The sequence below is a fragment of the Actinokineospora sp. NPDC004072 genome, assembly GCF_053604195.1.
In genome coordinates, this window is record NZ_JBSGHB010000007.1 from 111,278 (window position 1) to 159,166 (window position 47,889).

At 73.7% G+C, this 47,889-nt stretch carries 45 protein-coding genes (1 of these 45 running past the window's edge); 32 read left to right on the forward strand and 13 right to left on the reverse strand.

Annotated elements, in window-relative coordinates; genetic code table 11:
• The 3 genes in view from ACWEPX_RS12880 to ACWEPX_RS12890 are tightly spaced (at most 28 nt apart) and all read right to left on the reverse strand, a layout consistent with a single transcriptional unit that may run on beyond the window.
• A protein-coding gene (locus tag ACWEPX_RS12880) for a 1,4-alpha-glucan branching protein domain-containing protein (RefSeq protein ID WP_451897311.1) crosses the window boundary here: on the reverse strand, positions 1 to 1,275 show its 5' portion. The gene continues 234 nt to the left of window position 1, outside the view; the window shows 1,275 of its 1,509 coding nt (coding positions 1-1,275); it begins with the start codon at positions 1,273 to 1,275; the stop codon falls past the left edge of the window.
• Positions 1,272 to 2,039 (reverse strand): class I SAM-dependent methyltransferase, encoded by a 768-nt coding sequence (locus ACWEPX_RS12885; RefSeq protein WP_451897312.1) that lies wholly within the window; start codon positions 2,037 to 2,039, stop codon positions 1,272 to 1,274. Before ACWEPX_RS12885 ends, ACWEPX_RS12880 begins: the two co-directional genes overlap by 4 nt.
• A gap of 28 nt (positions 2,040 to 2,067) precedes the next feature.
• Positions 2,068 to 2,892 carry an SAM-dependent methyltransferase gene (locus tag ACWEPX_RS12890; RefSeq protein WP_451897313.1) on the reverse strand — a complete coding sequence of 275 codons (825 nt, stop codon included), beginning with the start codon at positions 2,890 to 2,892 and terminating at the stop codon, positions 2,068 to 2,070.
• A gap of 111 nt (positions 2,893 to 3,003) precedes the next feature.
• Between ACWEPX_RS12890 and ACWEPX_RS12895 the strand changes: the two genes are divergently transcribed.
• The 13 genes from ACWEPX_RS12895 (at position 3,004) to ACWEPX_RS12955 (ending at position 18,987) form a co-directional block, all read left to right on the forward strand.
• Entirely contained in the window at positions 3,004 to 3,867 is an 864-nt protein-coding gene (locus ACWEPX_RS12895; protein WP_451897314.1) for a helix-turn-helix domain-containing protein, read from the forward strand.
• A 172-nt stretch (positions 3,868 to 4,039) separates the two neighbouring features.
• Entirely contained in the window at positions 4,040 to 4,240 is a 201-nt protein-coding gene (locus ACWEPX_RS12900) for a DUF397 domain-containing protein (protein ID WP_451897315.1), read from the forward strand.
• Positions 4,237 to 4,614, forward strand: coding sequence for a hypothetical protein (locus ACWEPX_RS12905; RefSeq protein WP_451897316.1), 378 nt, complete (start codon positions 4,237 to 4,239; stop codon positions 4,612 to 4,614). Before ACWEPX_RS12900 ends, ACWEPX_RS12905 begins: the two co-directional genes overlap by 4 nt.
• 293 nt (positions 4,615 to 4,907) lie before the next feature.
• Positions 4,908 to 5,693, forward strand: a complete 786-nt coding sequence (locus ACWEPX_RS12910; RefSeq protein WP_451897317.1) for an electron transfer flavoprotein subunit beta/FixA family protein — start codon at positions 4,908 to 4,910, stop codon at positions 5,691 to 5,693.
• A gap of 22 nt (positions 5,694 to 5,715) precedes the next feature.
• Positions 5,716 to 6,684 carry an electron transfer flavoprotein subunit alpha/FixB family protein gene (locus ACWEPX_RS12915; protein WP_451897318.1) on the forward strand — a complete coding sequence of 323 codons (969 nt, stop codon included), beginning with the start codon at positions 5,716 to 5,718 and terminating at the stop codon, positions 6,682 to 6,684.
• Between the two features lie 504 nt (positions 6,685 to 7,188).
• Positions 7,189 to 7,953, forward strand: a complete 765-nt coding sequence (locus ACWEPX_RS12920) for a GNAT family N-acetyltransferase (protein ID WP_451897319.1) — start codon at positions 7,189 to 7,191, stop codon at positions 7,951 to 7,953.
• Between the two features lie 14 nt (positions 7,954 to 7,967).
• A complete protein-coding gene (locus tag ACWEPX_RS12925; protein WP_451897492.1) occupies positions 7,968 to 8,840 on the forward strand; it encodes a lysophospholipid acyltransferase family protein in 873 nt (290 codons plus the stop codon).
• Positions 8,824 to 10,170, forward strand: coding sequence for an MFS transporter (locus ACWEPX_RS12930; protein ID WP_451897320.1), 1,347 nt, complete (start codon positions 8,824 to 8,826; stop codon positions 10,168 to 10,170). Before ACWEPX_RS12925 ends, ACWEPX_RS12930 begins: the two co-directional genes overlap by 17 nt.
• Before the next feature lie 86 nt (positions 10,171 to 10,256).
• Positions 10,257 to 11,447 carry a cysteine desulfurase family protein gene (locus ACWEPX_RS12935; protein ID WP_451897321.1) on the forward strand — a complete coding sequence of 397 codons (1,191 nt, stop codon included), beginning with the start codon at positions 10,257 to 10,259 and terminating at the stop codon, positions 11,445 to 11,447.
• On the forward strand, positions 11,447 to 12,523 hold the full coding sequence (mnmA, locus tag ACWEPX_RS12940) for a tRNA 2-thiouridine(34) synthase MnmA (protein ID WP_451897322.1): 1,077 nt from the start codon (positions 11,447 to 11,449) through the stop codon (positions 12,521 to 12,523). Before ACWEPX_RS12935 ends, mnmA begins: the two co-directional genes overlap by 1 nt.
• A gap of 229 nt (positions 12,524 to 12,752) precedes the next feature.
• Positions 12,753 to 14,423, forward strand: coding sequence for a S8 family peptidase (locus ACWEPX_RS12945; RefSeq protein WP_451897323.1), 1,671 nt, complete (start codon positions 12,753 to 12,755; stop codon positions 14,421 to 14,423).
• A gap of 51 nt (positions 14,424 to 14,474) precedes the next feature.
• Positions 14,475 to 17,048 (forward strand): CHAT domain-containing protein, encoded by a 2,574-nt coding sequence (locus tag ACWEPX_RS12950; RefSeq protein WP_451897324.1) that lies wholly within the window; start codon positions 14,475 to 14,477, stop codon positions 17,046 to 17,048.
• 163 nt (positions 17,049 to 17,211) lie between these two features.
• Complete coding sequence (locus tag ACWEPX_RS12955) at positions 17,212 to 18,987, forward strand: AMP-dependent synthetase/ligase (protein ID WP_451897325.1); 1,776 nt, start codon at positions 17,212 to 17,214, stop codon at positions 18,985 to 18,987.
• Here the strand turns inward: ACWEPX_RS12955 and ACWEPX_RS12960 are convergent.
• Positions 18,977 to 19,288: a hypothetical protein gene (locus ACWEPX_RS12960; protein ID WP_451897326.1), complete on the reverse strand. Its 312-nt coding sequence runs from the start codon at positions 19,286 to 19,288 to the stop codon at positions 18,977 to 18,979. The genes ACWEPX_RS12955 and ACWEPX_RS12960 overlap by 11 nt on opposite strands.
• 95 nt (positions 19,289 to 19,383) lie before the next feature.
• Between ACWEPX_RS12960 and ACWEPX_RS12965 the strand changes: the two genes are divergently transcribed.
• Genes ACWEPX_RS12965 through ACWEPX_RS12975 form a run of 3 tightly spaced genes read left to right on the forward strand, consistent with a single transcriptional unit; the run spans position 19,384 to position 22,312 of the window.
• Entirely contained in the window at positions 19,384 to 20,349 is a 966-nt protein-coding gene (locus tag ACWEPX_RS12965) for an efflux RND transporter periplasmic adaptor subunit (protein ID WP_451897327.1), read from the forward strand.
• Complete coding sequence (locus tag ACWEPX_RS12970) at positions 20,349 to 21,035, forward strand: ABC transporter ATP-binding protein (RefSeq protein ID WP_451897328.1); 687 nt, start codon at positions 20,349 to 20,351, stop codon at positions 21,033 to 21,035. Before ACWEPX_RS12965 ends, ACWEPX_RS12970 begins: the two co-directional genes overlap by 1 nt.
• Entirely contained in the window at positions 21,035 to 22,312 is a 1,278-nt protein-coding gene (locus tag ACWEPX_RS12975) for an ABC transporter permease (RefSeq protein ID WP_451897329.1), read from the forward strand. Before ACWEPX_RS12970 ends, ACWEPX_RS12975 begins: the two co-directional genes overlap by 1 nt.
• Positions 22,313 to 22,315: 3 nt before the next feature.
• Here ACWEPX_RS12975 and ACWEPX_RS12980 read toward each other — a convergent pair whose 3' ends face one another.
• A complete protein-coding gene (locus tag ACWEPX_RS12980) occupies positions 22,316 to 23,347 on the reverse strand; it encodes a methionine synthase (protein WP_451897330.1) in 1,032 nt (343 codons plus the stop codon).
• Between the two features lie 25 nt (positions 23,348 to 23,372).
• Here ACWEPX_RS12980 and ACWEPX_RS12985 point away from each other — a divergent pair, with 25 nt between their 5' ends.
• Entirely contained in the window at positions 23,373 to 24,245 is an 873-nt protein-coding gene (locus ACWEPX_RS12985; protein ID WP_451897331.1) for a serine/threonine dehydratase, read from the forward strand.
• Here the strand turns inward: ACWEPX_RS12985 and ACWEPX_RS12990 are convergent.
• Entirely contained in the window at positions 24,232 to 25,143 is a 912-nt protein-coding gene (locus ACWEPX_RS12990; protein ID WP_451897332.1) for a LysR family transcriptional regulator, read from the reverse strand. The genes ACWEPX_RS12985 and ACWEPX_RS12990 overlap by 14 nt on opposite strands.
• A 72-nt stretch (positions 25,144 to 25,215) precedes the next feature.
• On the opposite strand from ACWEPX_RS12990, the gene ACWEPX_RS12995 reads away from it, so the two are divergent.
• The 3 genes from ACWEPX_RS12995 to ACWEPX_RS13005 are packed head-to-tail and all read left to right on the forward strand — an operon-like array spanning position 25,216 to position 28,516.
• Positions 25,216 to 25,878 (forward strand): succinate dehydrogenase cytochrome b subunit, encoded by a 663-nt coding sequence (locus ACWEPX_RS12995; protein ID WP_451897333.1) that lies wholly within the window; start codon positions 25,216 to 25,218, stop codon positions 25,876 to 25,878.
• Positions 25,875 to 27,788: a fumarate reductase/succinate dehydrogenase flavoprotein subunit gene (locus ACWEPX_RS13000; protein ID WP_451897334.1), complete on the forward strand. Its 1,914-nt coding sequence runs from the start codon at positions 25,875 to 25,877 to the stop codon at positions 27,786 to 27,788. The genes ACWEPX_RS12995 and ACWEPX_RS13000 overlap by 4 nt, the downstream gene beginning before the upstream one ends.
• Positions 27,785 to 28,516, forward strand: coding sequence for a succinate dehydrogenase/fumarate reductase iron-sulfur subunit (locus tag ACWEPX_RS13005; RefSeq protein ID WP_451897335.1), 732 nt, complete (start codon positions 27,785 to 27,787; stop codon positions 28,514 to 28,516). Before ACWEPX_RS13000 ends, ACWEPX_RS13005 begins: the two co-directional genes overlap by 4 nt.
• Here ACWEPX_RS13005 and ACWEPX_RS13010 read toward each other — a convergent pair.
• Entirely contained in the window at positions 28,505 to 29,110 is a 606-nt protein-coding gene (locus tag ACWEPX_RS13010) for a class I SAM-dependent methyltransferase (RefSeq protein WP_451897336.1), read from the reverse strand. The two genes, ACWEPX_RS13005 and ACWEPX_RS13010, sit on opposite strands and share 12 nt — an antisense overlap.
• A gap of 99 nt (positions 29,111 to 29,209) precedes the next feature.
• Between ACWEPX_RS13010 and ACWEPX_RS13015 the strand changes: the two genes are divergently transcribed.
• The 4 genes from ACWEPX_RS13015 to ligA all read left to right on the forward strand — a co-directional run bounded on the left by ACWEPX_RS13015 (position 29,210) and on the right by ligA (position 33,549).
• Positions 29,210 to 30,292 carry an exo-alpha-sialidase gene (locus ACWEPX_RS13015; RefSeq protein WP_451897337.1) on the forward strand — a complete coding sequence of 361 codons (1,083 nt, stop codon included), beginning with the start codon at positions 29,210 to 29,212 and terminating at the stop codon, positions 30,290 to 30,292.
• Positions 30,293 to 30,571, forward strand: a complete 279-nt coding sequence (locus ACWEPX_RS13020; protein ID WP_451897338.1) for a MoaD/ThiS family protein — start codon at positions 30,293 to 30,295, stop codon at positions 30,569 to 30,571.
• A gap of 219 nt (positions 30,572 to 30,790) precedes the next feature.
• On the forward strand, positions 30,791 to 31,387 hold the full coding sequence (locus tag ACWEPX_RS13025) for a hypothetical protein (protein ID WP_451897339.1): 597 nt from the start codon (positions 30,791 to 30,793) through the stop codon (positions 31,385 to 31,387).
• A gap of 26 nt (positions 31,388 to 31,413) precedes the next feature.
• Positions 31,414 to 33,549 (forward strand): NAD-dependent DNA ligase LigA, encoded by a 2,136-nt coding sequence (ligA, locus tag ACWEPX_RS13030; RefSeq protein WP_451897340.1) that lies wholly within the window; start codon positions 31,414 to 31,416, stop codon positions 33,547 to 33,549.
• An 80-nt stretch (positions 33,550 to 33,629) separates the two neighbouring features.
• Here ligA and ACWEPX_RS13035 read toward each other — a convergent pair whose 3' ends face one another.
• Complete coding sequence (locus ACWEPX_RS13035; protein ID WP_451897493.1) at positions 33,630 to 34,271, reverse strand: amino acid-binding protein; 642 nt, start codon at positions 34,269 to 34,271, stop codon at positions 33,630 to 33,632.
• Between the two features lie 196 nt (positions 34,272 to 34,467).
• Between ACWEPX_RS13035 and gatC the strand changes: the two genes are divergently transcribed.
• From gatC to gatB, 4 genes are read left to right on the forward strand one after another with little or no spacing between them, the layout of a single operon-like run.
• On the forward strand, positions 34,468 to 34,767 hold the full coding sequence (gatC, locus tag ACWEPX_RS13040) for an Asp-tRNA(Asn)/Glu-tRNA(Gln) amidotransferase subunit GatC (RefSeq protein ID WP_451897341.1): 300 nt from the start codon (positions 34,468 to 34,470) through the stop codon (positions 34,765 to 34,767).
• A complete protein-coding gene (gatA, locus tag ACWEPX_RS13045) occupies positions 34,764 to 36,266 on the forward strand; it encodes an Asp-tRNA(Asn)/Glu-tRNA(Gln) amidotransferase subunit GatA (RefSeq protein WP_451897342.1) in 1,503 nt (500 codons plus the stop codon). Before gatC ends, gatA begins: the two co-directional genes overlap by 4 nt.
• On the forward strand, positions 36,266 to 36,463 hold the full coding sequence (locus ACWEPX_RS13050) for a hypothetical protein (protein WP_451897343.1): 198 nt from the start codon (positions 36,266 to 36,268) through the stop codon (positions 36,461 to 36,463). Before gatA ends, ACWEPX_RS13050 begins: the two co-directional genes overlap by 1 nt.
• Positions 36,460 to 37,962, forward strand: coding sequence for an Asp-tRNA(Asn)/Glu-tRNA(Gln) amidotransferase subunit GatB (gene gatB / locus ACWEPX_RS13055; RefSeq protein WP_451897344.1), 1,503 nt, complete (start codon positions 36,460 to 36,462; stop codon positions 37,960 to 37,962). Before ACWEPX_RS13050 ends, gatB begins: the two co-directional genes overlap by 4 nt.
• Positions 37,963 to 38,370: 408 nt before the next feature.
• Here gatB and ACWEPX_RS13060 read toward each other — a convergent pair whose 3' ends face one another.
• Positions 38,371 to 38,769 carry an SgcJ/EcaC family oxidoreductase gene (locus tag ACWEPX_RS13060; protein WP_451897345.1) on the reverse strand — a complete coding sequence of 133 codons (399 nt, stop codon included), beginning with the start codon at positions 38,767 to 38,769 and terminating at the stop codon, positions 38,371 to 38,373.
• Positions 38,770 to 38,808: 39 nt separating this feature from the next.
• Positions 38,809 to 39,969, reverse strand: coding sequence for a PQQ-dependent sugar dehydrogenase (locus tag ACWEPX_RS13065; RefSeq protein ID WP_451897346.1), 1,161 nt, complete (start codon positions 39,967 to 39,969; stop codon positions 38,809 to 38,811).
• 49 nt (positions 39,970 to 40,018) lie between these two features.
• On the opposite strand from ACWEPX_RS13065, the gene ACWEPX_RS13070 reads away from it, so the two are divergent.
• Together ACWEPX_RS13070 and ACWEPX_RS13075 are read left to right on the forward strand one after the other, a co-directional pair.
• Entirely contained in the window at positions 40,019 to 40,924 is a 906-nt protein-coding gene (locus ACWEPX_RS13070; protein ID WP_451897347.1) for a 2-hydroxyacid dehydrogenase, read from the forward strand.
• Between the two features lie 17 nt (positions 40,925 to 40,941).
• On the forward strand, positions 40,942 to 41,556 hold the full coding sequence (locus ACWEPX_RS13075; protein ID WP_451897348.1) for a DoxX family protein: 615 nt from the start codon (positions 40,942 to 40,944) through the stop codon (positions 41,554 to 41,556).
• 56 nt (positions 41,557 to 41,612) lie between these two features.
• Here the strand turns inward: ACWEPX_RS13075 and ilvC are convergent, their stop codons facing one another.
• Genes ilvC through ACWEPX_RS13090 form a run of 3 tightly spaced genes read right to left on the reverse strand, consistent with a single transcriptional unit; the run spans position 41,613 to position 44,996 of the window.
• Entirely contained in the window at positions 41,613 to 42,626 is a 1,014-nt protein-coding gene (ilvC, locus tag ACWEPX_RS13080; RefSeq protein WP_451897349.1) for a ketol-acid reductoisomerase, read from the reverse strand.
• A gap of 28 nt (positions 42,627 to 42,654) precedes the next feature.
• Positions 42,655 to 43,161, reverse strand: a complete 507-nt coding sequence (gene ilvN / locus ACWEPX_RS13085; protein ID WP_451897350.1) for an acetolactate synthase small subunit — start codon at positions 43,159 to 43,161, stop codon at positions 42,655 to 42,657.
• Positions 43,162 to 43,163: 2 nt separating this feature from the next.
• Positions 43,164 to 44,996, reverse strand: coding sequence for an acetolactate synthase large subunit (locus ACWEPX_RS13090; RefSeq protein ID WP_451897351.1), 1,833 nt, complete (start codon positions 44,994 to 44,996; stop codon positions 43,164 to 43,166).
• Between the two features lie 282 nt (positions 44,997 to 45,278).
• On the opposite strand from ACWEPX_RS13090, the gene ACWEPX_RS13095 reads away from it, so the two are divergent.
• The gene (locus tag ACWEPX_RS13095) at positions 45,279 to 45,677 is read left to right on the forward strand and encodes a PH domain-containing protein (RefSeq protein ID WP_451897352.1); all 399 of its coding nucleotides are present in this window, start codon (positions 45,279 to 45,281) and stop codon (positions 45,675 to 45,677) included.
• Positions 45,678 to 45,752: 75 nt separating this feature from the next.
• On the forward strand, positions 45,753 to 47,597 hold the full coding sequence (ilvD, locus tag ACWEPX_RS13100) for a dihydroxy-acid dehydratase (protein ID WP_451897353.1): 1,845 nt from the start codon (positions 45,753 to 45,755) through the stop codon (positions 47,595 to 47,597).
• Positions 47,598 to 47,889 lie beyond the last annotated feature (292 nt).

Genomic DNA, 47,889 nt, shown 5'->3' on the forward strand with positions numbered 1-47,889 from the left:
GGCCTGGTCGCGGGCGGCGTCGCGGGTGCGGCTCGGCGCGGCGAGGTCGAGCAGGTCGGCCTGCAGCGCGGCGTTCGCGTCGACCAGGTCGGCGACCTGCTCGCCGTCCCACACCCGCCAGTCCTTGCCCGAGCCCCACGACGACGCGGGCAGCTCCACCGGGTCGCCGAGGTAGCGCTCCTGCGCCCGGCCCAGCGTCGTGACCTCGACCCCGGCCTCGGGCAGGGCCAGCAGGACCGCTTCGAGCCACGCGGGGCCCTCGTGCCACCAGTGCCCGTACAGCTCGGTGTCGTAGGCGGCGACCACCAGCGCGGGCCTGCCGTGCCGGGCGCGCAGGTCGGTCAGCCGGGCCACCACGGTGTCGACGAAGTCGCGCGCGTGCCTGCGCACGGCGTCCGCGGCCAGCTCGGGCTCGTAGGGCTTCTTGTGCTCCGGCGCCACCGACCGGCCGGTCACCCGCGACGGCTTGAGCCCCGACGGGTGGTCGAAGGTGTGGAAGTCGCGGTAGGCGGGGTCCCCGGGGTAGCCGGCCTTGGGCGACCAGACCCGGTAGGTGACTTCGAGGTCGCGTCCGAAGCAGACGACGCCGGAATCCCCGACGGGACGGGCGAAGGCGGTGTCGCCGTGCAGGCTCGGACCGTCCACAAGGAACCGTTCGACGCCCGCCCTGGCGTACCCGCGCTCCATGCCCGGCGCGTACCCGCATTCGGGCGCCCAGATGCCGCGCGGCCGGTGCCCGACGCGCCGCGCGGTGTCGGCCAGACCGGCGCGCAGCGCGAATCCCCGCACCCGCGGGTCCAGCAGCGGCTGGAACGGGTGCGTCGCGGGGCCGCCGAGCAGCTCCACCACGCCGGAGTCGACCAGCGGGCGCAGCACCGGGGAGAACCCGTGCCGCCAGGTGGTCTCGAACTCGGCCAGCGCCGCCGCCGAGGCGCGGAACTCCGCCGCCGCGAGCTCGCGCAGCCGGTGGTCGGCCCCGCGCCAGTTCACCGCGGCGTACTGCGCGCGCAGGTGCCAGTTGCCCAGCCAGTCGTGCATGGCGCGCAAGGCGTACGGGTCGTCGAGCTGCGCGGCGAGCACCGGGGTCACCCCGAGGGTGAGCACGTCCCGGCGGCCGTCGGCGGCGAAGCGGCGCAGCAGGTCGACCACCGGCAGGTACGAGTGCGCCCACGCCTGGTACAGCCACTCCTCGCCCACCGGCCAGCCGCCGTGGTGCGGCAGCCAGGGCAGGTGGCTGTGCAGGACGAGGGCGAACCCGCCGATCGGCTCGCTCATGCCCGCGCGACCGCGACGAGGTCGAGGGAGGCGTCGATGTCGTCCTCGGTGATGGTGAAGTCGTCGGCCCGCACGGCGGCGACGGCCTCGACCAGCTCCTGCGGCCACGGCCCGCCCGCGAGCGCGACATCGATCTGCGCGTCGATGATCGACCCGCCCAGCCGCTCCTCCATCTCGCGCAGCCGCGGCCCGTGGTGCACCCCGCCGAGGAACTCGACGGTGAACCCGGCGTCGACGAGCAGGTCGCGCAGCTCGGGCCCGGACAGCTCGCGGGTGTGGAACGGGTTGAGCGGGGTGTCGCGCCCCGGGGAGAAGGTGATCCGGTTGGGCGTGGTGACCAGCAGGGCCCCGCCGGGCGCCAGCACGCGCAGGCACTCGGCGAGGAAGCCCTCCTGGTCCCACAGGTGCTCGATCACCTGCAGGTTGGCGACGACATCCACCGCGCCGTCGCGCAGCGGCAGCCCGGCGAGGTTGCCCCGGACAACGGACACGCGCGGATACCGCTTGGCCACGTGGGCGACCGTGTGGGCGTCGTAGTCGAGGGCGAGCACCTGCCGCGCGGTCCGCGCCAGCAGATCGGCCCCATACCCCTCACCGCAACCCGCCTCCAGCACGACCGCACCCGAACAGCGGTGCGCGAGGTGCGCATACGCGACCTCGTGGCGCCGGAACCAGTAATTCTCCTCGGCGATACCCGGGACGGTGCGTTCACCGGTCAGCGGGAGCGGGGTCGTGTCCGTGGCCACCCGGGCACGGTAACCCATCGGCCCCCGCGGCTACCCGTGGGTAGGCTCAGGGCTTGCGGCCGACGCCGCCTGCGATGCACTTCGACACCGGGTCGAGGTCCTTGAGTTGGGGGCCGTCGGGCCACCAGGAGGCGCAGAGGACGACGCCGGGTTCGATCATCTCCAGGCCGGGGAACATCGCCTCCAGTTCCGCCTGGGTGCGGAAGGCGCCTGAGCCCATCGGGCTGTGCAGGAACACGTCCTCCATGCGGCGGGCCAGTGTGGACAGCTCGCCGCCGTCCTCGGGGTCGAAGAAGTGGCTGATCGCCACGATCGAGCCGGAGGGCAGGGCGTCGATGTAGGCCTGCATGATGTCCACCGGCGAGCGGTCGCCGGTGTGGTGGTGGATCGTGCCCATCTGGAACAGCGCGATCGGCTCGTCGAAGTCCAGGTGGCGGCGCAGGGTCTCGTTCTGCAGCAGCGCTTCGGGCTCGAAGATGTCCTCGGCGATGAAGTGGGTCAGCTCGTTCTCCTCCAGCAGCGCGCGCCCGTGCGCGAGCACCACCGGGTCGTTGTCCACATAGACGACCGTGGAGTCCGGCTCCAGCCGCTGCACCACCTGGTGGGTGTTCTCCGCGGTGGGCAGGCCCGACCCGCAGTCGAGGTACTGCTTGATGCCGGTCTGCGACGCGACGAAGCGGGCGACGCGGATCAGGAACTGCCGGTTGTCGAAGGCCAGGGTGGCCGCCTCGGGAGCGACCCGCTGCACGCGGTGGAACACCTCGCGGTCGATCTCGTAGTTGTCCTTGCCGCCGAGGAAGGCGTCGTAGACCCGCGCGATGCTGGCCTTCGACGTGTCTATGTGCACGGGGATGTGCTGGTGGGGGGGCATGCGGGGAATCCTCACAGAGCGTCGTCGATCATGGACGATGTGCAGTGAAGGAGTATCCTCCGCTGAGCGCTGGCGGCAAGAGGCTCGTGAGGATCAGGGGGAGATGTGCCCGTGGCAGAGCGACGCCCGGAAGGCAGGCCGACGGCGCGGCGGATCGTGCTCGGCTCGCAGCTGCGCAGGCTGCGCGAGGCCGCCGAGATCACCCGCGGCGAGGCCGGCTACCGCATCCGCGGCTCCGAGTCCAAGATCAGCCGCATGGAGCTGGGCCGGGTCGGCTTCAAGGAGCGCGACGTGTCCGACCTGCTGGCGATGTACGGCGTCACCGACCCGGCCGAGGTCGCCGAGTACCTCCAGATGGTCAAGGAGTCGAACAATCCGGGCTGGTGGTACCGCTACGGCGACCTGATGCCGAACTGGCTTCAGGACTTCGTCGGCCTGGAGGAGTCCGCGTCGCGCATCCAGACCTACGAGTTGCAGTTCGTCCCGGGCCTGATGCAGACCGAGGACTACATCCGCGCGATCGTCACCCACGGCCGCCCGGACATCCGCACCGCCGACCAGGAGCGGCGGGTGAAGCTGCGGCTGGACCGGCAGAAGGTCCTCTACCGCGCCGACGCGCCGAAGCTGTGGGCGGTCGTCGACGAGTCCGTGCTCTACCGGCCGATCGGCGGGGCCGAGGTGCTGCGCGGGCAGATCGACTTCCTGCTGGAGATCACCCGGCTGCCGAACATCACCTTGCAGGTCGTGCCGTACGCGCTGAGCGGCTACGCCGCCGAGGGCCCGTTCACGATGCTGCGCTTCGCCGAGCCCGAGCTGCCCGACCTCGTCTACATCGAACACCTCACCGGCGCGCTCTACCTCGACAAGCTGGAGGAGATCGAGCAGTACAGCCGGGTCGTGGACCGGCTGACCGTCGACGCTGAGACGCCCAACCGGACGCGGCAGCTGCTGAACAAGCGGCGCGCTGAGCTGTGACGATCACCCTACGTAGAGCGGATTAGGGCATTCGCTGACCGGCTAGTGCTTTTGGGTCAATTTGGCCGATGCGGATGCACGTGCATTTGCGCGCGCCACTGCACGTGTTAGCGTCGTTACATCCAGTGCACGTGCATCTGCACTCCAAATCGACTAGTGGAAGGTGGTCCTCGTGATCCGCAACGGAGTCCCGGCCTCGTCCCTCACCGATGCCGCCTGGCGCAAGAGCAGCCGCAGCGGCGCGGTGGGCAACTGCGTGGAACTGGCTCCGCTCGGCGGCTTCACCGCGGTGCGCGACTCCAAGTGCCCCGCCGGGCCCGCCCTGGTCTTCCCCGGCTCCGTCGCCGCGGTGATCAGGGGCTTCACGCGGTGAATTCGGACACGGAGTCGCAACTGCGCGCGCTGGTGGGGCGCGGCTTCGAGTTCCTGCACCCGCGCGACGCCAACGGCGAGCTGATGGCCGTCGTCGGGGTCCGGGTGCACCACGACGTCATCGACGTCGTCCGGCTGCGCGCCGAGGACGACGCCGAGGCGTCGAGGATGCCGGGGGAGACGGTCGACCTCACCCGGCCCGCCCGGCTTCTCTGGCGGTGCGCGGGGACGGCGGCCGAGGTGCTGCCCGCCCTGCTCGCCCTGCCCGAGGACCACACCCCCGGGGTGGACCAGCCCCGCTCCGCGCGGCGCGCGGGCGGCTGCTGGGTGCCCACCGCCCCGGGTCGGGCGAAGTGGCTGCCCGCGACGGCCTGACGTCGCAGGCGGTCGTTGCGCGCCCGCCCGTGTTCCCGCCACGCGCCCGGCGGGGACGCCGACCAGAACCGGAGGCCATCCCCCGCCCGGGGTGGCCTCCGTTTCGCGTCCGGCCCCGGTGAATGCGGTCACCCCCGGTTTCCCGACCTCCTACTGGCTAGTAACATCGGCGTGGCAAAGGCCACCGTGCCGTGCGGCCGCGCCTCATGGCAAGGTCGGCCGAACCGCACGACAATCGGCATGTCGCGCCGCTTGAGGTCGGCTGCTCGTACCCGGGAGGTCGAAGAAGACCCATGCCAAACATCGTTGTCCTGGTCAAGCAGGTGCCAGACACCTATTCGGAGCGCAGGCTCTCCGACGGCGACCACACGCTCGACCGCGAGTCGGCCGACGCGGTGCTCGACGAGATCAACGAGCGCGCCGTCGAGGAGGCGCTGCTGATCAAGGAGGCCCAGGGCGGCGAGGTGACGGTGCTGTGCGTCGGACCCGAGCGGGCCACCGAGGCCATCCGCAAGGCGCTGTCCATGGGCGCCGACAAGGCCATCCACGTCTCCGACCCGGCCCTGCACGGCGCGTGCCTGCTGCAGACCACCAAGGTCCTGGCCGCCGCGATCGGCCGCGTCGACGGCGTCGACCTGGTGATCGCGGGCAACGAGGCCACCGACGGCCGCGGCGGCGCGGTCCCGGCGATGCTGGCCGAGTTGCTGGGCTACCCGCAGCTGACCCACGCCCGCAAGGTCGAGATCGACGGCGGCGCCATCAAGGTGACCCGGGAGACCGACGCCGGGCTGGCCCACCTGGAGGCGGCGCTGCCCGCCGTGGTCAGCGTCGGCGAGAAGATCAACGAGCCGCGCTACCCCTCCTTCAAGGGGATCATGGCGGCCAAGAAGAAGCCGGTCGAGACCCTGACGGTCGCCGACCTGGGCATCGACGCCGGTTCGGTGGGCCTGGCCGCGGCCAGCACCGCGGTGCTGGAGGCCGCCCCGAAGCCGCCGCGCGCCGCGGGCACCCGGGTCCCCGACGAGGGCGACGGCGGCGCCAAGATCGCCGAGTACCTGGTCAGCCAGAAGCTCATCTGAAGTCCACTAAGGAGAACGAGACATGTCCGAGGTACTCGTCCTCGTCGACCAGGTGGACGGCGAGGTCAAGAAGGTCACCTTCGAGCTGCTGACCGCGGCCCGCGAGCTGGGCGAGCCCGCCGCCGTCGTGGTGGGCGCGCCGGGTGCGGCGGCCAAGGTCAAGGACGCGCTCGCCGGGTACGGCGCGGCCAAGGTCTACGCCGCCGAGTCGGCTGACGCCGAGTCCTACCTGGTCACCCCGAAGGTCGACGTGCTGGCCGCGCTGGTGGCCGCCAAGTCCCCGGCCGCGGTGCTGATCCCGGCGACCGCGGAGGGCAAGGAGATCGCGGGCCGCCTGGCCGTGCGCACCGACTCCGGCCTGCTGATCGAGGCCGTCGGGGTGGAGAAGTCCGGCGACGACGTCGTCGCCGTGCAGGGCATCTTCGGCGGCGCGTTCACCGTCAAGTCGAAGGCGACCCAGGGCACGCCGATCGTCACCGTCCGCCCGGGCGGCGTCGAGGCCGTCGCCGCCGAGGGCGCGGCCGCCGAGGAGGCCGTCGAGGTCCCCGCGGTCGACGCGGCCAAGGCGACCCGCGTGGTCGGCACCGAGCCCATCGTCGGCGGCGACCGCCCGGAGCTGACCGAGGCGTCGGTCGTCGTCTCCGGCGGCCGCGGCGTGGGCTCGGCGGAGAAGTTCGACGTGGTGGAGAAGCTGGCCGACGCGCTGGGCGCGGCGGTGGGCGCCTCCCGCGCCGCGGTCGACTCCGGCTACTACCCGGCCCAGTTCCAGGTCGGCCAGACCGGCAAGACCGTCTCCCCGCAGCTCTACATCGCCCTGGGCATCTCCGGCGCGATCCAGCACCGGGCGGGCATGCAGACCTCGAAGACGATCGTGGCGGTCAACAAGGACGCCGAGGCCCCGATCTTCGAGATCGCCGACTTCGGCGTGGTGGGCGACCTGTTCGCGGTGGCCCCCCAGCTGACTGAGGAAGTCGCCAAGCGCAAGGGCTGAGTTTCCCGCGAGAGGGGCGGCTTCCCGGTGGGGGAGCCGCCCTTCCGCGTCTGCGCGGCACGTCCGCCCGCGCACGTCCGAACTGGACCGGAGACCGACCCCGGTCCGCGGCGACCCCGACCGGCTGCGGCCGAATTATCGACAATTTCTCGGCAACCCCCCTGCGCACACCCCATCGGGCACGCCCGCGGAGATTTCCGTGCGACCCGACGGCGGCGCCGCGGACCGGTCGTGCATGACCGCGGACCGGGTGTCGACCCCGCTGACCAGGCACGGGGCGTCGCGCGCCTCCGCAGCCGGGGGCCGGGATCGGCCTTCCGCCTGCCATCGCCGCCGCCACCGCGCGGAGCAGGCGGAGGTCGGTCGCAATGCGAAATCCACCCGATGGGGGAGTGCGATTCACGGCGCGGATACCGCCCGAACCGGCCATTAACTGAAGTTCCATCCAAAAGTAAATGGAACTGGCCCGTGGCGGACGCGGTCGGCGACGTATACACCTATTCCATGACCCACTCCCAGGTCCTGCTGAGCACGGCGAAGGCGGGAACGGACGCACCGCAGTACTCGCTGCTCGTCGCCAACGACTCCGCGGAGGTCGAGGCGGCGCAGCGGCTGCGGTACGACGTTTTCGCAGGTGAGATGGGGGCCACCCTCAACTCGCCGGTGGCCGGGCTGGATGTGGACCGGTTCGACGAGCACTGCGACCACCTCGTCGTCCGCCACGACCAGACCGGTCAGATCGTGGGCACCTACCGCATGCTGCCGCCGGAGCGCGCGGCCGCGGCGGGCGGGTTGTATTCCGAGACCGAATTCGATCTTTCCCGGCTGTCCGGGCTGCGCGGGGAACTCGTCGAGACCGGGCGCTCCTGCGTCCACCCGGAGCACCGCACCGGCGCGGTCGTCAGCCTCGTGTGGGCGGGCATCGCGCGGTACATGCTGCTGTCCGGCCACCAGTGGCTGGCGGGCTGCGCGTCCGTCCCGCTGGCCGACGGCGGCGCGCTCGCCGCGGGCGTGTGGCAGACGGTGCGCGCCAAGCACTTCGCCGACGAGCGCTACGCGGTGGAGCCGCTGACCCCGTGGCAGCCGGAATCGGCCGTCCCGCCCGCGCGCACGGTCCTGCCGCCGCTGCTCAAGGGCTACCTGCGGCTGGGCGCGTGGGTGTGCGGGCGGCCCGCGCTGGACGCGGACTTCGGCGTGGCCGACTTCTTCGTGCTGCTCGGGCTCAAGCACGTCGACCAGCGCTACCTGAAGTTCTTCCTGGGGGTGTAGCGGTGCACCCGTACATGCCGCTGTCGCCGTGCGGGCCGCACTGCATCGACGGCGGTGAGCCGACCGTGGGCCGCGTCCGCGCCGGGCTGCGGCTCGCGGCCGCGATCGGGGTGGTGCTGTGCGCGTTCCTGGTGCTGCCGCTGCTGCCGCTGGTCGGGCGGCGCGGCCGGGAGCTGGCGGCCCGGCTGGTCTTCCGCGGGCTGCTGGGCGCGTTCGGGGTCACCCTGACCGCCTCCGGCGCGCTGCCCCGCTCGGCCGGGCGCGGGGTGCTGGTGGTCACCAACCACATCTCCTGGCTCGACGTGGCCGCGCTCAACGCCGTGCGCCCGATGCGCGCGATGGCCAAGACCGACGTGCGGTCCTGGCCGGTGCTGGGCACGCTCATCGCCCGGGCTGGGACGGTGTTCCTCGACCGCGGGAGCCTGCGGAAGCTGCCCGCCGCGGTCGACGAGCTGGCCGGGGTGCTGCGCGGGGGCTCGATGGTCTACGTCTGCCCGGAGGGCACCACCTGGTGCGGCCGGGGGATGGGCCGGTTCCGCCCCGCGCTGTTCCAGGCCGCCCTGGACGCCGGTGTGCCCGTCCGCCCGGTCGCGCTGCGCTACCACCTGCCGGGCGGCCGGGAGACGACCGCGCCCGCGTTCATCGGCGACGAGACGATCCTGGACTCGGTGCTGCGGGTCGCCCGGCTCCGCGGCCTGCACGTCGACCTGCGGGTCTGCGCCGAGATCGCGCCGGGCCGCGCCGGCGACCGGCGCAGCCTGGCCGCGCTGGCCGAGGCGGCGATGAACACCGCCCTGGGGCTGCGCGTGACCATCCCGGCGCCGCGGAGGGGCTGGACCTCCACCGCGCTGGAGCATGCACCATGGGCCGGTGACCACCGAAGCTGAGGTTCCCTCGGGGAACGCGCTCTGGAGCGGGACGAACCGCGCCACCACCATCGGCATCCTGCTCCTGATCACCATCGGCGCCTTCGAGCACCTGGGCGTCAGCACGGCCATGCCCCGGATGCTCGCCGAACTCGACGGCGGGCACCTCTACTCCTGGCCGTTCACCGCGTTCCTGGCCGCCAGCGTCATCTCCACCGTGCTCGCCGGGCGCGTCGCCGACCGGGTGGGCCCGCGGCCGGTGCTGCTGGTGGGGCCCGCGCTGTTCCTGGTCGGCTTGGTGGTCGCGGGCACCGCGTCGGACATGGCGGTGCTGCTGGCGGCGCGCTTCCTGCAGGGCATGGGCCTGGGCGCCGAGGCGGTGGCGATCTACGTGCTGATCGCGATGGTGTACCCCGAGCACCTGCGGCCGCGGATGTTCGGCCTGCTGGCCGCGGCGTGGGTGGTGCCATCGATCCTCGGGCCGACGGCGGCGGGCGTGCTGACCGAGCTGGTGGGCTGGCGCTGGGTGTTCCTCGGCCTGGCCCCGCTGGCCCTGCTGGGCGTGCTGCTGCTGATCCCGACCCTGCGCGGCCTGCCCGCGGCCGCGTCCGCCGGACCCGGCCGCCGCGGGCTGCCGCTGGCCGCGGTCGCGGCCGGGACCGGCATCGCGGCGCTGACCTGGGCGGTACAGCACTCGGTGTGGTGGTTGGGCCTGATCGGGGTCGCGCTGCTCGCCCCGGCGCTGCGGGTGCTGCTGCCCGCGGGCACCCTGCGCGGCCGTCCCGGCCTGCCCAGGGTCATCCTCGCGCGCGGGTTGTTCGCGGGGGCGTTCTTCGGGGTCGAGGCGTTCGTGCCGCTGACGCTGACCGCGGTGCACGGCTACTCGCCGGTGCAGGCGGGCCTTCCGTTGACGGTCGGGGCGCTGGGCTGGTCGGCCGCCTCGTGGTGGCAGGGGCGGGCGACCCTCCAGCGCTCGGTGCTGATCCGCACCGGGTTCGCCTTCCTGGCGGTCGGGCTCGCGGGCATGGCGCTCATCGCCCCGGACTGGTCGCTGGCCTGGACGGCGCCGCTGTGGTGGGCCGTCGCAGGCGCGGGCATGGGCATGGCCTTCCCCGCGATCAGCGTGCTGGCCCTGCACTACGCGGCGCCGGGCGAGCGCGGCTTCGCCTCCTCGGCGCTGCAGGTCTCCGACATGGTCTTCTGCGCCGTCATGGTCGGCGCGGGCGGCGTCCTGCTGGCGGCGCTGGCCTCGACCGCCGCGCCCACCCAGGCGGTACTCGTGCTCGACCTGGCGATGGCGGGCGTGGCCGTCCTCGGGCTGCTCCTCTTCGCCCGGGTGCGCGACGAGTGACCGGGGAACAACGGCGCGTGCACCGCGGTTGGAAGGAGGGTGCTGAGCCCCATGCCCGCGACGGCCCTGGTTACGCTGGTGGTGCGATGACCTACCTCGACCACGCGGCCACCACGCCGATGCTCCCCGAGGCGGTGGCCGCGCTGACCGGCGCGCTGTCCACCGTTGGCAACGCCTCATCCCTGCACACCTCCGGCAGGCGCGCCCGCAGGGCCGTCGAGGAGGCCAGGGAGTCCATCGCCGCGTCGCTGGGCGCGCGGCCCAGCGAGGTGGTCTTCACCTCCGGCGGCACCGAGGCCGACAACCTCGCCGTCAAGGGCGTGCACTGGGCCCGCACCGGCAAGTCCCGGGTGCTGGTCAGCGCCGTGGAGCACCACGCCGTGCTGGACGCCGCCGAGTGGCTGCGCGAGCACGCGGGCGCCGAGGTGACCCACCTGGAGGTCGACGACTTCGGCCGGGTGCACGACGACACCCTGCGCGCGGCCATCGCCGAGAACCCCGACGACGTGAGCCTGGTCAGCGTCATGTGGGCCAACAACGAGGTCGGCACGGTCAACCCGGTCCGCGAGCTGGCCGAGACCTGCGCGGAGTTCGGCATCCCGTTCCACACCGACGCCGTGCAGGCCGTCGGCGCGCTGCCGGTGGACTTCACCGCCACCGGGGCAGGCGCGCTGGCGCTGTCCGGGCACAAGGTCGGCGGGCCCTACGGCGTGGGCGCGCTGCTGCTCAGCCGCGACGTGCGGTGCGTGCCGCTGGCCCACGGCGGCGGGCAGGAGCGCGACGTGCGCTCGGGCACCCTCGACGTCCCGGCCATCGTGGCGATGGCCGAGGCCATCCGGGTCGCCGTCGCCGAGCGCGAGACCCGCGCCCGCCAGCTCGCCGAGCTGCGCGACGAGCTGGTCCGCCGGGTCAGGGCCGCGGTGCCGACCGCGGTCTACAACGGCGACCCCGGGCACACCGCGATGGACGGCGGCCCGTCCCGCCTGCCCGGCAACGCCCACTTCACCTTCCCCGGCTGCGAGGGCGACAGCCTGCTGATGCTGCTCGACGCCCGGGGCATCGAGTGCTCGACCGGCTCGGCCTGCACCGCGGGCGTCGCCCAGCCCAGCCACGTGCTGCTGGGCATGGGCGTGGACCCCAAGCTGGCCCGCGGCTCGCTGCGCTTCTCCCTCGGGCACACCTCGACCCGCCAGGACGTCGACGCCCTCGTGGCCGCCATCGGGCCGGTCGTCGAGCGCGCCCAGTCCGCGGGCCTGGCCGGATTGCGGCGCGGCTGATGCGCGTGCTGGCCGCCATGAGCGGCGGGGTGGACTCGGCGGTGGCCGCGGCGCGCGCGGTCGACGCCGGGCACGACGTGGTGGGGGTGCACCTGGCGCTCTCGGCCAAGCCGGGCACGCTGCGCACCGGCTCCCGCGGCTGCTGCACCGTCGAGGACGCCCACGACGCCCGCCGCGCCGCCGACATCCTCGGCATCCCGTTCTACGTGTGGGACTTCGCCGAGCGGTTCACCGAAGAGGTCATCGAGGACTTCGTCGCCGAGTACGCCGCGGGCCGCACGCCCAACCCGTGCCTGAAGTGCAACGAGCGCATCAAGTTCGAGGCGCTGCTGGACAAGGCGATCGCCCTGGGCTTCGACGCGGTCTGCACCGGGCACTACGCCCGGCTCTCCGACGGCACGCTGCGCCGGGCCAAGGACGCGGCCAAGGACCAGTCCTACGTGCTCGCCTCGCTGACGCCCCAGCAGCTGCGGCACGCGATGTTCCCGGTCGGCGACACCACCAAGGACGGGATCCGCGCCGAGGCCGCCGCCCGCGACCTCGCCGTCGCCGACAAGCCTGACAGCTACGACATCTGCTTCATCCCCAACGGCGACACCCGGGCCTTCCTGGAGTCGCGCATCGGGACCAAGCCGGGGCAGCTCGTCGACGCCGAGACCGGCGCGGTGCTCGGCGTCCACACCGGCGTGCACGGGTTCACCGTCGGCCAGCGCCACGGCCTGGGCATCGACCGGCCCGCCCCGGACGGCAGGCCGCGGTACGTGCTGTCGCTGGAGCCGGTCGACGGGACCGTCCGGGTGGGACCGGCCGACCGCCTCGCGGTGCGCGAGATCGTGGCCGACCGGGCGGTGTGGCCGCACGACCGGCCGCTGTCGGGGGTCGTGGAGTGCGTCGCCCAGGTCCGCGCGCACGGCGGCACCAGCCCGGCCACCGCCGAGGTCCGGGATGGACGGCTGGTGGTGCGCCCGAGCGGCGACCTGCGCGGTGTCGCGCCAGGACAGGCGGTCGTCCTGTACCGACCGGACGCCGACGGCGATGTGGTGCTCGGCAGCGCGACCATCCGCGCCACCAGCTGACCGGCTTCGCAGACCGGCACTAGTTGATCACTGTCCGACACTGCTGATCGGGTGAGGCTCACTCACCAGTTCTACGCAGCGTCACCGCCCCCACCCCACGGTGATTCCGCGTCGTCCCGTTACGCAGGAATTATGGAGAGCGACGTATCTGGGGGACCGCTGGATGCTCTACTACCAACGGCACACACCACCTCCTTGAGCACCACGGACTGTCACGAAGGGTGGGGCGATGGTGACGATGGGACCGCACGCCGGACCGAGCGTCGATGAGGACTGCCCGCCGGGCGAGGGGACCAGGCTCCCGGTCGGCCCGGCGGTGGCGCTGCTGGAGCGCCACCGGGCGCGGATCCTCGACCCGGCCTCGGCGCTGGCCGGTCCGGACGGCGCCAAGCCCGCGTCCACCCTCTACCGCGGCGACACCCTGCTGGTGCCGCTGCGCGTGGTGCGCGACGAGGCGGCCTTCGCCCGGCTCAACGAGGCCATCGCGCCCATCGGCGCCGTGCTGGAACCGGTGGTGCCGACGACCAAGCGCTGGGCGGAGCTGCTGCCCAGCCTCTCCGGCGACCTGCCGGTCTCCACGCTGGTGCGGCTGACCGAGGACTCCATCCTCGACCAGCTGCCCGACCCGTGGGCCCTGCTGGTCCGGCTGCGCCGCAAGCTCGGCGCGGTGCAGACGCGGGGGATCGGACTGGAGCACCTGGCGGGGGCGGCATCGGTGGAACTGCAGGGGACGCCCTTCGGGCACGGCCAGCCGTTCGGGCACGGGCAGCCCTTCGGCCACGGGCAGCCGTTCGGGCACGGCCAGGGCGGCCCGGCCGGGCTGCCGCTGGCCACCGGCAGCCGCAACCCGGTCCGGCTGTTCATGCCGCGCCCCGCCCGCCGCGCCGCCGCCGCACTCGGCGCGGGCAGGCGGCCGGTGGTCGCGGTGCTCGACACCGGCATCGGCGAGCACCCGTGGCTGCCCGTCGGCGACCGCACCGAGGACCCGGTGGTGGAGATCGCCCCGGACTTCCAGCAGCTGCTCGCCGACTCCGAGGCCGCGCTGGCCGCCGCCAGCGGGCACCAGCCGGGCCCGTCGCTGGCCTCGCCCAACGACCAGCGCGACGTCGTGCAGCCGCTGCTGGGCCTGACCGACTCGCACAGCGGGCACGGCACGTTCGTCACCGGCCTGGTGCACCAGAACTGCCCGGACGCCCGCATCCTGTCGCTGCGCGTGCTGCACACCGACGGCGTGACCACCGACCGCATCGTGCTGCTGGCCCTGGAGTGGCTGCGCCTGCGGATCGAGGCCGCGCTCGCCGACGGCGAGCCGGAGAAGCTGGTCGACGTGGTGTCGCTGTCGCTGGGCTTCTACCCGGAGGCCGACGACACCCAGACCGGCTACCTGCTGGCCGAGGCCGTGCGCAAGCTGACCGACCTCGGCGTCGCGGTGGTGGCCGCGGCGGGCAACGACGCCACGGCCCGCCCGTTCGTCCCCGCCGCGCACGCGCTCAACGCCGACGGCAGCAACAACGGCAACGAGCTGCTGGTCGCCGTCGGCGCGCTCAACGCATCCGGCCGGACGGTCGCGGCGTTCAGCAACGACGCCGACTGGGTCACCCGCTGGGCCCCGGGCAACGCCCTGGTCTCCACCGTCCCGCTCTGGCAGGGCGCGGTGACCGGCTCGCTGGAGCTGGCCAACGGCGGCCACATCCGCTCCGGCCCGGACAGCGACGACCTGACCACCGGCTTCGCGGTGTGGGCCGGGACGTCCTTCGCCACCCCGGTGATCGCGGGCATGCTGGCCGGGCAGCTGGCCGACCGGCCCGACCCCGCCGAGGTCTGCGACCGCCCCGCGCGGGCCGCCGCCGCCCTCGCCGAGGTCGACGCCCAGCTCACCGACCTGGGCTGGCGGCGCTGATCGCCCGGGCTGCTTGGGATTGCTGAGCAGTAGTCCGTACTGTGATGATCTGTGGCCAGCGAGCGTGAGCGGGTTCTGCGCCGGGCCCGGCGTTTCCAGGACCGGGCTCGGCAGGCGGTCTACGCCTACCGCTTCGCCGACGCCCGCACGGCGCTGAAAGCCGCCATCGCGGTCCTGGACACCGTCGACCACACCGGCGACCCCGACCTGATCACCGTTCGGGTGCGCGTCCTGGTCAGCCTCGCCTACTCCGACGCGGAGGGGGCGGGCACGGGCATGGACGCCCTCGACGCCGCCGAGCGCCTGCTCGACCAGATCCCGCCCGGCCCGCGGCAGCGGGAGCTGCGCGGACTGGTCGAGCAGCAGCGCGGCTTCCTGCTCATCCGGGCGGGCCGCGGCGACGAGGGCATGCGCCTGCTCGACTCGGCCGTCCAGCACCTGGAGACCGTGCTGGAGCTGGGGATCGGCGACCCGGACGTGCTCGCCGGGCTGCACGTCAACCGCAGCCTGGTCTTCATCGAGCGGGCCGACACCGCGGGCGCGGTCGCCGAGCTGCGGCGCAGCGTCGAGCTGGCCGAGCGCTACGACCTCAACCTGGTGGGCATCAAGGCCCGGCACAACATCGGCTACATCGCCTACATGAGCGGCGACCTGCCCACCGCGCTGCGGGACTTCGAGCGGGCGGCGCGCGAGTGCCTGGCGCACGCGCCCAGCCTGGTGCCGGTGGTGCGGCTGGACCAGGCCAGGGCGCTGCTGGCCGCCGGGCTGCCGCAGGAGGCCGCCCGGCACCTGGAGGACGCGCTGCCGCTGCTGCGCAAGCAGCGCGCGGGCCAGGACGCCGCCGAGGTCGAGGTGACGCTGGCGGCCTCGGCGCTGCTGGAGGACCGGGTCCGCGACGCGCGCCGCTGGGCGCGCTCGGCCGAGCGGCGGTTCATCCGGCGGGGCAACCAGCGGTGGGCGGCGGTGGCGGCGCTGGCCGGGCTGCGGGCGGAGACGGCCGAGGCGCTGGGCGCCGACCGGGTGCCCGCCGCGCTGCCCGCGGTGGCGGTGAAGCTGGCCGAGGAGCTGCGCGGGCTGGGCCTGGTCGACGAGACCGCGCTGGCGCTCATGCTGGCCGTGCGGCTGGAGCTGCGCCGCGGCGACCGGGAGGCGGCGCGGGCGCTGCTGGCCCAGGTGCCGCGCCCGCGGCCGACGACGCCGGTCGACCACCGGATGCTGCTGCGGCTGTGCCGGGCCGAGCTGGCCGTGGCCGACGGCAACCGGCGCCGGGCGCTGGCCGAGGCCAGGAGCGGGCTGACCGAGCTGGGCACCGCGCGCGACCGGATGGGCGGGCTGGACCTGGTCTGCGGCACAGCGGTGCACGGCCGCCAGCTCGGCGAGCTGGCGATCCGGCTGACCCTGCGCGGCAGGCCGCGGGCGCTCTACGACTGGCTGGAGCGCACCCGCGCCCAGGTGTACCGCTACGAGCCGCTGCCGGAGATCGACGACCCGCGCATCGCCCAGACCGCGGCCGAGCTGCGCCGCACCCGGCGGGAGGCGCAGCTGGCCCGGCTGTCCGGGCGGCCTGCGGCGCGGCTGGAGAAGCAGACCGCGGCGCTGGAGCGCGAGGTCGTGCGGCTGGGCTGGTACGCCAGCCCGTGGGGCAGGCCGCGACCGGTGGCCGGGCTGGACGAGGTGGCCGCCGCGCTGGGCTCGACCGCGCTGGTGGAGTTCGCCTCCTCCGGCGGCGACCTGGTCGCCGTCGTCGTCGCCGACGGGGTGACCCGGCTGGTCCGCCTCGGCCCGATGGCCGAGGCCGCGGAGTGGGCGGCCCGGCTCTACAACGACCTCAACGCGCTGGCCCCGGACGTGCTGCCGCCGCCGATCGCCGCGGTGGTGCGCGATTGCGCGGTGCGCAGCGCGGCCCGGCTGGACGAGCTGCTGGTGCGGCCGCTGCTGCCGGTCATCGGCGACCGCGACCTGGTGGTGGTCCCGACCGGCGAGCTGTACGCGGTGCAGTGGGGCAGCCTGCCGTCGCTGGTCGGTCGCCCGGTCGTGGTCGCCCCCTCGGCGACGGCGTGGCACACCGCGGCGACGGCGGCAGGCCCGCCCTCGGGCCGGGTGCTGCTGGCCCGCGGCCCCAACCTGACCGGCCGCGTCGCCGAAGGCGAGTCCCTGCGCGGCATCTACCCCGGCGCCGTGGACCTCGACGGCGACCACGCGACCGTCGCCGAGGTCCTCGCCGCCCTCGACGGCGCCGACCTGGCCCACGTCGCCGCCCACGGCGAACACGAATCCACCAACGCCCTGTTCTCCCAGCTCGACCTCGCCGACGGCCCCCTGTTCGCCTACGAGGTCGCCCGCCTCCCCCGCCCCCCGCGCCAGGTGGTCCTCGCCGCCTGCGAATTGGCCCTGAGCTACGTCCGCCCCGGCGACGAAGCCCTCGGCTACGCAGGCGCCCTCCTGGCCGCAGGCGTCCCCACCGTCATCGCCGCCACCAGCCGCGTCGGCGACGAAGCCGCAGCCACCGCCATGGTCGACTACCACCAGCGCCTCCGCGCAGGCCACCCACCCGCCCGCGCCCTGGCCGAGTCCGTAGCCGTAGACCCATACCGCCGCCCCTTCGTCTGCCTGGGCGCAGGCTGACAGCCGCAGTCGCGTCGGCGGACCACCAGCGTTGCCTGCCGAGCCGCGGAATGGTGGGGGCGGATTGGCGCAATGCGGGCGGAACGGCCGTAGACAGCGGTTCTGGTCCTACTTACGATCACGCCACTGTGTTGTGAACCACATCTGGTGAAGAGGCGGCGCGATGAGCTCTCCGGAGACCCTCTGCTCGGCGTTCCAGGACACGGCGGCTCGGGAGCCCGATGCGGTGGCGTTGCGGTCTCCCGGGGGTGCGGTGTCGTTGACGTGGCGCGACTACGCCGAGCGCGTGCAGGTCGTCGCGGCGGGGTTGGCGGGGCTGGGGGTCGGGCGGGGGGACGCGGTGGGGATCATGCTGGCCAACCGGCCGGAGTTCCACGTCGTCGACACCGCGGCGCTGCACCTGGGGGCGGTGCCCTTCAGCGTCTACAACACCCTCTCCGCCGAGCAGCTCGCCTACGTCTTCGAGAACGCGGGCAACTCCGTGGTCATCACCGAGGAGCAGTTCCTGCCGGTGATCCGCGCCTGCGGGGCCGAGTTGACCGTCATCTGCCTGGAGCCGGGCGTCGAGGGCACCACCGCGCTGGACGAGCTGGTTGGGGCCGAGGACTTCGACTTCGCCGCCACCTGGCAGGCCGTCGACCCGGAGGACCTGGCCACCATCATCTACACCTCCGGCACCACCGGCCCGCCCAAGGGCGTCGAGCTGACCCACCGCAACGTGCTCGCCGTCGCCGACGCGGTGAAGCACACCTTCCACGCCCAGCGCGGCGACCGGGTGCTGTCGTTCCTGCCGTCGGCGCACATCGCCGACCGGGTGGTCGCGCACTACACCTCGATCCTGTTCGGCACGGTCGTCACCTCCGTCGCCGACGCCAAGCAGCTGGCGGCGGGGCTGGCCGACTGCCGCCCGCACATCTTCTTCGCCGTGCCGCGGGTGTGGCAGAAGTTCAAGCTCGCCGTCGACAGCGCGCTGTCCGCCGAGCCGGAGAAGAAGCGCAAGATCGCCGAGTGGGCCATCCGCACCGGCATCAAGCACGCCACGCTGTCGGTCGCGGGCAAGCCCATCACCCGCGCGCTCAAGCTCCAGCACACGCTGGCCGACAAGCTCGTGCTGGCCAAGCTCCGCGACAAGCTCGGCCTGGACCGCTGCCGGGTCGCGGTCTCCGGCGCGGCGGCGATCCCGCTGGACACGCTGGAGTTCTTCTGGGGCCTGGGCGTGCCGATGTACGAGGTGTGGGGGATGTCCGAGACCGCGGGCCTGGGCACGTCCTGCCGCGCGGGCCGCGTCAAGCTCGGCACCGTCGGGACCGCGGTGCACGGCGCCGAGGTCGTGGTGGCCGAGGACGGCGAGCTGCTGATCCGCTCGCCCTCCAACATGCGCGGCTACCGCGGCGACCCGCAGCGCACGGCCGAGACCGTCGACGCCGACGGCTGGGTGCACACCGGCGACATCGGCACCGTCGACGCCGACGGCTACGTGTCCATCGTGGACCGCAAGAAGGAGCTGATCATCAACTCCTCGGGCAAGAACATGTCGCCGACCAACATCGAGAACGCGGTGAAGGCGGCCAGCTCGGTCATCGGCCAGGTGGTGGCCATCGGCGACGACCGCCCGTTCGTCACCGCGCTGGTCGTGCTCGACGCCGACGCCGCCACCGGCCTGGCCGCCCAGTACGGCATCGCCGACGGCCCGGCCGCGGTCGCCGAGCACGACGGCATCCGCGAGCTGGTGGCCGGGGCCGTGCGCGCGGGCAACGCCCGGCTGGCCAGGGTCGAGCAGATCAAGCGCTTCCGCATCCTGCCCGCGGCCTGGGAGCCCGGCGGCGACGAGCTGACCCCGACGCTGAAGCTGCGGCGCAAGCCCATCGCCCGCAAGTACACCCACGAGATCGACGACCTCTACGCCGAGTCCCCGAGCCCGGCGACGATCAGCGTCTGACCGGGAAGCGCACCACCGCGTAGCCGGTGGCGACCGCGGCGAGGCCGAACACCGCCAGACCCGGGATCGCCACCGGCAGCGGCGCGCCGGTCAGCACCGGCGCGACCGCCAGCACCTGCCCCATCGCCCCCACCTGGACGACCCGCAGCCGCGCCAGGGGCGTCCAGCGGCTCAGGTCCAGCAGCACGGCCAGCACGGGCAGCACCGGGGCCGCCCACGGCAGCGACCCGGCGTCCACCAGCGCGGTCACCGCGATCACCGCCAGCGCGGTGATGACCGCGAACCGCGTGTGCGCGCGCATGCCCTCCAGCATGCCAGCCGCGGCGGCAACCCGTTCAACATCACTATTCACGGCATGTATACACTCGGTCGCCTTCCGGTTCCTGGGGGTGGCCAGTGCTCAACCCGATCCGCGCGGCCGCGGCCGCCGTGCTCCTCCTCGCCGCGGGCTGCACCGCGGGCGGCCCCGCCGAGCCGCCGCCGCAGCTCGCCGAGCGGGGGACGACCTTCACCACCGCGGAGGTGGGCAAGCAGGACCTCACCGCCAAGGTGAGCCTGACCGGGAAGGTCGAGCTGAACCCCGTCTACGGCATCGCGGCCCCGGTCGCGGGCGAGATCCGCTACCTCGACGCGCCCGACGCGGGCCCGGTCGCCCGCGCGACCCGGGTCGCCACGATCTGGGCCGACGGGCGGCCCACGCGCATCGAGATCCCGGAGGGGGCCGAGTTCGCCGGGCGGCTCGTCGCCGACCGGGCGCGGGTGAGCGCCGGGATGCCGGTCGTCTCCCTGCGCCACGGCGGCTACGCCGTCACCGCCGACATCGACGGCAAGCAGGCCTACGCGGTCACGCGCGGGATGAAGTCGGTGCGCGCCCAGATCGAGGGCGGGCCGGGGCCCTTCGCCTGCAAGACCCTGGGCACCATCGCCGCCCTGCCGCCGGGCACGGTCCCCGAGCCGCCCGCCCCGCCCACGCCCGAGGTCGATCCGAGCGCGCCGCCGCCGATGCCGGGGCCGACCTCCGCGCAGCCGGAACCCTCCGAGCCCACCGGCATGCGGCTGGTGTGCACCGCACCTGCGGGCACCACGCTGATCAACGGCGCGGCCGCCACCATCGAGGTCGTCACCGCCCACGCCAAGAACGTGATCGTCGCCCCGGTCGAGGCCGTCGCGGGCACGCAGGGCAAGGGCCAGGTCGACGTGATCGGGCCGGGCGGCGAGCGCGTGACCACGCCGGTGGAGCTGGGGCTGACCGACGGCGCGGTGGTGGAGATCAGGTCCGGGCTCAAGGGCACCGAGACGCTGGCCGTGCCCGGGCCGACCATCGCGGCCCCGGAGCCCTCCTTCGGCCCGGGCGGGCCGTGATGACCGCGCTCCTGGAATTGTCCGGCATCGCCAAGGTCCTCACCGGGCAGGGCGAGCCGCGGCCGATCCTCACCGGCGTGGACCTGACCGTCCACAGCGGCCAGAGCGTCGCCATCCTCGGCCGGTCCGGGTCGGGCAAGAGCACGCTGCTGAGCCTCATCGGCCTGTTCGACCGCCCCGACGCCGGGCGCTACCTGCTCGCGGGCGAGGACATCACCCGCGTCGCCGAGCGGCGGGCCGCGCGGCTGCGCAGCGAGCGGTTCGGCTTCGTGTTCCAGCGGTTCTTCCTGCTCAAGCACCTCACCGCCGCCCAGAACGTGGCGATGGCGCTGGTCAACGGCCAGGGCTGGCTGCCGCGCCGCAAGCGCCGCGCCACCGTCATGGCCGCCCTGGACCAGCTCGGCATCGCCCACCTCGCCAAGCACAAGCCCGCCCGCCTCTCCGGCGGCGAGCAGCAGCGCGTCGCCATCGCGCGGGCGCTGGTGCGCCGCCCGCAGGTCCTGCTCGCCGACGAGCCCACCGGCGCGCTCGACACCGAGACCGGCTCGCTGGTGATCGACGCCCTGCACGCCACCACCCAGCACGGCTGCGGGCTGGTCCTGGTCACCCACGACCAGGCCCACGCCGCGCGGATGGGCCGCGTGCTGCGACTGGTGGACGGCGCGCTGGTGCCGGAGGTGCGGTGATGCTGTCGGGGAAGCTGCGCTCGGCGCTGGTGATCGGCGGGCAGGGCATCCGGGCGCGCAAGCTGCGGACGTTCCTGTCGATGGTCAGCCTGTTCCTCGGGGTGCTCGCCGTGGTGACCGTGCAGGCAGGCGCGCTGATCGCCGAGCGGGCGGCGCGGGCGGACATCGAGATGCACCAGGGCATCGACGGCACGGTCACCGTCAACCTGCCCGAGCACGCCGACACCGTGCCGGTCACGCTCGACACCGTGCGCGGCGAAGGCGCCGCGGTCGCCCAGACCACCTACCGCGCGGTGGTCGGCGAGCCCGGTGTCGCGCCGGTCAACCCCGGCGGGTCGCCCTTCGACCAGAGCTACGGCGGCGGCGTCGCCTACTACTGCGACCGCTACGGCAACTGCCGGCCGATGGGCGCCGACGAGTCGCAGCCCACCGGGCAGGCCGTCGAGTTCGCGCTCTACGGGCTCACCGGCGACGTCCGCCAGTTCCGGCCGTTCCCCCTGACCTCGGGCCGCTGGCTGGACTTCGCCGGGTCGCCGCTGATGTCGCCGGGGCTGGTGGTCAACGAGGAGCTGGCCAAGGGCCTGGCCCGCCACCAGATTCCCGCCGAGCTGCGCCTGCCCGGCGCCGCGACCAACGCCACGCCGCGCATCATCGGCGTGGTCGACGACGGCAACGGCGTGCCCACCGCCTACGCGCGCGCCGACGAGCTGGCGACCTGGGCCCAGCCGGAGCGCATCGACCACCTGTACGCGGACCCGGCGGCCACGTCGGTGGTGCACGCCCTGAAGTCGCGGCTGACCGCAGCGGGCGCGCCGATGGACCAGTGGTATGAGCAGACCATCAACGCCGACGAGTACGTCGGCGACCAGTTGATGCTCCTGCGGCTGATCTTCCTCGGCATGGCCGCGCTGGTGCTGCTGATCGGCGTCGCCGGAATCCTCAACGTCGGCCTGGCCACGGTGGGGGAGCGCATCGAGGAGTTCGCCCTGCGCCGCGCCGTGGGGACCCCGCGGCTGCTGCTGGCGGGCATCGTCCTGGCCGAGACCATGATCGTCGGCCTGCTCACCGCCGCCGCCGCGATCGGCGTCGGCGTCCTCGGCCTCGAAGCCGCCCGCCGCGTGCTGGCCGACCGCGAACCGCTGCTGGCCGAGGTCGCCTTCCCGTGGGAAGCAGGCCTGGCAGGCGTCATCGCAGGCGTGGCCGCAGGCATCCTCGGCGGCCTCATCCCAGCCGTCCGAGCCGCCCGCATCCCCATCGCCACCGTGATGCGCGCCTAGCGGCTACCAGGACTCCGGGGGCTCGACGAAGGCGCGGCCCAGGTCGCGGGCCAGGGTCATGGCGCGGCGGGTCCAGGCTGGGGTGGCTCCTGCCAGGCCGCAGGTGGGGGTGGGGATGGCGTGGGTGGCCAGGATCGTCCGGGGGAAGCCGAGGCGGTCGGTGAGGTCGAGGGCGGGGGCGGCGACGGCGCGCAGGGATGGCGGGGTCGCGGGGGCGGTGCTGGGGACGGTGCCGAGGAACAGGACCGTCTCGGCCTGCCACGCCTCGCCGAGTTCGTCCAGCGCGGCCTTGTCGAGGTCGAGGGTGGCGTCGAACGCGATGGCGCCCGCACCCGCGGACCGCAGCAGCGAGATCGGGGGGTGCGGGGCGCAGCAGTGGGCGATGACCGGGTTGCCGGACGCCGCGCGTGCCGCGTCCACCACCGCTGCCAAGACCTCCCGGGCCTCCGGTTCGGCGACGGCGGGCACCGTGCCGTAGCCGGACGGGGTCGGCACCGTGCCCGCCAGCACGCCCGGCAGCCCCGGCTCATCGATCTGGACCACGATCGACGCCCCTGTTCGGCGGCGGGCCTCCGCGATGTGCTGGGCCAGGCCCTCGGCGAGGGAGGCGGTCACGTCGCGCAGGGCGCCCGGGTCGGTGAGCACGCGGTGGCCGCGCGGCAGCTCGACGCCGCCGGTCAGCGTCCACGGGCCCGGCGCCTGCACCTTCAGCACCGCAGGCGCGGCCCCGGCCCGCTCGATCGCTTCCTCCACGGCGTCGAGGTCGCGGCGCAGCAGGTCGACCGCGCGGCGGTGGTCGGCGCCGGGGCGGGCGGTGAGCCGGTAGCCCGAGGGCACCACCTCGACGGCGATGTCGACCAGCAGCGCGGCGCCGCGGCCGAGGATGTCGGCGCCCAGGCCGCGCGCGGGCAGCTCGGGCAGGTGCGGGAACTCCGGCAGCTCGCCGAGCACGACGGCGGCGGCCTCGACGGGGTCGCGCCCGGGCAGCGAGCCGATGCCGGTCGCCGCGCCGGTGGGCCAGGGTGCGGTGCTCACCCGGGCAGTTTGGCAGAGTGGCGGCATGGACCAGGTCGCGGCCGCAGCCCAGCGCATCGCCCCCTACATCCGGCGCACCCCGATCCTGCGCGCGGAGGTCGACGGCAGGCCGGTGGTGTTCAAGTTGGAGCACCTCCAGCGCACCGGCTCCTTCAAGCTGCGCGGCGCGCTCAACGCGCTCATCGGCGGCCCTGAGGCCGAGCACGTGGTGACGGCCTCCGGCGGCAACCACGGCGTCGCGGTGGCCACGGCGGCCAAGCTCCTCGGCATCCCCGCGACCGTCTACGTGCCCGAGACCGCGCCCGCGGCGAAGGTCCGCCGGATCGAGGCGGCCGGGGCCAAGCTCATCCGGCTGGGCCGCACCTACGCCGAGGCCAACGCCGCCGCCCAGGCCGAGACCGGCGCCCGCTACCTGTCCGCCTACGACGACCCGCTGGTCATCGCGGGCCAGGGCACCTGCGCCGCCGAGGCCGTTGCCGACGCCCCCGACATCGCGGCGTTCGCCGTCGCCGTGGGCGGCGGCGGGCTGGCCGCGGGCACCGCCATCGGCGGGGGCCGCCCGGTGGTCGCCGTCGAGCCGGAGGGCTGCTGCGCCCTGCACCACGCCCTCGCCGCGGGTCACCCCGTCGACTCCCCGGTCGACTCCATCTCCGCGTCCGCGCTGGGCGCGACCCGCATCGGCGAGCACCCCTTCGCCCTGCTCCGCGACGCCCGCTCGGAGCTGGTCACCGACGCCGCCACCCTGGCCGCCCGCGACCGCCTGTGGGACGAGTTCCGCCTGGCCGTCGAGCCCGCCGCCGCCGTCCCCTTCGCCGCCTGGCTGGCCACCCCGACCGACGCCCTGACCTGCGTCATCCTCTGCGGCGCCAACTCCGACTGGACGCCTACGCCCGCGTGACTCCCACGGGCAGGGCGTCGCCTGCGACCAGGGCGTCGACGTGGGCGTGCAGGACCGAGCGGAACGCGCGGGCCGCGATCGTCGGCGGGGCGTCGCTGCGGTGGGCCAGGGCGACTGTGCGGCGCAGGCCCGGGCCGACCAGGGGCGCTGAGAACAGGCGCGGCCGGTCGGGCAGGACCAGGCTGGGCACGACGGCCACCCCCAGGCCCGCCTCGACGAACCGCAGCACCGCGTCCATCTCGCCGCCCTCGACGGCCAGGCTGGGCTCGAAGCCTGCGGCCAGGCACGCCCGCAGGGTCGTCTCCCGCAGGTCGTAGCCCTGCCGGTACATGACCAGCTGCCGCTCGCGCAGGTCGGTCAGCCGCACCCGCGCGGGCAGCTCGACGGCGGAGGCGACCATCAGGTCCTCGCGCAGAACCGGCGTCGCGTGCAGCGCCGGGTCGACGCCCTGCGGGGGGACGATCACCAGCGCGAGGTCGAGGTCGCCTGCGACCAGGGCGCGGGTCAGGTCCCGCGAGCCGCCCTCCTCGACCTGCAGCCGCACGCCCGGGTGCTCGTCGTGGAAGCGGCGCAGGACGTCGGGCAGCACGCCGACGCACACGCTCGGCGTCGCGCCCAGCCGGATGCGCCCCCGCCGCAGCCCGGCCAGCTCGGCCACCTCCAGCCTGGCGGTGTCCACATCGGACAGGATGCGCTTGGCGATCGGCAGCAGCGCCTCCCCGGCCGGGGTCAGCGCGACGGCCGGGACGCGGGTGAACAGCGGGCTGCCCAGCTCCGCCTCCAGCGCGTGGATCTGCTTGCTCAACGAGGGCTGCGCCACATGCGACAGCCGCGCCGCCCGGGTGAAGTTCCGCGTCTCGGCCACGGCCAGGAAGTACGCGAGCTGCTGCAACGTCATAGCCCGAGGCTATCGAGTCGAGCGGGATCATGTATTGGACGACTGATCGGCCGCGCGCCTAGCGTCGGGGGCATGCTCACGGAATCACCGGTGCGGCAACGGATCCGCACCACTGTGGGCCGCAAAGCCGTGATGGCCGTCACCGGAATCGTGCTCCTCGCCTACGTCGTGGCGCACATGGCTGGCAACCTCAAGGCGTTCGCGGGCCCGGCCTCGATCGACGGCTACGGCCGGTTCCTGCGGGAGTTCCTCGCGCCCGTGCTCGGCCACGGCGGCTTCCTCTGGGTCGTGCGGGTCGTCCTGCTCGCCGCGGTCGTGCTGCACATCGGCGCGGCCGTCTCGCTGACCAGGCAGGCCCGCCGCGCCCGCCCGGTCCGGTACGCGGTCAAGCGCGGCGGGTACGCCGCCCGCACGATGCGCTGGGGCGGGGTGATCATCGCCCTGTTCGTCGTCTACCACATCCTCGACCTGACCGCGGGCGTGGTGAACCCGCACGGCGTGCCCGGCGAGGTCCACGCGAGCCTCGTCGCGGGCTTCAGCCGCTGGTACGTCGTCGCGTTCTACACCCTCGCCGTCGTCGCGCTCGGCTTCCACATCCGCCACGGCATGTGGAGCGCGCTGCGCAGCCTCGGCGCGAAGACCTCGGCCCAGCCCGCCGCGCTCGCCGTCGCGGTGGCCGTCACCGCCGGGTTCCTGTCCGTGCCCTACGCCGTCCTCCTGGGGGTCATCGCATGAGCTACACCGAGGGCACGCCGCTGCGCGACACCCGCGCCCCGGATGGTCCGCTGGAGACCCGCTGGGAGCGGCGCAGGCTGGCCGCGCGCCTGGTCAGCCCGGCCAACCGCCGCCGGATGAGCGTCATCGTGGTCGGCACCGGCCTGGCCGGGGCGTCCGCGGCGGCGACCCTGGCCGAGCTGGGGTACGCCGTGCTGTCCTTCTGCTACCAGGACAGCCCGCGCCGCGCGCACAGCGTCGCCGCCCAAGGCGGGATCAACGCGGCCAAGAACTACGCGGGCGACGGCGACAGCATCGCCCGGCTGTTCCACGACACCATCAAGGGCGGCGACTTCCGCGCCCGCGAGTCCAACGTGTACCGGCTCGCCGAGGTCAGCGGCGCCATCATCGACCACTGCGTGGCCCAGGGCGTCCCGTTCGCCCGCGAGTACGGCGGCCTGCTCGACACCCGCTCCTTCGGCGGCGCGCAGGTCTCCCGGACCTTCTACGCCCGCGGCCAGACCGGCCAGCAGCTCCTCCTGGGCGCGTATCAAGCGCTTGCGCGGCAGATCGACGCCGGGCGCGTGGTCAGCAGGCCGCGCACGGAGATGCTGGACCTCGTCGTCGCCGACGGGCGCGCCCGCGGCGTCGTCGTGCGCGACCTGGTGACCGGCGAGATCGGCACCCACCTCGCCGACGCCGTGGTGCTGGCCACCGGCGGCTACGGCAACGTCTTCCACCTGTCCACCAACGCCAAGGGCAGCAACGCCACCGCGATCTGGCGGGCTCACAAGCGCGGCGCGTGGTTCGCCAACCCGTGCTTCACCCAGATCCACCCCACGTGCATCCCGGTCGGCGGCGACCACCAGTCGAAGCTGACCCTGATGAGCGAGTCGCTGCGCAACGACGGCCGGGTGTGGGTGCCTGCGCGCCCGGGCGACCCGCGTCCGCCGTCGCAGATCCCGGAGGACGAGCGCGACTACTTCCTGGAGCGGCGCTACCCCCGCTTCGGCAACCTCGTCCCGCGCGACATCGCCGCCCGCGCCACCAAGGCGGTCTGCGACGCGGGCCACGGCGTCGGGCGCGGGGTGTACCTCGACTTCGCCGACGCCATCGCCCGGCTCGGCCGCGAGGTCGTCGCCGAGCGGTACGGGAACCTGTTCGAGATGTACCAGCGGATCACCGCCGAGGACCCGTACACCACGCCCATGCGCATCTACCCGGCCGTCCACTACACGATGGGCGGGCTGTGGGTGGACTACGACCTGCAATCCACCATCCCGGGCCTGTTCGTCATCGGCGAGGCCAACTTCTCCGACCACGGCGCCAACCGGCTCGGCGCGAGCGCGCTCATGCAGGGCTTGGCCGACGGCTACTTCGTCCTTCCCGCCGTCATCGGCGACTACCTGGCCGACGGTCCCTTCGGCGAGGTGCCGCGGGCGGCGGCCGAGGCGGCCGAGGAGTCGGTGCGCGCCACCGTGGCCGCCCTGCTCGCCGTGGACGGCGACCGCACGCCCGAGTCCTTCCACCGCGAGCTGGGCAGGCTGATGTGGGATCACTGCGGCATGGAGCGCTCGGCCGACGGCCTGGCCGAAGCCCTCAAGCGCATCCCCGACCTGCGCGCGGAGTTCTGGCGGCGGGTCAAGGTCGTCGGCTCGGGGGACACCCTGAACCAGACCCTCGAACACGCGGGCCGGGTCGCCGACTTCCTGGAGCTGGCCGAGCTGATGTGCCTGGACGCGCTGCACCGCGAGGAGTCCTGCGGCGGCCACTTCCGCGCCGAGAGCCAGACCCCCGACGGCGAGGCCCGCCGCGACGACGCGCGCTTCGCCTACGTCGCGGCCTGGGAGCACACCGGCGGCCCGCCGGTCCTGCACCGCGAAGACCTGGCGTTCACCGCCGTCCAACCGAGCGAGCGGAGCTACCGGTGAAGTACACCCTGCGCATCTGGCGGCAGAGCGGCCCCGACGACCCCGGCGGGCTCGTGGAGTACGCCGTCGACGGCATCACCCCCGACATGTCCTTCCTGGAGATGCTCGACGTGCTCAACGAGCGCCTGCTGCTCGACGGCGAGGAGCCCGTGGCCTTCGACCACGACTGCCGCGAGGGCATCTGCGGCATGTGCGGGCTGATGATCGACGGGACCGCGCACGGCCCGCGGCAGGCCACGACCACCTGCCAGCTGCACATGCGCGAGTTCGACCCGCGCCGCCCGATCACCGTCGAACCGTGGCGGGCCCGCCCGTTCCCGGTGGTCCGCGACCTCGTGGTGGACCGCTCGGCGCTGGACCGGGTGATCGAGTCCGGCGGGCACGTCGGCGTGCGTGCGGGCGCGGCCCCGGACGCGCACGCCGTGCGGGTGCCCAAGCCGGACGCCGACCGGGCGTTCGCCGCGGCGGCCTGCATCGGCTGCGGTGCGTGCGTGGCGGCCTGCCCCAACGGCTCGGCCATGCTGTTCACCGCGGCCAAGGCCGTGCACCTGGGTTCGCTGCCGCCGGGTCAGCCCGAGCGGGGCGCCCGGGCGCTGGCGATGGTGCGCACCCAGGACGACCTCGGCTTCGGCGGCTGCACCCAGGTGGGCGAGTGCGCCTCGGCCTGCCCCAAGGAGATCGGGACCGACGTGATCGCCGCGCTCAACCGCGACGTCCTATGGGGTTAGCGGCTTGCGGGCGGCCAGGCGCTCGACCGTGCCCGCCTTGAGCCGCTGGCTGCGCTCGACCCGCAGCCCGGCCGCCTCGACCAGGGGCAGCGGCCTGCGGGTCTGGTAGTCGCCGATCATCCGCTTGGTGACCTGCTCCAGCAGCCACTGGGCGAAGCGGATCGGGCGGTGGTGGCTGCCCACGTGGTCGAGCAGCAGGAGCAGCCCGCCGGGGCGCAGCACCCGGCGCATCTCGGCGATCGCGGCGCGCTCGTCGGGGAAGCCGCAGAGCCCCAGCGTGCAGACCACGGTGTCGAAGGACCCGTCGGGGAACGGCAGCGCTTGGGCGTCGGCCTCGCGCAGGTCGACCTGCAGGCTGCTCGCGCGGGCCCGCTCGGCGGCGATGGCCAGCATGGCCGGGCTGAAGTCGACCCCGGTCAGCCGCACGCCCGGCGGGTAGTGGGGCAGGTTGCGCCCGGTGCCGACGGCGACCTCCAGCACGTCCCCCGACGCCTGCCCGCACACCCACTCCCGGCCGTCGCCGACCTGCAGCCGCTCCCAGAACGCGATGTCGCGGTCGTAGCGGGCGGCGTAGGCGTCCCACTTGTGTCGCATCCCCCCACACAACCACCCGCGCGGCGGCCGGGCCACGGGAGCCGCCCGGTTGTCGGTGGGTCGGCGTAGCGTGGCGCGCACCACATCGGAGGAGGGGCGATGGCGCAGAAGGTGCTGGTGGCCATTGGGACGCGCAAGGGGCTGTTCCTCGCCTCCGACGACGGCGGGTGGACGGTCACCGGGCCGCACCACGCGATGACCGACGTCTACGCCGTCGCCGTCGACACCCGCCGGGCGGTGCCCAGGATCCTGGCCGGGGTGGCCTCCGAGCACTGGGGCCCGACCGTGGCGACCAGCGACGACCTCGGCGCGACCTGGCAGGAGCCCGACCACGCCCCCGTCGCCTTCCCCGCCGACACGGGCGCGTCGCTGGCCCGCGTCTGGCAGCTCGCGCCGGGACCGGCAGGCCAGCCCGATGTCGTCTACGCGGGCACCGAGCCATCGGCGCTGTTCCGCTCCACCGACGGTGGCCGCACGTTCGAGCTGGTCCGCGGCCTGTGGGAGCACCCGCACCGCAAGGACTGGTTCCCCGGCTTCGGCGGGCAGGCCGTGCACTCGGTCATCCCGCACCCCACCGATCCGGATCACGTCACCGTCGCCATGTCCACCGGCGGCGTCTACCGCACCACCGACGGCGGGGCGTCCTTCGCCCCGAGCAACACCGGCATCAAGGCGTACTTCCTGCCGGACCCGTACCCGGAGTACGGCCAGTGCGTGCACAAGATCGCCCAGCACCCGTCCCGGCCCGACCGGTTCTACGCCCAGAACCACCACGGCGTGTACCGCAGCGACGACGGCGGCGTCACCTGGACCTCGATCGCCGAGGGCCTGCCCTCCGACTTCGGCTTCCCGATCGCGGTCCACCCCCACGACCCCGACACCGCCTACACCTTCCCGCTCACCGCCGACGGCCACCGCTTCCCACCCGACGGCCGCTGCCGCGTCTACCGCACCCGCGACGCAGGCACGACCTGGGAAGCCCTGGCCACGGGCCTCCCCACCACCCCCTACTGGGCCACCGTCCTCCGCGACGCCCTCTGCACCGACGACGCCGACCCCGCAGGCATCTACTTCGGCTCCCGCTCCGGCGACATCTACGGCAGCCGTGACAGCGGCGACACCTGGACCCGCATCGCAGCCAACCTGCCGGACGTGCTGTCGATCAGAGCAGCGGTGGTCTAGATGCCGGTCACCATCCACCTCCCCGGCATCCTCCGCCCCCACGCGGCCAACCAACCCCAACTCCACCTCGCCCCCACCCCCACCCTCGCCACCGCCCTGGACACCCTCGCCCAAACCCACCCCGCCCTAGAACGCCGCCTACGCGACGAACAAGGCACCCTCCGCCGCCACGTCAACTTCTTCATCGACGGCGAGGAATGCCGCCAACTCCAAGGCAAGCACACCCCCTTGCCCCCCAACGCCCAAATCCACATCATCCCCTCCGTAGCAGGCGGCTAGCCCTCCCCACGCACCACCCGACTCGCGCGGTGGAAGTCGGCCAGCCCGGTGGCCCCCAGGCCAGCTCACCCCAGCCAGCCCCGCCGTTCGCCCCGGGGCCACCCACCGGCGGGCTGTCCCTCCCGCCCCTCCACCGCCCCCTCCCACCCTCCGCCGTCCCAGCACGCCAGGTGCGCCGAACCGCCGAGCAACCGCCCACCCCTTTGACAAGATGGCGGGGTGACCGCCGCCGATCGCGCCGCTGCCTTCTGGGCCGCCTGGTATGAGCACCTGCCCACCATCGCCGCCGCCCTCGGGGACGGGGAGCCGCAGCGGGTCGAGGCGTTGCTGTGCGGGTTGGTCGCCGAGGTGCACCCGGATCTGCACTTCGCCATCGAGCGCGGTGAGCGGGCCATCTACGCCCTCGTCGTCTCCGGCCAGGAGGACCCGGCCCTGCGGCCGTTCACCGACGCCTGGAAGGCCGCCGCACCGCCCGACGACGCCATCTGGGAGTTCCACGACTCCGTCCCGCCCGTTCCCGACCCCACCCAGGTGACGGTCAACATCGGCGCCCATCGGCTCTCGCTGGCCGATGTGCGCGTCCACGCCCAGGTCGACGGCGGCGTCGTCGACGTGGCCGTGCACCACCCCCTGCTGGTCGAGCTGACCCCCGAGATGCGCCAGGCCATGACGTTCCTCCCCCTCGACGCCACGCTCGGCGAGCGGGTCGCGGGGGAGCGGTTGCGGCGGGTGGAGACCGCCGAGCAGGAGCCCGCGGAGAGCATCGGGCTGCTGGAGCTGCGCGACCTCGTCCGCGGTCTCGCCGAGGCGAAATAGTCGGTCCCCCTGGCTAGTCTGGGCCGGTGACCAGTGAGAACACGGAGACCACCGACGTCCCCGCCGACGTGCGCGACCGCCATGCCGTGCTGTCGGAGGAGCTGCTCGGCCACCAGTTCCGCTACTACGTCCTCGACGCCCCCACCATCTCCGACGGCGAGTTCGACGCCCTGCTGCGCGAGCTGGCCGAGCTGGAGGAGCGCTACCCGAGCCTGGTCACCCCCGAGTCGCCGACGCAGCGGGTCGGCGGCACCTTCTCCACCGAGTTCGCCGCGCACGACCACCTGGAGCGCATGCTCAGCCTCGACAACGCCTTCGACATCGATGAGCTGGGCGCCTGGGTCGACCGGGTCCGCCGGGAGGCCGCCGACGCGCGCTACCTGTGCGAGCTGAAGATCGACGGGCTCGCGGTCAACCTGCTCTACGAGGACGGCAAGCTCACCCGTGCCCTGACCAGGGGCGATGGCCGCACCGGCGAGGACGTGACCCTCAACGTGCGCACCATGCGCGGGGTCCCCGAGCGCCTCGCGGGCACCGACGAGTTCCCCGTGCCGCGGCTGGTCGAGGTGCGCGGCGAGGTGTTCTTCGAGGTCGAGGACTTCCTGGCGCTCAACGCCCGGCTCGTCGCCGCGGGCAAGCCGCCCTTCGCCAACCCGCGCAACACCGCCGCGGGCTCGCTGCGCCAGAAGGACCCGCGGGTCACCGCGTCGCGCAACCTGCGGCTGATCTGCCACGGCCTGGGCAAGCGCGAGGGCTTCGAGCCCGTCGCCCAGTCCGAGGCGTACCGGGCGCTGGCCGCGTGGGGCCTGCCGGTCTCCGAGCACACCGTCGTCATCGACGACCCCGACCAGCTCGCCGACCACGTCCGCCATTGGGGCGAGCACCGCCACGACAACAGCTACGAGATCGACGGCGTGGTCATCAAGGTCGACCAGGTGGCCCTGCAGCGGCGGCTGGGCAGCACCTCCCGCGCGCCGCGGTGGGCGATCGCCTACAAGTACCCGCCGGAGGAGGCCACGACGACCCTGCTCAACATCGAGGTCAACGTGGGCAGGACGGGCCGGGTGACGCCGTTCGCGGTGATGGAGCCGGTGAAGATCGCGGGCTCGACCGTGGCGATGGCCACCCTGCACAACGCCTCCGAGGTCAAGCGCAAAGGCGTGCTGATCGGCGACCGGGTGGTCATCCGCAAGGCGGGCGACGTCATCCCCGAGGTGCTGGGCCCGGTGGTCGACGCCCGCCCCGCCGACGCCCGCGAGTTCGTGATGCCGACGGAGTGCCCCGTCTGCGGCACGACCCTGCGCCCGGAGAAGGAGGGCGACGCCGACATCCGCTGCCCGAACGCCCGCTCGTGCCCGGCCCAGCTGCGCGAGCGGCTGTTCTACCTGGCCAGCCGGGCTGCGCTGGACATCGAGGGCCTGGGCTACGAGGCCGCGGCCGCCCTGCTGGCCTCCGGCGTCATCACCGACGAGGGCGACCTGTTCGCCGTCGACGCCGACGCCCTGGGCCGCGTCGACCTGTTCCGCACCAAGGCGGGCGGGCTGTCGGCGAACGGGCGCAAGCTGCTGGCGAACCTGGAGCTGGTCAAGGACCGTCCACTCTGGAGGGTCCTGGTGGCGCTGTCGATCCGCCACGTCGGCCCGACCGCCGCCCAGGCGCTGGCCCGCGAGTTCGGCTCGATCGACGCCATCCGCGACGCCGACGAGGAGCGCCTCGCCGCCGCCGAGGGCGTCGGCCCGACCATCGCCGCCGCCGTCAAGGACTGGTTCGCCGTCGACTGGCACGCCGAGGTGGTGGCGAAGTGGCGCGCCGCGGGCGTCCGGATGGCCGAGGACCGCGACGACTCCGTCCCGCGGACGCTGGAGGGCCTCTCGATCGTCGTCACCGGCAGCCTGTCCACCTACTCCCGCGACGAGGCCAAGGAGGCCATCACCGCCCGCGGCGGCAAGGCCTCGGGCTCGGTGTCGAAGAAGACCGCCTTCGTCGTCGTCGGCGACGCCCCCGGCGCCAAGTACGACAAGGCCATCCAGCTCAAGGTCCCCGTCCTCGACGAGGACGGCTTCACCACCCTCCTCACCCGAGGCCCCGAAGCCGCCCGCGCCACCGCCACCATCGGCGACGACTCCCCCGAGGAGCCCCCGGAGCAGCCGCTGCCCGGGTAGGAGCGGTCGCGCCACCTCGGCGAGACCCCGGCAGGACGCCGGGGCTGCGGGTGGGACTCCGCGCCGCGGCGGGCCGGCCCCTAGTCGGGCAGGACGACCGAGACGATGCCCGCCAGGTGGGCCAGGCGGGCGACCTCGGCGGCCCGGAACATGGGCCCGCCGGGGCGGCCGACCAGCAGGACGCGCTCCGGTTTGCCCAGGGGCGTCGCCGCGAGTTCGGTGCCCAGCTCGCGCCAGGTGGCGGGCACCCAGCTCTCCTCGCCGTCGAGGACCGTGGCCCTGGCCAGGGGCATCCACGGCAGGTCGAGCTCCTGGAGCTCGGGCGCGGCCGTCGAGGCCGCCAGCCTGCCAGCGGGGCCGACGACCAGCGCCCAGCCCGCCCGCACGATCTTCGGCACGCCCTCGGTGAACACCGCGAGGCCGCGGGCCGGGTCGGCGGCGACGTCCTCGACCAGCTCCAGTTCGCGGTGGGTGTCGAGGACGCCCGCGTAGGGGCGCACCGCGTCCACCTCGACCCCGGCCACCGACTCCGCCGCCGTGATGAGCACGTCCGGCAGCCTGCCGCTGGGCAGCTCGACCACCAGGTCGTCCACCGCGACACCGCCGACGCGCTCCACCACGTCGACGCTGAGGATGTCGGCCCCGATGGCGCCGAGCGCGGTTGCGACCGCACCCAGCGTGCCAGGGCTGTCCGGGAGCTGGACCCGGATCAGGAAGGACACCTCGAACGCCTCCCGCTGCTGCTTCCTCTTCGGCGCCGGGCTCCCGGCCACCGCCATGCCGACCGCTGATTGTCGCAGACCGCGCGCGACGGGCGTCCACCCCGGACCGCATGCCGGGACGAGAACCGGTTCGAGCCCGCGGCCCGCGCCCAAATAGACTCCGCGGCAAGACCGGACAACGGGAGGTTCGCGCCCAGTGCCCAGCATTTCCCGCGACGAGGTGGCCCACCTCGCCCGCCTGGCCAGGCTGGCCGTCACCGACGCCGAGCTGGACCTCTTCGCAGGCCAGCTCGACCAGATCGTGGGGGCCGTTGCCGCCGTCGGCTCCGTCGCCGACCAGGACATCCCGCCGACCTCGCACGCGGTGCCGCTGACCAACGTGTTCCGGGCCGACGAGGTCCGGCCCGGTCTGACCCAGGCGCAGGCGCTGGCCGCCGCGCCAGCCGCCGAGGACGGCCGCTTCCGCGTGCCGCGCATCCTGGGGGACGAGGCATGATCCGCAAGACGGCCGCCGAGCTGGCCGAACTCATCCGCACCCGCGAGGTCTCCGCCGTCGAGGCGACCCGGGCGCACCTGGACCGCATCGCCGAGGTCGACCCGGCCGTGCACGCCTTCCTGCACGTCGACGCCGAGCGGGCGCTGGCCGCCGCGCAGGCCGTCGACGACGACCTGGCCGCCGGCCGCGAGCCCGCGTCGCCGCTGGCGGGCGTGCCGATCGCGGTCAAGGACGTGCTGACCATGCAGGGCGCGCCGACGACCTGCGGCTCCAAGATCCTCGAAGGCTGGCACCCGCCGTACGACTCGACGGTCGTGCGGCGGCTCCAGGCCGCGGGCCTGGTGGTGCTCGGCAAGACGAACATGGACGAGTTCGCCATGGGCTCCTCCACCGAGAACTCCGCCTACGGCGTGACCCGCAACCCGTGGGACCTCGACCGCGTCCCCGGTGGCTCCGGCGGCGGCTCGTCGGCCGCGCTGGCCGCCTTCGAGGCGCCGCTGGCCATCGGCACCGACACCGGCGGCTCGATCCGCCAGCCCGGCGCGGTCACCGGCACCGTCGGGGTCAAGCCCACCTACGGCACCGTCTCCCGCTACGGCCTCGTCGCCTTCTCCTCGTCGCTGGACCAGGCCGGGCCGTGCGCGCGGACGGTGCTCGACGCCGCGCTGCTGCACGAGGTCATCGCCGGGCACGACCCGCTGGACTCCACCTCCATCGACGCCCCCGTGCCGCCGGTGGTCGAGGCCGTGCGCCAGGGCCAGGGCGGCGACCTGTCCGGCGTGCGGGTCGGCATCGTGACCGAGCTGGGCGGCGAGGGCTACCAGGAGGGCGTGCTCGCGGCCTTCCACGAAGCCGTCGAGCAGCTGCGGGCGCTCGGCGCGCAGATCGTCGAGGTGTCCTGCCCGAGCTTCGACCTCGCGCTGCCCGCCTACTACCTGATCGCGCCCAGCGAGGCGTCCTCGAACCTGGCCCGCTTCGACGCGATGCGCTACGGCCTGCGCACCGGCGACGACAGCACCCGCAGCGCCGAGGACGTCATGTCGCTGACCCGCGAGGCCGGGTTCGGCGCCGAGGTCAAGCGCCGGATCATGCTCGGCACCTACGCGCTGTCGGCGGGCTACTACGACGCCTACTACGGCTCGGCGCAGAAGGTGCGCACGCTGATCACCCGCGACTTCGCCGCCGCGTTCGAGCAGGCCGACGTGCTGATCTCCCCGACCACGCCGACCACGGCGTTCCGCATCGGCGAGCGCGTGGACGACCCGATGGCGATGTACCGGGCGGACCTGTGCACGATCCCGTCGAACATGGCGGGCAACGCCGCGCTGAGCGTCCCGTGTGGACTGGCCGACGGCCTGCCGGTCGGCCTGCAGATCATGTCGCCCGCGCTGGCCGACCACCGCGGGTACCGGGTGGCCGCGGCCTACGAGGCCGCCCGCGACGCCGCCCAGGGCGGCCCCGTCATCCACCGCGTCCCGGAATTGGAGGTCGCCAGCTGATGGCCGACGAGAACAAGATCCGCGGGGCGATCCGCCTCGCCAGCTCGGTGGCCTCCACCACCAACGCGGTGCGGACGTTCAAGACGGCGCGCGAGGAGCGCGACCAGCTCGCGCTGGTCAACGCCATCGCCAGCGTGGTGGTCGCCATCACCGCGATCCTGCTGGCCGTGCGGAACCTGCGGAAGGCGGCGAAGTGACCTCCACTGCGGAGCTGATGGACTACGCCGAGGTCGTGGCGCGCTTCGACCCGGTCCTGGGCCTCGAGGTGCACGTCGAGCTGTCGACCGCCACCAAGATGTTCTGCGGCTGCCCGACCGCCTTCGGCGCCGAGCCCAACACCCAGGTGTGCCCGACCTGCCTGGGCCTGCCGGGGTCGCTGCCCGCGCTCAACGGCAAGGCGGTGGAGTCGGCCATCCGCATCGGGCTCGCGCTCAACTGCGAGATCGCCGAGTGGTGCCGGTTCGCCAGGAAGAACTACTTCTACCCGGACATGCCGAAGAACTTCCAGACCTCGCAGTACGACGAGCCGATCGCCTTCAACGGCTACCTGGACGTCACGCTGGAGGACGGCGAGGTCGTGCGCGTGGGCATCGAGCGCGCCCACATGGAGGAGGACACCGGCAAGTCGCTGCACGTGGGCGGGGCCACCGGGCGCATCCACGGCGCGGACTACTCGCTGCTGGACTACAACCGCGCGGGCGTGCCGCTGATCGAGATCGTCACCAAGCCGATCACCGGGACCGGCGAGCGCGCCCCCGAGGTCGCCCGCGCGTACGTGACCGCCCTGCGCGACCTGCTCAAGGCGCTGGACGTCTCCGACGTGCGGATGGACCAGGGCTCGCTGCGCTGCGACGCGAACGTCTCGCTGATGCCCAAGGGCGCGGCCGAGTTCGGCACCCGCACCGAGACCAAGAACGTCAACTCGCTGCGCAGCGTCGAGCGGGCCGTGCGGCACGAGATGACCCGGCAGGCCGCGGTGCTGGCCGCGGGCGGGTCGATCCTGCAGGAGACCCGGCACTTCGACGAGGCGACCGGGCACACCAGCGCGGGCCGCCGCAAGGAGACCTCCGAGGACTACCGCTACTTCCCCGAGCCGGACCTGGTGCCGATCGCGCCGTCGCGCGAGTGGGTGGACGAGCTGCGCGGGACGCTGCCGGAGCTGCCCTGGGAGCGCCGCAAGCGCATCCAGACCGAGTGGGGCCTCTCCGACGCCGAACTGCGCGACCTGGTCAACGTCGGCGCGGTCGACCTGATCGCCGCCACCGCCGACGCGGGCGCGCCCCCGGCCGAGGCGCGGTCGTGGTGGGTGTCGTACCTGGCCCAGCAGGCCAACACGCGCGGCGTGGAGCTGTCCGAGCTGCCGATCACCCCGGCCCAGGTGGCCGCGGTCATCGCCCTGGTCGCCGACGGCACCCTCACCAAGGCCCTGGCCCGCGAGGTGGTCGACGGCGTCCTAGCAGGCGAGGGCGAACCCGCCGAGGTAGTCGAACGCCGCGGCCTGAAGGTCGTCTCCGACGACTCCGCCCTCTACGCCGCAGTGGACGAGGCCCTAACCGCCCAACCCGACGTAGCCGCCAAAATCCGCGACGGCAAACACGCCGCCGCGGGCGCCATCGTCGGCGCAGTGATGAAGGCCACCAAGGGCCAGGCAGACGCCAAGCGCGTCCGAGAACTCATCCTCGAACGCTGCCAGTAACCGACCCCTGAGCAGGGCGCCCCGCAACCCCAGCGGGGCGCCCTGCCCCTTTCCACCGCACCGCCCCACCGCCCCCGCGAAATCGGCCGCCCTCCCCGCCCGCCGCCCCCCACGGAACGGCTGCCACCCTCCCCGACCGCCGCCCGGCAAGGCACCGCCGCCTTCTCACGCAACGCCCCGTTGCCCGCCCTCGGGACGCTCCGCCGACTTCCGCTCGGCATCCGCTGCTGCGGCGAGTTGGCCTGCCGCCCTCTCGCGCAGCGCTCCGCTGTCCCGGCGGGCGCTCAGCGCCCTTTCCGACCGCCATCCCCGCTGCTCCCGGCAGAGGCAACCCTGCCCCCTCCCGCGCAGCGCTCCGCTACCCCGGCGAGGTGCCCCGCCGCATCTCCCGCGCGTGATCGCCCGCGTTCAGGGGTTGAGTACGGCGGTGTTCTGGCAGGCGGTGAGCAGCCAGCGGCCGTTCTCCCTGGCCATGACGTACAGCGGTGTGCCCTCGCCCTGCTCCTCCGCAGGACCCCCAGCGCGCGTGGTGTAGCGCTGGCGGACTTTCACCGCCGCGACATCCGGCCGGATCGCCAGTACGTGGGTGACCTCGTAGTGCGGCGTCAAGCCCGCCATCGCACCCGGTAGCACCTGCCGCGTGAACACGGCGATCTCCTCGCGCCCGGTGAGGAGTCTGCCGTGCGCTGTCGTCCAGATGGCGTCGTGGCGGAACAGGGCGATGAAGTCGTCGACCAGTTCGTGTCGTTGGGCGTGTTCGAGCGCGGCCACGACCTTCTTGATGTCCTCGACATCCGCGGGATCCATGGGTCCACCCTCGTACCTCCAGCGCTGTGGAGGTCAAGGTCAGTCGCGGCCGCTGCCTGCCTGGCCCTGGGGGATGATGACGATGGCGCGGTCGTCGCTGGAGACGGGTTTGCCGCCGCGCTTGTTGACCGTGCCCGCGACCGCCACCGAGTCGTTGACCAGGTCCATGCCCGCGATGCGGCCGTAGCCGTCGGCCTTGTCCATCGTGACCTGGGGTTTCCCGGTGAAGGTGCCGTCCGGGGCGTGGGGGAGGTTCTGCAGGTGGCCCGCGGTGGACATGGCGATCCACAGGGCCTGCGACGTGGTGGCGCAGCCCGCGACGCCCGGTTTGTCCCGCCATGTCCACGCCGGGGTGCCCAGGGGCTTGCCGTACTGGACCTGGTGGACGACGTCGGCCGCAGCGGTGCGGTCGGTGACCCACGTCCGCGAGCCGTCCAGGGCCGCGCAGACGCCGCCCGGGGCGGTCAGGCCCGCCGCGACGATCGGGGAGCGGGGGTCGGGGTTGTCCGGGTGCGGCTTGCCCGCGGCGTCCAGGCGCAGGAGCTTGCCTGCCAGGGACTTGGGGTCGGCGGGCTTGCCCGCGCTGCCCGTGGCCAGCAGGAGGGCGCCGCGGTGGTCCAGGGCCAGCGCGCCCCGGTTGCCCGACGCGCCGCGCGGGATGCCGGTCAGCACCGGCTTGGCCACGTCGCCGGGGGCGATGCGGACCAGGCGGTTGTCCGTCGGCGTGGTGATGTAGGCGAAGACCAGCCGGTCCTCGGCGTACGAGGGGGACAGGGCCAGGCCGGTCAGCCCGCCGTCCGCGGCGGCGTCGACGGCGACCTTGGCGATGAGCCGCGGGGCCGCCCCCTGGCGGACCAGCAGGATGCGGCCGGTCGTGCGCTCGCCGACCAGCGCGGTCGGGTCGCTGCCGTCGCCGGGCATGGCCGCCACGGCGACCGGCGAGTCCAGGCAGGTGGCCAGCACGGCCGGGTCGAAGTCGGTGCAGCCGTCCGGCGGCGGGATGGACTCCGGCCGCTCGCGCTCGCCTGCGCCGCCGCCACCGCCGCCCTCGCCCTGCTCGCGCGGCTCGGGCCCGCCCTGCGGGGTGAGCTGGACCTGCGGCTGCCAGCTCTGCGGGGGCGGCTGCTCGGTGAACGACGCGCACCCGGCCGCGGCCATGACGACGCCGGTGGCCAGCGCAGCGAGGTTCCGGCGTCCCATGTCCCCAGGTTAGGTCGGCGTCCGTGAACCGCGGGTTAGGGTCGGCCCCGTGATTGTTCTGGTTCCCGATGAGCACGGTGTCGAGGCGCTGGGCGCCCTCGACGGGGTGCGGGCGGTGCGCTACCGCTCGCTGGACGAGCTGCCCCCCGAGGCGGCCGACGCGCAGGTGCTGGTCCCCGGCATCGGCGTCCCGCCCGCCTGCGACGTCTACACCCACCTCCCGTCGTTGCGCCTGGTGCAACTGCTGACCGCCGGGGTGGAGGCATGGCTCGGCACGGTGCCCGAGGGGGTGCTGCTGTCCACCTGCCGCGGCGCGCACGGCGGCCCGACGGCCGAGTGGGCGATGACCGCCCTGCTCACCATCTACCGCGAGTTCGGCGAGTTCGCCGCCGCCCAGGCCGAGCGGCGCTGGGCGCCCAAGGTCACCGAGACCCTGCACGGCAAGCGCGTGCTGGTCCTCGGCGCGGGCGACCTCGGCCGCGAGCTGCGCCGCAAGCTGACCGCCTTCGACGCCCACGCCACCCTGGTCGGCACCCGCGCCCGCGACGGCGTGCACGGCCTCGACGAGCTGGCCGACCTGGTCCCCGAGCACGACGCCGTCGTCGTGGTGGTCCCGCTCACCTCGGCCACCCGCGGCATGGTCGACGCCGCGTTCCTGGCCCGGATGCGCGACGGCGCGATCCTGGTCAACGCCGCCCGCGGCCCGGTCGTGGACACCGGCGCGCTGCTGGCCGAACTGCGGTCCGGGCGGCTGCGCGCGGCGCTGGACGTGACCGACCCGGAGCCGCTGCCGCCGGATCATCCACTGTGGTCCGCGCCGGGCCTGCTGCTCACCCCGCACGTCGGCGGGAGCTGCGCCGGGCACCGCAGCCGCGCCTACGGGGTGGTGGCCGAGCAGATCGCCCAGTTCATGGCGGGGGAGCAGCCGAGCAACCTCGTGCGCGGGGAGTACTGATCCCCTAGTCTGCGCGCGTGAGCAGCGACAGCGATTTCTTCCGGCCATCGGAGGCGCAGAGCACCGCCGCCTACCCCAGCCCCTACGACACCGCCGACACGACGGTGCTGTCCCGGCCCGACACCGAGCCGCGCCTGGACCCGCACCGCTGGCACGTCGGGGCGGACCTGGGCCTGTTCGTGCTGCGGGCGGTGCTCGGCGCGCTCGTGCTCGCCCACGGCCTGCAGAAGGTCTTCGGCATCCTCGACGGCCCCGGCATCGAGGGCTTCGCCGCGGTGCTGACGGCCTTCGGCTTCCAGCAGGCCACCCTGCTGGCCTGGATCACCGGGATCACCGAGCTGGTCGCGGGCGCGCTGCTGATCGTCGGCCTGTTCACCCCGGCGGCGGCGTCGGCGGTGCTCGGCATCGTGCTCAGCGCGATCTGGGTGCGGCTGGACGTCGACCTGTTCGTCGGCGGCGTGGAGCTGGAGGTGGTCTACGCGGCGGCGGCGTTCGCGCTGCTGTTCACCGGCGCCGGGCACTTCTCGCTGGACCGCCGGTCGCCGTGGTTCCGCAGGGCGCCCGCGTTCGGGTTCATCTTCCTGGTCCTGTCGCTGGGCCTGACCGCGGTCGCGTTGTTCGTCATGCGGTGAGAAATCGGGCGGGGAGGGCGATCGCGCCCTCCCCGCCCGATTTCACCCGTTCCGGGTCACGCCGTCTCGGTGATCGGCCGGTCCACCCAGGACATCAGGCCGCGCAGCTTGCGGCCGGTCTCCTCGATCGGGTGCTCGGCGCCCTTGCGCTGCAGCTCGGTGTAGTTCGGGCGGCCCGCCTCGTCCTCGGCCACCCACTCGCGGGCGAAGGTGCCGTCCTGGATCTCGCCCAGGATCTTCTGCATCTCCGCCTTCACCGCCGGGGTGATGACCCGCGGCCCGCGGGTCAGGTCGCCGTACTCGGCGGTGTCGGAGACCGAGTAGCGCTGGCGGGCGATGCCGCCCTCGTACATCAGGTCGACGATGAGCTTGAGCTCGTGCAGGACCTCGAAGTAGGCGATCTCCGGGGCGTACCCGGCCTCGGTCAGCACCTCGAACCCGGCCTGGACCAGCGCGGACGCGCCGCCGCAGAGCACGGCCTGCTCGCCGAAGAGGTCGGTCTCGGTCTCCTCGGTGAAGGTCGTCTTGATGACCCCGGCCCGCGCGCCGCCGATGGCCGCGGCGTAGGACAGCGCCAGCGCCTGCGCCCCGCCGGTGGCGTCCTGCTCGACGGCGATGAGGCAGGGCACGCCCTTGCCGTCGACGAACTGGCGGCGCACCAGGTGGCCCGGGCCCTTGGGCGCGACCATCGCCACGTCCACGTTCGCCGGGGGCTTGATGAGGTCGTAGCGGATGTTGAAGCCGTGGCCGAAGAACAGCGCGTCGCCGTCCTTGAGGTTGGGCTCGATGTCGTCGGCGTAGATGAACCGCTGCTTGGTGTCCGGCGCGAGGATCATGATGAGGTCGGCCTCGGCGGACGCCTCGGCCGGGGTGAGCACGCGCAGGCCCTGCTCCTCGGCCTTGGCGCGGCTCTTGGAGCCCTCGGGCAGTCCGATGCGGACGTCCACACCGGAGTCGCGCAGGCTCAGCGCGTGCGCGTGGCCCTGGCTGCCGTAGCCGATGACGGCGACCTTGCGCCCCTGGATGATGCTCAGGTCGGCATCGGCGTCGTAGAAGATCTCGACGGACATGGGGACGGAACTTCCCTTCGTGTGTGAACTAGCGGACCGCGGTCGCGGTGATGGACCGCGGTCCGCGGCCGATGGCGACCATGCCGGACTGGACCATCTCGCGCACCCCGTAGGGCTCCAGCATGCGCAGCAGCGCCTCCAGCTTGTCCGCGGTGCCGGTGGCCTCCACGGTCAGGGCCTCGGGCGAGACGTCGACGACCTTCGCGCGGAACAGCTGCACCGTCTCCAGCACCTGGCTGCGGACGGTGGCGTCGGCGCGCACCTTGACCAGCAGCAGCTCGCGCTGCACCGCGGCGGCGGGCTCCAGCTCCACGATCTTGATCACGTTGACCAGCTTGTTCAGCTGCTTGGTGACCTGCTCCAGCGGCAGGTCCTCGACCGCGACCACGATCGTCATCCGGGAGACCTCCGGGTGCTCGGTCGGGCCGACGGCGAGGGAGTCGATGTTGAACCCGCGCCGGGAGAACAGGCCGGCGACCCGGGCCAGCACGCCCGGCTTGTTCTCCACCAGGACGCTCAGGGTGTGGGTGCTCATGCTCAGTCCTCGTCGAACAGGGGCCGGATGCCGCGCGCGGCCATGATCTCGTTGTTGCCGGTGCCCGCGGCGACCATCGGCCACACCTGGGCGTCCTTGCCGACCACGAAGTCGACCACGACCGGCCGGTCGTTGATCTCCATGGCGCGCTGGATCACCGCGTCGACGTCCTCGCGGGTCTCGCAGCGCAGCCCGGCGCAGCCCAGCGCCTCGGCCAGCAGGGTGAAGTCGGGGATGCGGTGCTTGTGGGTGCCCAGGTCGGTCTGGGAGTAGCGCTCGGCGTAGAACAGGTTCTGCCACTGCCGGACCATGCCCAGGTTGCCGTTGTTGATCACCGCGACCTTGATCGGCGCGCCCTCGATGGCGCAGGTGGCCAGCTCCTGGTTGGTCATCTGGAAGCAGCCGTCGCCGTCGATGGCCCACACGACCTTGTCCGGGCGGCCGAACTTCGCGCCCATCGCCGCGGGCACGGCGTAGCCCATCGTGCCGAGGCCGCCGGAGTTCAGCCAGCTCGCGGGCTTCTCGTACTTGATGAACTGCGCGGCCCACATCTGGTGCTGGCCGACGCCCGCGGTGTAGATCGCGTCCGGACCGGCGATCGCGCCGATGCGCTCGATGACGTACTGCGGCGACAGCGTCCCGTCGGCGGGCCACTCGTAGCCCAGCGGGAACTTCTCCCGCCACGAGTCGAGCGTCTGCCACCACGCGGCCAGGTCGGCCGGGTCCTGGGCGGCCCGCTCGGCGCGCACCGCGGCGATCAGCTCGACCAGGATCTCCTTGCAGTCGCCGACGATCGGCACGTCGGCGCGGCGGTTCTTGGAGATCTCCGCCGGGTCGATGTCGGCGTGCACCACGGCCGCGTCCGGGGCGAAGGTGTCCAGCTTGCCGGTCACCCGGTCGTCGAAGCGGGCGCCGAGGGCGACCAGCAGGTCGGCCCGCTGCAGCGCGCCCACCGCGGGCACCGTGCCGTGCATGCCCGGCATGCCCAGGTGCTGGCGGTGCGAGTCGGGGAAGGCGCCGCGGGCCATCAGCGTGGTGACCACCGGGATGCCGGTCAGCTCGGCCAGCTCCAGCAGCTCGGCCGACGCCTGCGCCTTGAGCACGCCGCCGCCGACGTAGAGCACCGGGCGCTTGGCGGCGTTGATCAGCCGGGCGGCCTCGCGGACCTGCTTGCCGTGCGGGCGGGTGGTCGGGCGGTAGCCGGGCAGGCGCAGCTCCGGCGGCCAGGAGAACGAGGTCATCTCCTGCAGCACGTCCTTGGGGATGTCCACCAGCACCGGGCCCGGCCTGCCCGTCTTGGCCAGGTGGAACGCCTCGGCGATCGTGCGCGGGATCTCGGCGGGGTCGGTGACCAGGAAGTTGTGCTTGGTCACCGGCAGTGTGATGCCGCAGATGTCGGCTTCCTGGAAGGCGTCGGTGCCGATCAGCGCGCGGGTCTGCTGGCCGGTGATGGCCACCACGGGCACCGAGTCCATGTTCGCGTCGGCCAGCGGGGTGACCAGGTTCGTCGCGCCCGGCCCCGAGGTCGCCATGCACACCCCGACCTGCCCGGTGGCCTGCGCGTACCCGGTGGCGGCGTGCCCGGCGCCCTGCTCGTGGCGGACCAGCACGTGGCGCAGCTTCGTGGAGTCCAGCAGCGGGTCGTAGGCCGGGAGGATCGTCCCCCCGGGAATCCCGAACACGACCTCGACGCCGACGGCTTCCAGCGACCGGACGAGCGACTGCGCGCCGGTCACGCGGATGGGCGCGCCCGCTGGCGGGGCGGGCTTGGGACGCGCAGGCGCGGCGCCAGGATTGCCTGCGGCCGGGGTGGGCCGCGAAGTTGCGCTGGTCATCTCTGCCTCGTGGGTAGAAGGAGTCGGGGGCCGGACACGAAAAAACCCCCGTCGACCACCGGTGGGTCGTACGAGGGTCCGCGCGTTCGACGCAGGGATTCGCTTCCGTCAGCGTCGAACGCGCGGCGGAAGTACGAGGATGAACTGCGTCGGCACGGTCGAGACGTTAGAGCGTCCCGTCCAGCGGCGTCAACTCTGCGGGACGGTCCTCTCGCATGATGGACACGACCGGGGGACCACCCCGGACGCGGCGCGACCGGCGGCGGAGTGCACCATGGCCAGGTGTCCGAGCAGCAGCAGATCCCGTCCCGATTGGTCTTCCGCGTGCCGCAGGTCGCCATCCTCGCGGCCTTGCTGGTGGCGGTCTGCGTGACCCCGATGGCGATCGCGCTGCCGGTGCTGGCGCTGCTGTACCTCTTCCCCGCCGGGGCCATCGTCTGGATCGTCCGCACGCGCACCGTGGCCGACGCCACGGGGCTGACCGTGCGGCAGGTCTTCGGGGGCGCCGTGCTGCCCTGGGACGACCTCAAGGGCCTGCTGCTCAGCCCCAAGGGCACGGTGACGGCGCTGCGGAAGGACGACTCCCGCGTGCCGCTGCCGTCGGTGCGCACCCGCCACCTGCCCGCGCTCGCGCTGATCAGCGGCGGGCGCATCAAGGACCCCACCGCCGCCGCGGAGTAACCTGGACGGCACCGTCCTCCACCCGCGGCCCACCAGGCCAGCTCGCTCAAGACCGAACAACACCCTGGAGGAGCCGTGCCAGCGCTGCGCTCCCGCACCACCACCCACGGCCGCAACGCCGCGGGCGCCCGCTCGCTGTGGCGCGCCACCGGCATGACCGACGACGACTTCGGCAAGCCGATCGTGGCCATCGCCAACTCCTACACCCAGTTCGTGCCCGGCCACGTGCACCTGCGCGACCTCGGCGACATCGTGGCCGACGCCATCCGCGCCGCGGGCGGGGTGCCGCGGGAGTTCCACACCATCGCCGTCGACGACGGCATCGCGATGGGCCACGGCGGCATGCTCTACTCGCTGCCGTCGCGGGAGATCATCGCCGACTCGGTGGAGTACATGGTCAACGCCCACCAGGCCGACGCGCTGGTGTGCATCTCCAACTGCGACAAGATCACCCCGGGCATGCTCAACGCCGCGATGCGGCTCAACGTGCCCGCGGTGTTCGTCTCGGGCGGACCGATGGAGGCGGGCAAGGCCGTCGTGGTCGGTGGCGTGGCTCACCCCTCCAGCGACCTCATCACCACGATCGCGGCCTCGGCCAACTCCGCGGTCGACGAGGCCGGGCTGTCGGAGGTGGAGCGCTCGGCCTGCCCGACCTGCGGCTCCTGCTCGGGCATGTTCACCGCGAACTCGATGAACTGCCTGACCGAGGCCCTGGGCCTGTCGCTGCCCGGCAACGGCTCGACCCTGGCCACCCACGCCGCCCGCCGCGACCTGTTCACCCGCGCGGGCACGACGGTCATGGAGCTGTGCAGGCGCTGGTACGGCGAGGACGACGCCACCGCCCTGCCCCGCGGCATCGCCACCCGCGCGGCCTTCGAGAACGCGATGGCCCTGGACGTGGCGATGGGCGGCTCGACCAACACCGTCCTGCACATCCTCGCCGCCGCGCAGGAGGGCGAGATCGACTTCACCCTCGCCGACATCGACGCGGTGTCGCGGCGGGTGCCGTGCCTGAGCAAGGTGTCGCCGAACTCCGACTACCACATGGAGGACGTGCACCGGGCGGGCGGCATCCCGGCCATCCTGGGCGAGCTGCACCGGGCCGGGCTGCTCAACACCGACGTCACCGCCGTGCACAGCCCGTCGCTGGAGCAGTGGCTGTCCACCTGGGACATCCGCTCGGGCTCGCCGTCGCCGGAGGCGCTGGAGCTGTTCCACGCCGCGCCCGGCGGCGTGCGCACCACCCAGGCGTTCTCCACGACCAACCGCTGGTCGTCGCTGGACACCGACGCCGAGGGCGGCTGCATCCGCTCGGTCGCCCACGCCTACACCGCCGACGGCGGCCTGGCGGTGCTGCGCGGCAACCTGGCCGAGGCGGGCGCGGTCATCAAGTCGGCGGGCATCGACGAGGACCTGTTCCGCTTCCAGGGCCCCGCCCGGGTCGTGGAGAGCCAGGAGGAGGCCGTGTCGGTCATCCTCGGCAAGCAGATCCAGCCCGGCGACGTGCTGGTCGTGCGCTACGAGGGCCCGGCAGGCGGCCCCGGCATGCAGGAGATGCTGCACCCGACGGCCTTCCTGAAGGGCGCGGGCCTGGGCAAGAAGTGCGCCCTGATCACCGACGGCCGCTTCTCCGGCGGCTCATCGGGCCTGTCGGTCGGCCACATCTCCCCGGAGGCCGCGGGCGGCGGCGTCATCGCCCTGGTCGAAGACGGCGACCAGATCCTCATCGACGTCCACGAGCGCAAGCTCGAACTCCTCGTCCCCGACGACGTCCTCGCCGAACGCCGAGCGAAGATGCAGGCCAGCGAACGCCCCTGGCAACCCAAAGACCGCACCCGCCCCGTAACCGCCGCCCTCCGCGCCTACGCCCGCCTAACCACCGACGCCTCCACCGGCGCCGTCCGCGACCCTTCGAGGTAGGGAAGAGGGCGTCCCGATCCCCGGGACGCCCTCCACTCGCCGTTCAGGTCCAGGCACTCCGCCACGACCCCCGGGTGCAGGGCGGGCACCCCCTCCCACCAGGAGAGGAACGCCCTGCCCCACCTCCCAGCGGCTCGCCCCCGGCGAAGCGCCCGCCCCAAGGAAGCGCCCGCCCCGGCGAGGCACCTGCCCTGGCGAGGCACCTGCCCTGGCGAGGCACCTGCCCTGGCGAGGCACCTGCCCTGGCGAGGCACCTGCCCTGGCGAGGCACCTGCCCTGGCGAGGCACCTGC

Excerpts from the sequence above, each read along its gene's own strand:
- ACWEPX_RS13050 (WP_451897343.1), top strand. The coding sequence starts at position 36,266 with ATGGCCGACGAGAACAAGATCCGCGGGGCGATCCGCCTCGCCAGCTCG.
- ACWEPX_RS12890 (WP_451897313.1), bottom strand. The coding sequence starts at position 2,892 with ATGCCCCCCCACCAGCACATCCCCGTGCACATAGACACGTCGAAGGCC.
- ACWEPX_RS12960 (WP_451897326.1), bottom strand. The coding sequence starts at position 19,288 with ATGCGCGCGCACACGCGGTTCGCGGTCATCACCGCGCTGGCGGTGATC.
- ACWEPX_RS13015 (WP_451897337.1), top strand. The coding sequence starts at position 29,210 with ATGGCGCAGAAGGTGCTGGTGGCCATTGGGACGCGCAAGGGGCTGTTC.
- ACWEPX_RS12935 (WP_451897321.1), top strand. The coding sequence starts at position 10,257 with ATGACCTACCTCGACCACGCGGCCACCACGCCGATGCTCCCCGAGGCG.
- ACWEPX_RS13090 (WP_451897351.1), bottom strand. The coding sequence starts at position 44,996 with ATGACCAGCGCAACTTCGCGGCCCACCCCGGCCGCAGGCAATCCTGGC.
- ACWEPX_RS12985 (WP_451897331.1), top strand. The coding sequence starts at position 23,373 with ATGGACCAGGTCGCGGCCGCAGCCCAGCGCATCGCCCCCTACATCCGG.
- ACWEPX_RS12945 (WP_451897323.1), top strand. The coding sequence starts at position 12,753 with ATGGTGACGATGGGACCGCACGCCGGACCGAGCGTCGATGAGGACTGC.
- ACWEPX_RS12970 (WP_451897328.1), top strand. The coding sequence starts at position 20,349 with ATGACCGCGCTCCTGGAATTGTCCGGCATCGCCAAGGTCCTCACCGGG.
- ACWEPX_RS12925 (WP_451897492.1), top strand. The coding sequence starts at position 7,968 with ATGCCGCTGTCGCCGTGCGGGCCGCACTGCATCGACGGCGGTGAGCCG.
- ACWEPX_RS13060 (WP_451897345.1), bottom strand. The coding sequence starts at position 38,769 with ATGGATCCCGCGGATGTCGAGGACATCAAGAAGGTCGTGGCCGCGCTC.
- ACWEPX_RS13020 (WP_451897338.1), top strand. The coding sequence starts at position 30,293 with ATGCCGGTCACCATCCACCTCCCCGGCATCCTCCGCCCCCACGCGGCC.
- ACWEPX_RS12885 (WP_451897312.1), bottom strand. The coding sequence starts at position 2,039 with ATGGGTTACCGTGCCCGGGTGGCCACGGACACGACCCCGCTCCCGCTG.
- mnmA (WP_451897322.1), top strand. The coding sequence starts at position 11,447 with ATGCGCGTGCTGGCCGCCATGAGCGGCGGGGTGGACTCGGCGGTGGCC.
- ACWEPX_RS12910 (WP_451897317.1), top strand. The coding sequence starts at position 4,908 with ATGCCAAACATCGTTGTCCTGGTCAAGCAGGTGCCAGACACCTATTCG.
- ACWEPX_RS12955 (WP_451897325.1), top strand. The coding sequence starts at position 17,212 with ATGAGCTCTCCGGAGACCCTCTGCTCGGCGTTCCAGGACACGGCGGCT.
- ACWEPX_RS12990 (WP_451897332.1), bottom strand. The coding sequence starts at position 25,143 with ATGACGTTGCAGCAGCTCGCGTACTTCCTGGCCGTGGCCGAGACGCGG.
- gatA (WP_451897342.1), top strand. The coding sequence starts at position 34,764 with ATGATCCGCAAGACGGCCGCCGAGCTGGCCGAACTCATCCGCACCCGC.
- ACWEPX_RS13065 (WP_451897346.1), bottom strand. The coding sequence starts at position 39,969 with ATGGGACGCCGGAACCTCGCTGCGCTGGCCACCGGCGTCGTCATGGCC.
- ACWEPX_RS12915 (WP_451897318.1), top strand. The coding sequence starts at position 5,716 with ATGTCCGAGGTACTCGTCCTCGTCGACCAGGTGGACGGCGAGGTCAAG.
- ACWEPX_RS13010 (WP_451897336.1), bottom strand. The coding sequence starts at position 29,110 with ATGCGACACAAGTGGGACGCCTACGCCGCCCGCTACGACCGCGACATC.
- ilvN (WP_451897350.1), bottom strand. The coding sequence starts at position 43,161 with ATGAGCACCCACACCCTGAGCGTCCTGGTGGAGAACAAGCCGGGCGTG.
- ACWEPX_RS13000 (WP_451897334.1), top strand. The coding sequence starts at position 25,875 with ATGAGCTACACCGAGGGCACGCCGCTGCGCGACACCCGCGCCCCGGAT.
- ilvC (WP_451897349.1), bottom strand. The coding sequence starts at position 42,626 with ATGTCCGTCGAGATCTTCTACGACGCCGATGCCGACCTGAGCATCATC.
- ACWEPX_RS12995 (WP_451897333.1), top strand. The coding sequence starts at position 25,216 with ATGCTCACGGAATCACCGGTGCGGCAACGGATCCGCACCACTGTGGGC.
- ACWEPX_RS12920 (WP_451897319.1), top strand. The coding sequence starts at position 7,189 with ATGACCCACTCCCAGGTCCTGCTGAGCACGGCGAAGGCGGGAACGGAC.
- ACWEPX_RS12975 (WP_451897329.1), top strand. The coding sequence starts at position 21,035 with ATGCTGTCGGGGAAGCTGCGCTCGGCGCTGGTGATCGGCGGGCAGGGC.